Annotated in this window: 45 protein-coding genes (2 of these 45 cut by a window edge); 14 read left to right on the forward strand and 31 right to left on the reverse strand. The window is 70.5% G+C overall.

The window, feature by feature from the left end:
- Both ABH927_RS18305 and ABH927_RS18310 read right to left on the reverse strand, forming a co-directional pair.
- Positions 1-899, reverse strand: the beginning of a protein-coding gene (locus ABH927_RS18305) for a putative bifunctional diguanylate cyclase/phosphodiesterase (RefSeq protein ID WP_407072833.1). Its footprint begins 1,738 nt before the window's first position; only the first 899 of its 2,637 coding nucleotides appear in the window; the start codon lies at positions 897-899; its stop codon lies off the left edge, out of view.
- Between the two features lie 503 nt (positions 900-1,402).
- Positions 1,403-2,335 (reverse strand): 2-hydroxyacid dehydrogenase, encoded by a 933-nt coding sequence (locus ABH927_RS18310; RefSeq protein WP_370023045.1) that lies wholly within the window; start codon positions 2,333-2,335, stop codon positions 1,403-1,405.
- Between the two features lie 107 nt (positions 2,336-2,442).
- Here ABH927_RS18310 and ABH927_RS18315 point away from each other — a divergent pair, with 107 nt between their 5' ends.
- Complete coding sequence (locus ABH927_RS18315) at positions 2,443-3,645, forward strand: sorbosone dehydrogenase family protein (RefSeq protein ID WP_370023047.1); 1,203 nt, start codon at positions 2,443-2,445, stop codon at positions 3,643-3,645.
- A gap of 165 nt (positions 3,646-3,810) precedes the next feature.
- On the opposite strand, the gene ABH927_RS18320 is transcribed toward ABH927_RS18315, so the two are convergent.
- The 10 genes from ABH927_RS18320 to ABH927_RS18365 form a co-directional block, all read right to left on the reverse strand.
- Complete coding sequence (locus ABH927_RS18320) at positions 3,811-5,760, reverse strand: VanW family protein (RefSeq protein ID WP_370023049.1); 1,950 nt, start codon at positions 5,758-5,760, stop codon at positions 3,811-3,813.
- 308 nt (positions 5,761-6,068) lie between these two features.
- Positions 6,069-7,577 (reverse strand): Asp-tRNA(Asn)/Glu-tRNA(Gln) amidotransferase subunit GatB, encoded by a 1,509-nt coding sequence (gene gatB, locus ABH927_RS18325; protein ID WP_370023051.1) that lies wholly within the window; start codon positions 7,575-7,577, stop codon positions 6,069-6,071.
- On the reverse strand, positions 7,574-8,164 hold the full coding sequence (locus ABH927_RS18330) for a hypothetical protein (protein WP_370023053.1): 591 nt from the start codon (positions 8,162-8,164) through the stop codon (positions 7,574-7,576). The genes gatB and ABH927_RS18330 overlap by 4 nt, the downstream gene beginning before the upstream one ends.
- The gene (locus ABH927_RS18335) at positions 8,161-9,336 is read right to left on the reverse strand and encodes an AAA family ATPase (RefSeq protein ID WP_370023055.1); all 1,176 of its coding nucleotides are present in this window, start codon (positions 9,334-9,336) and stop codon (positions 8,161-8,163) included. The genes ABH927_RS18330 and ABH927_RS18335 overlap by 4 nt, the downstream gene beginning before the upstream one ends.
- Positions 9,337-9,367: 31 nt before the next feature.
- Positions 9,368-10,858, reverse strand: a complete 1,491-nt coding sequence (gene gatA, locus ABH927_RS18340) for an Asp-tRNA(Asn)/Glu-tRNA(Gln) amidotransferase subunit GatA (RefSeq protein ID WP_370023057.1) — start codon at positions 10,856-10,858, stop codon at positions 9,368-9,370.
- 37 nt (positions 10,859-10,895) lie between these two features.
- The gene (gene gatC, locus ABH927_RS18345) at positions 10,896-11,195 is read right to left on the reverse strand and encodes an Asp-tRNA(Asn)/Glu-tRNA(Gln) amidotransferase subunit GatC (protein ID WP_370023059.1); all 300 of its coding nucleotides are present in this window, start codon (positions 11,193-11,195) and stop codon (positions 10,896-10,898) included.
- Positions 11,196-11,363: 168 nt separating this feature from the next.
- Positions 11,364-13,448: a putative bifunctional diguanylate cyclase/phosphodiesterase gene (locus ABH927_RS18350; RefSeq protein WP_370023342.1), complete on the reverse strand. Its 2,085-nt coding sequence runs from the start codon at positions 13,446-13,448 to the stop codon at positions 11,364-11,366.
- A 409-nt stretch (positions 13,449-13,857) separates the two neighbouring features.
- A complete protein-coding gene (gene ligA / locus ABH927_RS18355; protein ID WP_370023061.1) occupies positions 13,858-16,047 on the reverse strand; it encodes an NAD-dependent DNA ligase LigA in 2,190 nt (729 codons plus the stop codon).
- 287 nt (positions 16,048-16,334) lie between these two features.
- Positions 16,335-16,535, reverse strand: coding sequence for a hypothetical protein (locus ABH927_RS18360; RefSeq protein WP_370023063.1), 201 nt, complete (start codon positions 16,533-16,535; stop codon positions 16,335-16,337).
- 11 nt (positions 16,536-16,546) lie between these two features.
- Positions 16,547-17,728, reverse strand: a complete 1,182-nt coding sequence (locus tag ABH927_RS18365; protein WP_370023065.1) for a methionine synthase — start codon at positions 17,726-17,728, stop codon at positions 16,547-16,549.
- 19 nt (positions 17,729-17,747) lie between these two features.
- On the opposite strand from ABH927_RS18365, the gene ABH927_RS18370 reads away from it, so the two are divergent.
- Entirely contained in the window at positions 17,748-18,380 is a 633-nt protein-coding gene (locus ABH927_RS18370; RefSeq protein WP_370023067.1) for an MBL fold metallo-hydrolase, read from the forward strand.
- Between the two features lie 50 nt (positions 18,381-18,430).
- On the opposite strand, the gene mnmA is transcribed toward ABH927_RS18370, so the two are convergent.
- Positions 18,431-19,516, reverse strand: a complete 1,086-nt coding sequence (gene mnmA, locus ABH927_RS18375) for a tRNA 2-thiouridine(34) synthase MnmA (protein ID WP_370023069.1) — start codon at positions 19,514-19,516, stop codon at positions 18,431-18,433.
- 238 nt (positions 19,517-19,754) lie between these two features.
- On the opposite strand from mnmA, the gene ABH927_RS18380 reads away from it, so the two are divergent.
- Complete coding sequence (locus ABH927_RS18380) at positions 19,755-20,795, forward strand: DUF695 domain-containing protein (RefSeq protein ID WP_370023071.1); 1,041 nt, start codon at positions 19,755-19,757, stop codon at positions 20,793-20,795.
- A 178-nt stretch (positions 20,796-20,973) separates the two neighbouring features.
- Here the strand turns inward: ABH927_RS18380 and ABH927_RS18385 are convergent, their stop codons facing one another.
- The gene (locus ABH927_RS18385; RefSeq protein ID WP_370023073.1) at positions 20,974-22,128 is read right to left on the reverse strand and encodes a cysteine desulfurase family protein; all 1,155 of its coding nucleotides are present in this window, start codon (positions 22,126-22,128) and stop codon (positions 20,974-20,976) included.
- A 103-nt stretch (positions 22,129-22,231) separates the two neighbouring features.
- Between ABH927_RS18385 and ABH927_RS18390 the strand changes: the two genes are divergently transcribed.
- The 3 genes from ABH927_RS18390 (at position 22,232) to ABH927_RS18400 (ending at position 25,037) form a co-directional block, all read left to right on the forward strand.
- Positions 22,232-22,723, forward strand: a complete 492-nt coding sequence (locus ABH927_RS18390; RefSeq protein ID WP_370023075.1) for a TetR/AcrR family transcriptional regulator — start codon at positions 22,232-22,234, stop codon at positions 22,721-22,723.
- A gap of 133 nt (positions 22,724-22,856) precedes the next feature.
- On the forward strand, positions 22,857-24,098 hold the full coding sequence (locus ABH927_RS18395; protein WP_370023077.1) for an MFS transporter: 1,242 nt from the start codon (positions 22,857-22,859) through the stop codon (positions 24,096-24,098).
- A gap of 249 nt (positions 24,099-24,347) precedes the next feature.
- Entirely contained in the window at positions 24,348-25,037 is a 690-nt protein-coding gene (locus ABH927_RS18400) for a rhomboid family intramembrane serine protease (RefSeq protein WP_370023079.1), read from the forward strand.
- A gap of 82 nt (positions 25,038-25,119) precedes the next feature.
- On the opposite strand, the gene ABH927_RS18405 is transcribed toward ABH927_RS18400, so the two are convergent.
- Together ABH927_RS18405 and ABH927_RS18410 are read right to left on the reverse strand one after the other, a co-directional pair.
- Complete coding sequence (locus ABH927_RS18405) at positions 25,120-26,073, reverse strand: electron transfer flavoprotein subunit alpha/FixB family protein (RefSeq protein ID WP_370023081.1); 954 nt, start codon at positions 26,071-26,073, stop codon at positions 25,120-25,122.
- Positions 26,074-26,083: 10 nt separating this feature from the next.
- On the reverse strand, positions 26,084-26,863 hold the full coding sequence (locus tag ABH927_RS18410; protein WP_370023083.1) for an electron transfer flavoprotein subunit beta: 780 nt from the start codon (positions 26,861-26,863) through the stop codon (positions 26,084-26,086).
- A gap of 475 nt (positions 26,864-27,338) precedes the next feature.
- Here ABH927_RS18410 and ABH927_RS18415 point away from each other — a divergent pair, with 475 nt between their 5' ends.
- Entirely contained in the window at positions 27,339-27,692 is a 354-nt protein-coding gene (locus ABH927_RS18415; protein ID WP_370023344.1) for a DUF234 domain-containing protein, read from the forward strand.
- A 26-nt stretch (positions 27,693-27,718) separates the two neighbouring features.
- Here the strand turns inward: ABH927_RS18415 and ABH927_RS18420 are convergent, their stop codons facing one another.
- The 12 genes from ABH927_RS18420 to glgP form a co-directional block, all read right to left on the reverse strand.
- A complete protein-coding gene (locus ABH927_RS18420) occupies positions 27,719-29,089 on the reverse strand; it encodes a serine/threonine-protein kinase (protein WP_370023084.1) in 1,371 nt (456 codons plus the stop codon).
- A 37-nt stretch (positions 29,090-29,126) separates the two neighbouring features.
- On the reverse strand, positions 29,127-31,178 hold the full coding sequence (locus ABH927_RS18425) for a protein kinase domain-containing protein (RefSeq protein WP_370023086.1): 2,052 nt from the start codon (positions 31,176-31,178) through the stop codon (positions 29,127-29,129).
- An 11-nt stretch (positions 31,179-31,189) separates the two neighbouring features.
- On the reverse strand, positions 31,190-33,397 hold the full coding sequence (locus ABH927_RS18430; protein ID WP_370023088.1) for a protein kinase domain-containing protein: 2,208 nt from the start codon (positions 33,395-33,397) through the stop codon (positions 31,190-31,192).
- 106 nt (positions 33,398-33,503) lie between these two features.
- Complete coding sequence (locus ABH927_RS18435; protein ID WP_370023090.1) at positions 33,504-34,016, reverse strand: YbaK/EbsC family protein; 513 nt, start codon at positions 34,014-34,016, stop codon at positions 33,504-33,506.
- Entirely contained in the window at positions 34,017-35,582 is a 1,566-nt protein-coding gene (locus ABH927_RS18440; RefSeq protein WP_370023092.1) for a flavin monoamine oxidase family protein, read from the reverse strand.
- Positions 35,583-35,752: 170 nt separating this feature from the next.
- Positions 35,753-36,595 carry a M55 family metallopeptidase gene (locus tag ABH927_RS18445; RefSeq protein WP_370023094.1) on the reverse strand — a complete coding sequence of 281 codons (843 nt, stop codon included), beginning with the start codon at positions 36,593-36,595 and terminating at the stop codon, positions 35,753-35,755.
- Entirely contained in the window at positions 36,592-37,821 is a 1,230-nt protein-coding gene (locus tag ABH927_RS18450; RefSeq protein ID WP_370023096.1) for a DUF6395 domain-containing protein, read from the reverse strand. The genes ABH927_RS18445 and ABH927_RS18450 overlap by 4 nt, the downstream gene beginning before the upstream one ends.
- A 6-nt stretch (positions 37,822-37,827) precedes the next feature.
- Positions 37,828-38,259 (reverse strand): hypothetical protein, encoded by a 432-nt coding sequence (locus ABH927_RS18455; RefSeq protein ID WP_370023098.1) that lies wholly within the window; start codon positions 38,257-38,259, stop codon positions 37,828-37,830.
- 277 nt (positions 38,260-38,536) lie between these two features.
- The gene (locus ABH927_RS18460; RefSeq protein WP_370023100.1) at positions 38,537-39,310 is read right to left on the reverse strand and encodes an enoyl-CoA hydratase/isomerase family protein; all 774 of its coding nucleotides are present in this window, start codon (positions 39,308-39,310) and stop codon (positions 38,537-38,539) included.
- Positions 39,311-39,356: 46 nt separating this feature from the next.
- Complete coding sequence (locus tag ABH927_RS18465; protein WP_370023102.1) at positions 39,357-40,454, reverse strand: glycosyltransferase family 4 protein; 1,098 nt, start codon at positions 40,452-40,454, stop codon at positions 39,357-39,359.
- Between the two features lie 28 nt (positions 40,455-40,482).
- The gene (locus tag ABH927_RS18470) at positions 40,483-42,633 is read right to left on the reverse strand and encodes a glycogen debranching N-terminal domain-containing protein (RefSeq protein ID WP_370023104.1); all 2,151 of its coding nucleotides are present in this window, start codon (positions 42,631-42,633) and stop codon (positions 40,483-40,485) included.
- A 154-nt stretch (positions 42,634-42,787) separates the two neighbouring features.
- Positions 42,788-45,385 (reverse strand): alpha-glucan family phosphorylase, encoded by a 2,598-nt coding sequence (glgP, locus tag ABH927_RS18475; protein WP_370023106.1) that lies wholly within the window; start codon positions 45,383-45,385, stop codon positions 42,788-42,790.
- Positions 45,386-46,004: 619 nt separating this feature from the next.
- On the opposite strand from glgP, the gene ABH927_RS18480 reads away from it, so the two are divergent.
- The 6 genes from ABH927_RS18480 to ABH927_RS18505 all read left to right on the forward strand — a co-directional run bounded on the left by ABH927_RS18480 (position 46,005) and on the right by ABH927_RS18505 (position 55,950).
- Entirely contained in the window at positions 46,005-48,098 is a 2,094-nt protein-coding gene (locus tag ABH927_RS18480; RefSeq protein ID WP_370023109.1) for an alpha-1,4-glucan--maltose-1-phosphate maltosyltransferase, read from the forward strand.
- Between the two features lie 30 nt (positions 48,099-48,128).
- The gene (treS, locus tag ABH927_RS18485; protein ID WP_370023111.1) at positions 48,129-49,874 is read left to right on the forward strand and encodes a maltose alpha-D-glucosyltransferase; all 1,746 of its coding nucleotides are present in this window, start codon (positions 48,129-48,131) and stop codon (positions 49,872-49,874) included.
- On the forward strand, positions 49,871-51,250 hold the full coding sequence (locus ABH927_RS18490; RefSeq protein WP_370023112.1) for a maltokinase N-terminal cap-like domain-containing protein: 1,380 nt from the start codon (positions 49,871-49,873) through the stop codon (positions 51,248-51,250). The genes treS and ABH927_RS18490 overlap by 4 nt, the downstream gene beginning before the upstream one ends.
- Positions 51,251-51,336: 86 nt before the next feature.
- On the forward strand, positions 51,337-53,508 hold the full coding sequence (gene glgB / locus ABH927_RS18495) for a 1,4-alpha-glucan branching protein GlgB (protein WP_370023114.1): 2,172 nt from the start codon (positions 51,337-51,339) through the stop codon (positions 53,506-53,508).
- 235 nt (positions 53,509-53,743) lie between these two features.
- Positions 53,744-55,336, forward strand: coding sequence for a flavin monoamine oxidase family protein (locus ABH927_RS18500; RefSeq protein WP_370023116.1), 1,593 nt, complete (start codon positions 53,744-53,746; stop codon positions 55,334-55,336).
- The gene (locus tag ABH927_RS18505; RefSeq protein WP_370023118.1) at positions 55,336-55,950 is read left to right on the forward strand and encodes a Rid family hydrolase; all 615 of its coding nucleotides are present in this window, start codon (positions 55,336-55,338) and stop codon (positions 55,948-55,950) included. The genes ABH927_RS18500 and ABH927_RS18505 overlap by 1 nt, the downstream gene beginning before the upstream one ends.
- 182 nt (positions 55,951-56,132) lie before the next feature.
- Here ABH927_RS18505 and ABH927_RS18510 read toward each other — a convergent pair whose 3' ends face one another.
- Positions 56,133-56,513 (reverse strand): type I restriction-modification enzyme R subunit C-terminal domain-containing protein, encoded by a 381-nt coding sequence (locus tag ABH927_RS18510; protein ID WP_370023120.1) that lies wholly within the window; start codon positions 56,511-56,513, stop codon positions 56,133-56,135.
- A 295-nt stretch (positions 56,514-56,808) separates the two neighbouring features.
- On the opposite strand from ABH927_RS18510, the gene ABH927_RS18515 reads away from it, so the two are divergent.
- Positions 56,809-57,270, forward strand: a complete 462-nt coding sequence (locus tag ABH927_RS18515; protein WP_370023122.1) for a hypothetical protein — start codon at positions 56,809-56,811, stop codon at positions 57,268-57,270.
- 80 nt (positions 57,271-57,350) lie between these two features.
- On the opposite strand, the gene ABH927_RS18520 is transcribed toward ABH927_RS18515, so the two are convergent.
- Complete coding sequence (locus tag ABH927_RS18520) at positions 57,351-57,488, reverse strand: hypothetical protein (protein ID WP_370023124.1); 138 nt, start codon at positions 57,486-57,488, stop codon at positions 57,351-57,353.
- Positions 57,489-57,543: 55 nt separating this feature from the next.
- On the reverse strand, positions 57,544-57,671 hold the final stretch of the coding sequence (locus tag ABH927_RS18525; protein ID WP_370023126.1) for a hypothetical protein. It continues 865 nt past the right edge of the window; only the last 128 of its 993 coding nucleotides appear in the window; its start codon lies off the right edge, out of view; its stop codon occupies positions 57,544-57,546.

Genomic DNA, 57,671 nt, shown 5'->3' on the forward strand with positions numbered 1-57,671 from the left:
AGCCGCCCGAGCAGCACGAGGACGACGGAGGCGGCGACGACGGGCATGGCGGGGTCGTGGCTCCCGGCGATCGCGTGGAGGGTCACGACGACCGTGGCGACGGCCGCCAGGACGAGCGGCGTGGCCGCCGTGAGCGCCGCGGGCAGTGGTTTCCAGGCCCGGCGCTCCTCGACCCATGGGGTGACGGCGAGCACGAGGAACGCTGCCGGGGCGACGAGGACGGCCGCCAGAGGCGGCGTGTCGCCGCTGAGCCGGGCGAGCGCCGTGGCCACCTCGGCCACGGTTATCGCGCTGAGCACCCCCACACCGGCCAGGCCCACCGTGCGGCTGCCCGATCGGGACGCGGCGACGGCGGGCGCCACGGCGCAGGCCGCGAGCAGGCAGACGACCGGCAGCGCCAGCGTGGAGAAGAAGGCGGCGGGCTCCTCCGCCTTCCGGAAGGCCGGGCCCAGCAGGGCCACCCACGCCACCACGAAGATCGACGCGGCGCCCACATAGGCGTCGGTGGCCTGCCGGAACACGCCACGGCTGTACGCCGGGGGTTTCACGGACAGGCCGCAGCCGATCGCGAGCAGGATGGAGCCGACGAGCAGCAGCAGGTCGGCGAAGGTCAGCACGAACGGGGTGCCGTCCGCCACGGGACGGACGCCGACGCCGAGAAGCCAGGTCAGCGAGCCTCCGGCCAGCCAACGCCAGGCGGCCGGCTGCCGCCGGTGCCCCGGCGCGACCCGAGAGGCCGCCGCGATCAGCGAGACGGACGCGAGAAGACCCGTGACGACTCCGGCGATGGCCGCGAGCGCGGAGGACGAGCCTCCCGTAATCAGGGCAGCGAGGACCCCCGCCACGCCGAGCCCGGCTGTGGCGGTGAGCGAGACCCTCGGGTCACGCCTGCCTTTCACGCGTGTCGCCTCTGTACCTGGAGCCGCGGCGTCCGTCGCGGCTCTGTCCGGAGCCGCCGTCCCGGTTGCCGCCGTGCTCGTTGCCGCTGTGTCGGTTGTGGTCATGCCGGTCGGTGTCTCTGTGGCCGGCGTGCCGCTCATGTTCGGGTCCGTTCCGGATATGGCGGGAGCCGCTATATCCGGCACCGGTCCGTCTGGTACGGCGGAGCCTGCCGGAACCCTGCCGGGACATGGAGTCGCCTCAGCTTCGTCGCGCCCGGTAGGGGGTGATGTCACGGCCCCTCCCGTCCCCGACTCGGCTTTACTCTCCCTGTCACATGGCAAGTCTGCGCACAGACGGTGATCGAGAGGGCGACAACCGCGGAGTCGTCACCGATCTGATAACCAGCCATGCACGGATGAGGTTCACCGTACGCACCCCAGGTCACGGGGCAGCCACGTTCCGGAATCCTTAATGGAGCAGTCAGGCCCGCGGTCAAGCCGCCGCCCGTCGCCGGGAGCGGTCAGTAGTGGCCGATGATCATGTTAGCGAGTCGCTGACCGGTCAGGTACCGGAAGATCTGCGCTCGGACAAGCTCGCGGGTGCGCCGCAACGACGCGGGAGTGCTCCCGGCGACATGGGGGGTGATCAGAACCCCCGGGGCGGTCCACAGGGGATGACCCGGCGGCAGCGGCTCCGGCGCGGTGACGTCGAGGGCGGCCCGCAGCCGCCCGCTCTGGAGCTCGGCCACCAGCGCGCCGGTGTCGACGATCGAGCCGCGGGCGGCGTTCACGAGCACGGAGCCGTCCTTCATGGCGGCGAGGAACTTCGCGTCCACCAGGCCCGCCGTGTCCGCCGTGGCCGGAACGAGCAGGACCACCACGTCGGCCGATGGCAGCAGCCCGGGAAGCTCGTCCTGGCCGTGCACGTTCCCCCGGGCGGTCCTCGCCACCCGGACGATCTCCACCTCGAAACCGGCCAGCCGCCGCTCCACCGCCTCGCCGATCGAGCCGTACCCGACGATAAGCACGGTGGAGTCCGCGAGCACGCCGGTGTGGTGATAGGTCCACTCGCCTCGCGCCTGAGCGGCGGCGAAGCCGGGGAACTCCCGCAGCACAGCGATCATCGCGCCCACCGCCCACTCGGCGGTGCCCGCGTCGTGGACGCCCCGGGCGTTGCAGAGCACCGCGTTCTCGGGCACGTGCGGGCGGTACGGCTCCACCCCCGCGGTCACGGTCTGGAGCAGGCGCAAGCCGGTCATGCGACCGAGGATGGCCGCGAGATCCGGCACCGGCTGAAGAGGCGGAACCCAGATCTCGACCTCCTCGGGAGCGCCGGGCAGCGCCGTCTTGCCGTCGTATACCGCGAGCTCCAGTGCCGGGGCATCGTCCGGCAGCTCTTTGGGCAAATCGGACAGTGCGTCCGCGATGTCCTGCGAGGCGACCCAGATCTTCACGAGAACCAACCTAGGGAACCTCCCTGGCCGAAGGCGAGTATGAGAAGCACGAGGAGGTCACGGACATGGTCGCAATAGGCCAAATAGGGCGCTCTAGGCAGGCTCTGGTGACGGCCGTCACGCTCGCCCTGGTCGCGGTGCCGGCGTGCTCGGCCACCCAGGCGACCGTCGCGAACGGCGGGAACACCCCCGCGACCGTCGCGAACGACGGAAACACCTCCGCCACCGTGCGGGGCGGCGGGAACACTCCGGCGACCGTGCGGGGCGGCGGGAACACTCCGGCGACCGTGCGGGGCGGCGGGGACACCCCGGCTCCGCTGCCCAGCACGACCGCGGAGCCCCCTGGGCGACCGCGGACGCTGGTGACGGAGCTGGCGGTGCCGTGGGCCATCGCGTTCCTGCCTGACGGCGACGCGCTCGTGACGGAGCGGGACTCGGCGCGGCTGCTGCGCGTCACGCCCCAGGGACGCGCCTCCGAGACCGGTGTGATCCAGGGCGTCGCCCCCGGTGGCGAGGGCGGGCTCCTGGGCGTGGCCGTATCCCCGAAGTTCACGACTGATCACTACGTCTTCGTGTATTTCACGGCGGACGGCGACAACCGGGTGGTCCGGTACCGCTACGACGGCCGGCTCTCCGACCCCGTCCCGCTGGTCACGGACATCCCCAAAGGACGCATCCACAACGGCGGCCGCCTGGCGTTCGGCCCGGACGGCTTCCTTTACGCCTCGACCGGGGAGACCGGCCACGAGGAATTCGCCCAGGACCGCGACTCCCTCGGCGGCAAGATCCTGCGGATGACCGTGGACGGCAGGCCCGCCCCGGGCAACCCCTTCGGCACCCTCGTATGGACCTACGGCCACCGCAACGTCCAGGGCCTCGCCTGGGACGGCCGGGGCCACATGTACGCCACCGAGTTCGGCCAGAACACCTACGACGAGATCAACCTGATCGAGAAGGGCCACAACTACGGCTGGCCGGAGGTCGAGGGCATGGGCGGGGACCGGAGGTACACCGACCCACTGCTCACCTGGTCCACTGGCGAGGCCTCGCCGTCCGGGCTCGCGTACGCCGACGGCTCCCTTTGGGCCGCGGCGTTGCGGGGCGAGCGGCTCTGGCAGATCCCCCTGAGCGCGGACGGCGCCGTGGGCCGGCCTGTCGCCCGCTTCACCGGTCAGTACGGCAGGCTGCGCGCGGTCGCCACGGCTCCCGGCGGGACGCTGTGGGTCGGCACCAGCAACAGGGACGGCCGCGGATCACCCCGCCCGGGCGACGACCGCATCCTCCTCATCCCACCCCGCCCGGCGGCATGAGCACCCGCGCTCCGACGCGCATTGCCGTACGGCCCACGGGACCGCTCGGAGACCTACCGGCGTGAGCGCACGGGCCTCGGGCTTCGGGCTTCGGACTTCGGAGCCTCGGGCTTCGGAGCCTCGGGCTTCGCGGCTCGTCGGCGACGAGGGTTACTGAGCCGAAGGTTACTGAGCCGAGCAGACGACGGCTGCCTGAGGCTGATACACGGTCGTGAACGTCTGGCGGTCCACGACCTTGCCGTCACCCTGGAGGACCCGCGTCACCTCGGCGGTGAATCCAGGCTGCTCCGGCACCGGGACACACCCCTTGCCCCCGCCGTTCGCCGGCGGAAGATGCGTTAGCCGGGTTTTCACCGGCTCGCGGAGCTCCACGTCGTACCGCTTGGTGCTCCACAGGACGACCGTGAGCGAGGTGTCCGTGGCGGAGGCCTGGATCAGCACGCCATACGGCGAGTCGTTCTTCCACCGCAGGTCCGGTGCGGGATAGGAGACCGCCGCGTCCATGCCGGCCGGATACTGCGGCGCGTACACCTCTGGGGCCGTGTGCTCCACGTCCGCGAGCCCGGCGCGCATCACGGCGTTCAGCATCGTCGTGGCGACCTGCGACATCCCGGCCACGTCGGACCCGGCCTTCCCCCGGATCATGGTGGCGGTGACCCCGCCGGAGAACCCCGCGGCGGCGTCCCGCCTCCCCACGAACTCGTTGAACGAGAACGTCTCCCCCGGCCTGACCAGGTGGTTGTTCAGCGACCGGGCGGCGGCCTGGATGTTGGCCACCCGCGGCAGACAGCAGTCATAGGACGTCGTGAACCGGCCGGCTTCCTCCGTGATGCCCATCTTCAGCGCGTCCTCGTCGGTCACGGCCGGCTGTCCGTCGGTCAGGGTCACCGGCACCCTACGGCTCGGGCCTTCGAGGGCCGCGAGGACGTCCGAGGCCAGCCGGTCGGTGTCCACTCGCTTGCCGGGCCGGCCGTGGACCAGGCTGGGCCGGCCGCGCACGATGGCGAAACCGGCGTCGCGTGCCGCCTGCCCTGGATCGACGAGTTGCCGTTCCAGACCGGCCACCGCCTTGGCGGCGTCGAAGTGGGGCCGCAGGGCATGGCCGTCCGGCGCGAAGGTGAGGTTCTCGGCGATGGCGGCGGGAGGGATCTGCACCGACCTGGCGCCGTTGGTCAGCGTGATCGGCCCGGCGACCGCGTCCTTCGCCAAGGCCAGCGCGCGGTGCACCGCGCCCTTGGTCACCTGAGGGGCTTCCTTGACCATCGCGGCCACGACCATGACATCCGGGCTGAGGTACGCCTCCTGGATGTCGAGGGCGACGGCCGTCCGGTCGATCCTGTGTCCCGCCCTCGGGTAGATCGGCACAGGGGTCAGTCCCTTGAACGCGACGCCACCCTCCTGCGCCGGGTTCTCGAGGTAGGCGGCGACGTCCTTGGACACGGCCGCCGCGAGCTTCTCCCGATCGACCGAGATGACGGGCTTGATCTCACGGCCGCCGGTGAGCGAGGCCCACACGTCCCCGGGGCTCGGAAAGCCGCTGGAGGCCTGCCGTACGGTGGCTTCCACGTCGAGTTGCAGGCCGGCGTCCTCCGGGTTCACCGTCAGCCGGCGCGCCGCCTGCCGCACGATGATGGGCGCCCTCATCTGGCCGTACAACCTCTCGCGGAGGGTCAGCATCGCGTCCGCCGTGGTCCGCCCCCCGATGTCGACGCCGAGGACCGTGGTGCCGGACACCACCCGGCCGGCCATGGAGACGGCAGGCACGAGGTAGAGGGCGAGAAGCAGCACCGAGAGGATGATCAACGCGTAGCGGCCCGTGCGGCTCTTGGGTTCCGGTTCTGGATCGAAGGCGACGGCCGGCTCGTCCTTGACCGTCGTCTCCGCCATGGGCCATGGCTCCACGGGCCGAGGGGGCGGCGGCAGGCTGCTCTGGCGCGGGACGTGCGCCGCGGCGGGCGCCGGTTGGGGCGAGCGGTCACCGAAGATGTCGGCCGACACCCCGCGAGGAAGCGAGGCCGAGCCCGAACGCACCGGATGCTTCTTGGGCGGAGTGGGCGGAGGCACCGCCGCGAACGGATCCGTCGGCGGGTCGATGGACGCTCCGGCGTTCCGCACGCCTCGGTCTCCTCCGGCTCAAGGGCAACTCCGTTCAGTTAACCCTAAAGCAGCCCCCATTGGATATGTCACAAAACAACGACCTTTAAAAGCATCCAAACCGGCTGAACCCCTCGAAATCCCGAGCGTGATCATGCACAGGTTCCCGCGCGTGCCGCACGGCATGCGCAAAACGTGAGCCGTGATCATGCACGCTTTCCCACGCAAGCCGTACGGCGTGCGGAAACTTACGCCGTGATCATGCATGCGCGGGACCGTGACGGACGCGCGGGCGGATCCGGTGAAGATACGCGGCGGGGTTACGGGAATTACTCCGCCACGCCGAGCTTCTCGAGGATGAGCGCGCGGGCGCGGCCGGCGTCGGCCTTGCCGCGGCTGGCCTTCATCACGCCGCCCACGAGAGCGCCCGCGGCGGCGATCTTCCCGGACCGCACCTTGTCCGCCGCGTCGGCGTTGTCGGCCAGGACCTGGTCGATGATGGCCGACAGCTCGCCCTCGTCATTGACGATCCGCAGGCCGCGCTTCTCCACGACCTCGTCCGGCGTGCCCTCCCCGGCGAGCACGCCCTCCAGCACCTGGCGGGCGAGCTTGTCGTTCAGCGCACCCGAGGCCACCAGCTCGGTCACCCGGGCGACGTCAGCGGGCGCGATGGGCAGGTCCGCGAGAGCCGTACCGGACTCGTTGGCCCGGCGGGCCAGCTCGCCCATCCACCACTTCCGGGCGTCGGCCGCCGGAGCGCCGGCGGCCACGGTGGCCTCCACCAGCGAGAACGCGTCGGCGTTGTGCATCGCGGCCATGTCGAGGTCGGACACGCCCCACTCCGCCTGCAGACGCCTGCGCCGCACGGACGGCAGCTCCGGCAGCGCGGCCTTCAGCGAGGCCACCCACTCGCGGTCAGGGGCGATCGGCAGCAGGTCGGGCTCCGGGAAGTACCGATAGTCCTGCGCCTCCTCCTTCGACCGGCCGGACGTGGTGGTCCCGGTGTCCTCGTGGAAGTGGCGGGTCTCCTGGATGATCCGGCCGCCGTCGGCGAGGATGGCCGCCTGGCGCTCGATCTCGCCCCGGACGGCCCGCTCGACGCTGCGGAGAGAGTTGACGTTCTTGGTCTCGGTGCGGGTGCCCCACTCCGAGGATCCGCGCGGCATCAGGGAGACGTTGACGTCGCAGCGCAGAGAGCCCTCCTCCATCCGGACGTCGGAGACGCCGAGGGCGCGCATCAGCTCGCGCAGCTCCGTGACGTACGCGCGGGCGACCTCGGGCGCGAGCCGGTCGGTGCCCTCGATGGGCTTGGTGACGATCTCGACGAGCGGGATGCCGGCCCGGTTGTAGTCCACGATCGAGTAGTCGGCGCCGTGGATGCGGCCGGTCGCGCCGCCCACATGGGTGGACTTGCCGGTGTCCTCCTCCAGGTGGACCCGCTCGATCTCCACCCGGACCGTCTTGCCGTCCACCTCGACGTCCAGGTAGCCGTTGGTGCACAGCGGCTCGTCGTACTGGCTGATCTGGTAGTTCTTCGGCATGTCCGGATAGAAGTAGTTCTTCCGGGCGAAGCGGCACCACTCGGCGATCGAGCAGTTCAGCGCGAGACCGATCCTGATCGTGGACTCGATCGCCTGGGCGTTGGCCACCGGCAGCGAACCGGGCAGCGCCAGGCAGACGGGGCACACGTGGGTGTTCGGCGGTCCGCCGAACGTGGTCGGGCAGCCGCAGAACATCTTCGACTCCGTGCCGAGCTCGACGTGCGTCTCCAGCCCCAGCACCGGCTCGAAGCGCTCCAGCGCCTCGTCGTACGGCATGAGCGTCTCAGTGCTGCTCACAGGTAACCAAGTCCCTTCAAAGCGTTCCTCGCGTCTGCGACCCACTCCGCGTACGCGGGCACCTGGGCGAGAACGGCGAGGTCGATGTTTCGAGCGATGAAATCGAAATAGTCACGGACGGGCTTCCCACGCCGTGGAGCGACGTTGGCAAGGGCCCTCTTCGGGTCGGAGACCTTCTCCACGTCTCGGGGGCGATCCGGAAGCCGGTCGAGAGCGCTTCCGCTCAACCTGCCCCACACCGCTCGATCCGCCAGGAGCCAGGCCTCGGTCTCCCGGAGCGGCACCATGGGGATCACCGGCATCGGCAGCCGCGAATCACCGGCGATCCGGTCCGCCTTGTCGCGTTCCCTATGGTCATTGTGCACGAAGAGCAGGTGGCAGTCGGCCGCAAGCTCCGCCAGCGCGTCGACCACCCGCTCGTGATCGAGGATGGACCGGCACGCGGCGATTTCCGTGCCCTCGACGTCCACGGCGCACCGGGACGACTCAGTGGTCAGGTCGCGAAGCTGCCGGGAAATCACGATGCCGAGGAAGATCTCATCCGTCTCCCCCTCCGCGACGAGTCCGGGAACCAGTGGCCGGCTCATGAGGCCTGCCCCACCGCGCTGAGGTATTTGCGGACCTGCCTCGGCGACACGAAGGTGCCGGGCTCGCCCTCCGCTCGCACCGGCTTGGCCACGGTCACCCGCGAGATCCTGTCATTGTCGGGGTCGACGCGTACGGCGGTGTCGAGGAAGACCAGCGCGTCCGGCCGGAGCCGGTAGAGCTCGGAGACGACCACCGGAGAGTGGGTGGTCAGAATCACCTGCCGCAAGGGCTGGTCGACGCAGCCGGGATCGTTGAGATCGGTGACCCTGTGCTGGATCCTCCTGAGCAGCTCCGCCAGGCGGCTGGGGTGGAGGCCGTTCTCGATCTCCTCGATGAGCAGCACTCCCGCGTGGTCCGGGTCGTGCAGAGCGGCCAGCAGTGCGATCACCCGGAGGGTGCCGTCGGACAGCAGCGTGCTCGGCACGGGGCCCTGCCCGTCCGTATGGATCTCGAAGGTCCACTCCCGCCGCCGCTCGTCGAGCACGGGCTCGATCTTCAGGACATCGGGGATCAGCGCCACGAGGTCCACGAGGAGCTCCTCGATCGCCCCTCGCGCCGCCAACCGTCCGAGGACCGCGCCGAGATTGCTCCCATCCGCCCGGAGAGGCCCGTTGTCCGCCGCGGACGACCAGTCCCGCAGGCGCTCGGGGTCGGGCTGGTGCAGCCGCCAGGAGGCGAGCTCCGATTCCAGCAGCCGGATGTACCGCCGGGCATCGGCGTCCTCGACGGAGGACAGTATCCGGCGAAGCTCGGCCTGCGCCTCCTCCTGCTGGTCGGCCACCCATACCGGCAGTCCCGTGAGGGCGTTGACGGATGGCCCGTGAGTGAGACCGAGCGACTCAGGACCGCCGTCGTCCCCCAGTTCGGCACCGTTCCGGTACGAGGTGGCGAGGAGGCCACGCCCGAACTGGGTGAGAGCGTAGGCCCGGATCCCAAAACGGCTCACCGGCCGCCCCTTGCTCACCTGGTGGAACAGCTCGTGCGGCCGCCCGCGCCGGGAGGACAACAGGGGGTCGTCGCTGTCCCAGCCTGAGTGGGCCAGGTAGTACAGGGCGTCGAAGAGGTTCGACTTGCCGCTGGAGTTGGGGCCGACGAGGGCGAGGAACGGCGGCACGTCGAGCTTGAAGTCCAGGAAGGATTTGAAGCCGTCGATTTCGATGCGGGTGATCATGCCGCCGTTCCTCCCCTCTCAGAGCCGGGGCCTACAGGGCCGGGGCCTTGGCGAGCAGCGGGCCGCCCCAGCGGCCCTCGAAGGCCCGCTCCACGGCCGCGCCCACGCGGTAGCACCGGTCGTCGCCGAGCACGGGCGCCATGATCTGCAGACCGACCGGCAGGCCGTCCTCGTCGGCCAGGCCGCACGGCACCGAGATCGCCGCGTTGCCCGCGAGGTTGCTCGGGATCGTGCACAGGTCCGCGAGGTACATCGCCATCGGGTCGTCGGCGCGCTCGCCGATCGGGAACGCCGTCGTGGGCGTCGTCGGCGAGATCAGCACGTCGACCTGGTGGAACGCCGCCTCGAAGTCCCGGGAGATCAGCGTGCGGACCTTCTGCGCCTGGCCGTAGTAGGCGTCGTAGTAGCCCGACGACAGCGCGTAGGTGCCGAGCATGATGCGCCGCTTGACCTCGGGACCGAAACCGGCTGCCCGGGTGAGCGCCATGACCTCCTCGGCGCTGCGGGTGCCGTCGTCCCCGACGCGCAGGCCGTACCGCATGGCGTCGAAGCGGGCGAGGTTGGACGAGCACTCCGAGGGCGCGATCAGGTAGTACGCCGGGAGCGCGTAGCCGAACGCCGGGCAGGAGACCTCGACCACCTTGGCGCCGAGCGACTCAAGCAGGTCGACGGCCTCGTGGAACCGGGCGAGCACGCCCGGCTGGTAGCCGTCCCCGCCGAACTCCTTGACGACGCCGACCCGCAGCCCGGCCACGTCGGCCTGCCGCGCGGCCTCGACCACCGGAGGCACCGGCGCGTCGATCGAGGTCGAGTCGAGGGCGTCGTGGCCGGAGAACGCCTCCTGCAGGAGCGCCGCGTCGAGCACGTTGCGCGCGAACGGCCCCGGCGTGTCCAGCGACGACGCGAAGGCGATCAGCCCGTAGCGGGACGATCCGCCATAGGTCGGCTTCATGCCCACGATGCCCGTGACCGCGGCCGGCTGGCGGATCGAGCCGCCGGTGTCGGTGCCCGTGGACAGCGGCGCCTCGTAGGAGGCGACGGCGGCCGACGAGCCGCCCGACGAGCCGCCGGGGATGCGGGACAGGTCCCACGGGTTGTGGGTGGGCCCATAGGCCGAGTTCTCCGTGGAGGAGCCCATCGCGAACTCGTCCAGGTTGGTCTTTCCGAGGATGACCAGACCGGCCTCGCGGAGGCGGCGGGTCACGGTCGCGTCGTACGGCGGGCGCCAGCCTTCGAGGATCTTCGATCCGGCGGTGGTCGGCATGTCGGAGGTCGTGAAGACATCCTTGTGCGCGATCGGCACGCCCGCCAGCGGGCCGAGCTTCTCGCCCCGGGCGATGCGCTCGTCGACCGACCGGGCCTGCGCGAGCGCCGACTCGGCGTCCACGTGCAGGAACGCGCTGACCTTGGAGTCCACCTCGGCGATGCGGTCCAGGTGGGCCTGGGCGACCTCGACGGCGGACGCCTCGCCGGAGGCGATGAGCTTCCCGAGCTCGGCGGCGGTCTTGTGGATCAGGCTCATGCGGACTCCTCACCCATCAGAGTGAAGGCTCGGTGGCTCATGCTTCCTCCCCGAGGATCCGCGGCACGCGGAAACGGTCGTCCTCGACGGCGGGGGCGCCCGAGAGGGCCTCCTCCGGCGACAGGCTGGGCCGTACCTCGTCGGGACGGAACACGTTGGTCAGCGGCAGCGCGTGCGAGGACGGCGGGATGTCGTCGGCCGCGACCTCCGCGACGCGGGCGACCGCGCCGACGATCTGGTCGAGCTGGGCGGCGAAGTGGTCGAGCTCCTCGTCGGCCAGCGCCAGCCGGGACAGCCGGGCGAGGTGAGCGACCTCGTCGCGGGTTATGGCGGACATGAGTCGTCGAACCCGTTTCGTGGATGGAGATTGGACTTTCCCATCCTAGGGCTCGTCTCCGAGCACGACCGACTCATTAAGCCCGGTCAGCAAGCCCCGTCATCAAGCCCCGTCATCAAGCCCTGCCAGAAGGCCCCCGTCTTAGGTCCTGTCGCCAGGCCGGGTGGTTCAGCGGGGCGCGAGCCGTGCGTCGTCGTCCACGCGGGCGGTGAACGCGGGGCTCAGGCGGGATCGCAGCCAGACGGTCGTCTCGGCGGCGGGCATGGGCTTGGCGAGCCACCAGCCCTGGCCGGCGTGGCAGCCCATGTCGCGCAGGCGTGTCGCGATCTCCGCGTTCTCGACGCCCTCGGCGACCGACCTCAGGCCGAGCGAGCGGACCAGATCGATGATCGAGCGGACGATCCGCTCGTCGTCGGCCGACTCCCCGAGCCGCCGGATGAACGAGGCGTCGATCTTCACCTCCGACACCGGCAGCCGCTGGAGGCGCACCAGTGACGAGTATCCGGTGCCGAAGTCGTCGAGCGAGAGCTGGACGCCCAGCCCGGACAGCGTCCGGATGGTCTCCGCGCTGTAGGCCTGGTCGGTCATCAGGATGCGCTCGGTGACCTCCAGCACGACGGCCTCCGCGGGCACTCCGAGCTTCGCCAGCCCGGCTTCGAGCTGGTCGGGAAGGCCGGAGTCGAGCAGGTCGCGGGCCGACACGTTGACCGAGACCGGCACGGCGAGCCCGGCGTGCCACCAGTCGGCCGCCTGCTCCAGCGCCTTCTGGATCACGTGCTGGGTGATCTCGCGCATCAGGTAGGACTGCTCGGCGAGTGGGATGAACTCGACCGGCGAGACCGGCCCGCGGACCGGATGCCACCACCGCAGGAGCGCCTCCACCCCCTCGACCTGGCCGTTGTCGAGGCTGACCTTGGGCTGGTAGTGAAGGTCGAGCTCGCCCGCGTCGATGGCCCTCCTCAGATCGCCGAGCAGGCTCAGCCGCTCCGGCGAGTTGCGATCCTTGCCCGGGAGGTAGAACTCGACGCCCGTACGGCCCTCTTTGGCGAGGTACATGGCCACGTCGGAACGTTGCATCAGCAGCTCGAAGTCGGGCGCGTGGTCCGGGTAGAGCGCGATGCCGATCGAGGCGTCCAGGTCGAACGTCATGCCCTCCAGGCGGACCGGCTCGGTGAGCGCCACCCGCAGCCGGGAGGCGACCTCCTTGGCCGCGTGCGCGTCCCTGATGGACGGCAGGAGCACGGCGAACTCGTCGCCGCCGAGGCGGGCCACGACGTCCCCCGGCCGCACGCTGTGGGTGAGGCGGTGGGCGACGATCTGGAGCAGCCGGTCCCCCACTGGATGGCCCAGCGTGTCGTTCACCTCCTTGAACCGGTCGAGGTCCAGGAGCAGCAGGCCGACCCGCTCGTTCGGCCTCGCCTCGGCCAGCGCCTCCTCGGTCCGGAGGATCAGCATCTTCCGGTTGGGCAGGCCGGTGAGCCCGTCGTGGGTGGCCTGGTGGTCGCGGCGCAGCGACAGCGTGGCCGTGAAATGGACGGCCGTCAGGGGCGCGACGAACAACGGCACCAGGGCCGACGAGTGCGCCATCACGACGGCGACCAGCGGCGCGAGGCCGAGCAGCGCGCCATAGACGAGGGCCTGCGGCCCGATCGAGGCCCTGACCACCCGGAGCACCGGCCTGCGCTCGTGCAGCGCGACCGCGGAGCAGACCAGCGACGCCCTGACCGCGAAGTACGCCGAGCCGGCGAGGACGATGGCGGGGATGTCCACGCCGTCCGGAGTCCAGGGCGAGGCGGGCCGCGGATGGATCCCGAACGCGCCGAGGGTCACGGCGGCGGCCGTGCAGGCCAGCGTCACCTGACCGATGTTGAACATCACCCGATGCCAGGACCTGCGATGGACCAGGCCGCTCACGACCACCGCGACGGCCTGCAGGAGCGCGGCCGTCGGCAGGCCGTAGTGCATCAGCACGGCGAAGGTGAACATCGCCGACATCGGAGTGCCGCCGACCAGCGTCGAGGAGCTGACCATGACGGGCCGGAGCTCCCCCAGCACGACGAGGACGGCCAGCATCCAGAACAGCGGCGTCCGCCCCATCTCCGCCAACTCGGCCAGGCCCAGCCGTACCTGCGCGACGATGAGCGCGGTGAAGCCCACCGTGATGACCGCCGCGAGATAGGCCCACAGGGGCGACCCCGGACGTGGTCCCGTGTCCCGGGTGTCGGTCGAGCCCGCGGTCGCGGAAGGCGACATGAGGGACACAGCGATCTCGGGAGCCGGCACGAGACCATGGGACAGACCGATCCCTGAAGTCGGCATGAGACTGCGAAAAGAAGCCGTCATAGGTAAGAAACCCCCCAAGAGGTCACTATGGGAGGGTACGGCCTCTGGGCCACTTCGCGAAACCGATTGGGCACGGTCCGTTACGGTAGATTTCGAAAGATCAGTCGACATGGCAGCTGATATCAAGACGAAATGACGGCATGAAAAGCCATCAGGCCTGGTCCTCACGCCTTCGCGGTCGAGCTACGGGCGTCTCGGACCTCTCGGAAAGCCCACCGGCCTCTCGGAAAGCCCACCGGGAAGCCCGGCCGGCGAAGAGCCGAGGCCCGGCCATCGGGGGCTTCGCGCGGGCACGCGCCAGCGGCCCGAGCCGGCGCGGCTACTCCTCGGGCTTGACGGCCACGGCCTGAGCGGCTTCCGGGCCCTGATCGAGGAGGGTCCGGAAGCCCTGCTCGTCGAGGATCGGGACACCGAGCTTGACCGCCTTGTCGTACTTCGAGCCCGGACTCTCCCCGACGACCACGAAGCCGGTCTTCTTCGACACCGAGCTCGTCACCTTGCCGCCCCGGCTGGTGATGGCCTCGCTCGCCTCGTCGCGGCTGTAGGCCGCCAGCGTGCCGGTGACGACGAACGTGAGGCCCTCCAGCGTCCGAGGCCCCTGATCGGCGGGCGGCTCGTCCGCCATCTTGACACCGGCGGCTCGCCACCTGTCGACGATCTCGCGGTGCCAGTCGACCTCGAACCACTCCCTGACCGTGGCCGCGACCCGGGGGCCGATGCCTTCGACAGCGGCCAGCTCCTCCTCGGACGCGGCGGCGATCGCGTCGAGCGACCGGAACTCGTCGGCCAGCGCCCGGGCGGTCGGCGGACCGATGTGGCGGATGCTCAGCGCGACCAGCACCCGCCAGAGCGGCTGGGTCTTGGCCTTTTCGAGCTCCTCCAGCATCTTCTCGGCGTTCTTGCTCGGGACGCCGGCGATGGTGGCGAAGAACGACACGATCTTGGGCTCGCCGGTCTCGGGGTCGGTCTTCGGCAGGCCCGTCTCGGGGTCGCGCACGACCGACTTGATCGGCAGGAGCCGGTCGACCGTGAGGTCGAAGAGGTCCGCCTCGGTGCGGACCGGCGGCTCCTGCGGCGGTAGCGGCTGGGTGAGCGCGGTGGCCGCGACGTATCCCAGGCCCTCGATGTCGAACGCGTTGCGCCCGGCCGCGAAGAAGATCCGCTCGCGGAGCTGGGCGGGACAGGCACGCGCGTTGGGACAGCGCAGGTCGGCGTCGCCCTCCCGCTCGTAGGCCAGCTCGGTGCCGCATTCCGGGCAGAGCGTCGGCATCACGAACTCGCGCTCATGGCCGTCACGGAGATCCGCGACGGGCCCGACGATCTCCGGGATGACGTCGCCCGCCTTGCGCAACACCACCGTGTCGCCGATGAGCACGCCCTTGCGCACCACCTCGGACGCGTTGTGCAGGGTGGCCCGCTCCACGGTCGACCCGGCGACCACGATCGGCTTCATCACGCCGTACGGTGTGACGCGGCCGGTCCTCCCCACACCGACCTGGATGTCGAGCAGCTTGGTGGTGACCTCCTCCGGCGGGTACTTGAACGCGATCGCCCACCGGGGCGCCTTGCTCGTGGAGCCGAGCTGCCGCTGCACGGCGATCCGGTCGACCTTGACCACCACGCCGTCGATCTCGTATTCGGGGTCGTGGCGGTGCTCGCGGTAGTAGGCGATGAAGTCACGGATCTCGTCGAGCGTGTTGACCACCTTGTAGCGGTCGCTGACCGGGAGGCCGAAGGCCGCGAGCCGGTCGTAGGTGTCCGACTGGGCCGTGGGGGGCTTCGCGCCCTCCCACTTGCCGAAGCCGTGCACGATCATCCGGAGCGGCCGCTGCGCGGTGATCCGCGGGTCCTTCTGCCGCAGGGAACCGGCGGCCGAGTTGCGCGGGTTCGCGAACGGCTGTCTTCCCGCGTCCATGAGCTGCTCGTTCAGCCTCTTGAAGCCCTCGACGGGGAGGAAGACCTCGCCGCGCACCTCCAGCAGGTCGGGCACATCGTCCCCGGCCAGCCGCTGCGGCACGTCACGCAGGGTGCGGACATTGGGCGTGACGTCCTCGCCGGTGCGCCCGTCACCCCGCGTCGCGGCCCGGACGAGGCGGCCCTTCTCGTAGACCAGCGCCACGGCCAGCCCGTCGATCTTCAGCTCGCAGAGATAAGGACCCGGATCGGCCTCGATGAGCCGCTCCGCCCGCGCCTGCCAGCCCGCCAGGTCGGCGTCGCTGAACGCGTTGTCGAGACTTTCCATCCGCTGGAGGTGCGCGACCGCGGCGAACTCGGTCGAGATCGGCGCCCCGACCTTCTGCGTCGGCGAGTCGGGAGTCCGCAGGTCGGGATGTTCCTCTTCGAGCGCCCGGATCTCCCGCATCCACGTGTCGTACTCCGCGTCGCTCACCGTCGGCGAGTCGAGGACGTGGTAGCGCCAGTTGGCGTCCTCGACCAGCTCCGCCAGCTCCGCGTGCCGCTCCCGCGCCGCCGACGGCGCGCCCTCCAACTCGTTCAGCCGATCGCTCACGTCGCCCGTCTCCCCTCGTCAACCCAGAGAAACCGTATCGCCGACCACTGACAATCTTCCCTCCCGCATCGTGCTCAGGGTCTGTGCGCCCGGCTTCCCGTCCGAGTCTCCCCGGCTCGGGCCCAAGGAACGACCGGAACCGCACTCTCGGGGGGAGCCGCACCTCTTCGCGGGAGCCGTACCGAGGACGATGTACGGCTCCCGCGATCAGAGGCGGTCCGATCCAGGAGTACGGCAGGCCGCTTGCGGCCGGCTTTCATCCCCGCTGAACGGGAACGATCGCGGGCTCAGCCGCCCTGGGACCAGACGCCCTCCCATCCCGAGCACCTGCCGGTGACCTTGACGGCGGTTCCCCGGCAGACCTTGACCTTGGCGAAGAGCATGTAGCCCGCGTTCACCCGGAACGCGCGCGGCGTCGACTGGGAGCAGTTCTTGAAGGTCGCCGTCCGGTACTTCCCCTGGTCCGTCAGCCCTTGATCTTCGCCCACGAGGGACGGGCCTACTCCTGAGGGTCGTCCCGGAGCACGCGCGCCGCCTCCCGGCACGCGACCAGCGCCGCCCGGGCGTACTTCGGAGACGCTCCGGCGAGCCCGCATGCCGGGGTGAGCACGATCTGCTCGGCGAGCCGCGCGGGCGCGAACCCCAGGCGCCGCCACAGCCCGACCGCGGGCTTGGCCACCACTCCCACGTCGGGCAGGCGGGTGTCCGTGCCGGGCACGACTCCGAGAAACAGCGCCGTTCCGGCCTCGATCGCCTCGCCGATCCGGTCCTCGTCCGCGCGCCGCAGCAGCGACGCGTCGAGGGAGATCCCGCGCGCGCCCGCCGTACGGAGCACCCGGAAGGGCACGCCCGGCGCGCAGCAGTGCACGATCGGGAACACCCCCGCGTCAGCACCAGCCCGAGAACCCGCGGCACCGGCGGCAGCCCCGGCCTCAGCCGTCCCGACCCCGGTCAGGCCTCCCGGCCCGCCACGTGTCTCCGGCGTTCCGAACGCCTCCGGCATGCCGTATGGCTGCGGCACGCCGTTCCCCGGCCACGCGTCGGTGCGCTCAGCGGCCGGTGCGAGGGCCGACAGGACGGTGCGGAGCCGTTCCGCCGCGATGGCGGGCTCGACGGCGGCGAGCCGTCCGAAGCCGGACGCGGTCGGCACGGTCCCCGCGAGCACTCCCGGCAGCCCCGGCTCGTCGAGCTGCACGACCAGACGGGCCCCCGGAACCCTGCCGCGGACGTCCGCGACGTGCTGGGCCAGCCCTTCGGCCAGGGACTCAACCAGGTCACGTACGGCTCCCGCGTCCGCGAGCACCTTGTCGCCGTACCGCAGCTCGATCGCCCCGGCGAGCGTCCACGGGCCGCACACCTGGATCTTCAGCGGGCCCTCATACCCCTGGGCGGCCTCCTCCAGGCCGTCGAGATCGCGGCGCAGGTGGTCGCGGGCCCGCTTGGCGTCGCGGCCCGGCCGATCGGTGAGCCGCCACCCGGAGGGCTGGACCTCGACGGGCAGCTCCACGAGCAGCGACGCGCCCCGGCCGATCATGTCCGCGCCGACTCCCCTGTCGGGAAGCTCCGGAAGGTACGGCATGGGCAGCTCGCCGAAGGCCACCTGGAGCGCCGCCAGATGGTCCTCACCGGGGTACGACCCCACACCCGTGGCCGTGGCCCCGTCCCAGGGAAAGTCATTCACGAGGTCTAGCTTAGGGAACATGAAACTCACCAAACTCGGGCACGCGTGCTGGCGGCTGGAGAAGGACGGGTCGACGCTGGTCATCGACCCGGGGACCCTCAGCGTGGGCTCCCCCCTCGACGGGGCCGCGGCGGTGCTGATCACCCACGAACACTTCGACCACTTCGACGCCGAGCAGCTGAGGAAGGCGGGCCCCGGCCTGGAGGTGTGGACCTGCCAGGCCGTGGCGGACCAGCTCGGCGACATTCCGGCGAAGGTCCAGGTCGTGCGGGACGGCGACACCTTCAGCACCGCTGGATTCAGCGTGAAGGCGATCGGCGAATGGCATGCCCTCATCCGCCCCGACATACCGATCGGCCAGAACGTGGGCTTCCTGGTGGACGAGGAGGTCTTCTACCCCGGCGACGCGTTGACACCCCCCGCCGTGGAGATCCCCACGCTGCTCGCTCCGACGAACGCCCCCTGGCTGAAGCTTTCCGAACTCATCGAATACCTGCGCCTGGTCCGCCCGGCCCGGGCGTACTCCACGCATGACGGCCTGGTCAACGAGATCGGCCAGAAGCTGTACGGCAACTGGCTGGAAATGGAAGGTGAGACGCAGAAGGCTGAGTTCCGCCACATCTCGGTCGGCGACTCCGTCGAGCTCCCGTAGGACCCGATCAGGACCCGATCAGGACCCGATCAGGACCCGGCCAGGACCGTTCAGGCCGCCGAGGCGATCGTGGCGGAGCCGATGACCGTGTCGCCGTCGTACAGGACGGCGCCCTGGCCCGCCGCGACGCCCGTGGCCGGGGCGTCGAGCTCGATGTGCAGCGAGTCGCCCGAGAGCTGGGCGCGGCAGCCGTACACCTCGCCGTGCGCGCGCAGCTGCACCGTGCATGTGATCGGCTCGTACGGCTCCCGCACCGGGCCGTTCCAGATGGGCCGCTCACCCACGATGCTCCGGACTTCCAGGGACGTCCGGGGCCCGACGGTGACCGTGTTGGAGACCGGCTCGATCGAGAGCACGTAGCGAGGCCGTCCGTCGGCGGCCGGACGGTCGATGTGCAGGCCCTTCCGCTGCCCGACCGTGAAGCCGTAGGCGCCCTCGTGGCTGCCGACGACCTGCCCGGTGAGCGCGTCGACGATCGGCCCATCGGCGGCCCCGAGCCGCTCAGCGAGGAACGCCCGCGTGTTGCCGTCGGCGATGAAGCACACGTCGTGACTGTCGGGCTTGTCCGCCACGGTCAGTCCGCGGCGGGCGGCCTCGGCGCGCACCTCCGCCTTCGTGGAGTCGCCCAGCGGGAAGATCGCGTGAGAGAGCTGCTTGCGGGTGAGCACTCCCAGCACGTACGACTGGTCCTTGCCCTCGTCCACACTGCGCCGCAGGACGCCGCCGGAGAGCCGGGCGTGGTGGCCGGTGGCGACGGCGTCGAAGCCGAGCGCCAGCGCCCGGTCGAGCACCGCCTCGAACTTGATCTTCTCGTTGCAGCGCAGGCACGGGTTGGGCGTGCGGCCCGCGGCGTACTCGCTGACGAAGTCCTCGACCACGTCGCGGTGGAACCGTTCGGCCATGTCCCAGACGTAGAACGGGATGCCGATCACGTCGGCGGCCCGGCGGGCGTCGCGGGCGTCCTCGAGCGTGCAGCAGCCGCGGGCGCCGGTGCGGTAGGACTGGGGATTCGACGACAGCGCGAGGTGAACGCCGGTCACGTCGTGACCCGCCTCGGCGATCCGGGCGGCGGCCACGGCGGAGTCCACGCCACCCGACATGGCGGCGAGCACGCGAAGCCTCTGTGTGGGACTCATAACCCTTTGAGATTACCCGTACGGCGGGCAAGGCGGCTCAGCCTCGTCGGGCATCCGGGGGGAACATGCGCATGATCACGCCGCGTGTAGTCGCTCCTCACGCACCCGAGCCGGGAACATGTGCATGATCACGTCAGGAGGAGCGGCCGATCGGAGCGCTTCTCAGGAATGTGTGCATGATCACGCCGGAGGTGGTCGCGTTGGCACTGGGTGGGGCGGCCTGGGAGGATGCGTGGTCATGCGACTGTTCGGGCGCAAAAGCGAGCCGGTCGAGCCGGCGGAGGCCATTGACGACTTCTGGACCTGGTGGCGGGAGACCCGTCCCCGGATCGACGCGCATGTCGAGGCTGAGGAGGCGGAGGCGCTCGCGGAGCTGATCGGCGGCGCCGTCACGGCCCTGCACCCGGACCTCGTCTGGGAGATCGCGCCGGGCCGTACGGCGCGGCATGCCCTGGTGGTCAGCGCCTCGGGCGATCCCGAGTTGCGGTCCTTCGCCCACAGGTGGGCGCTCGCCGCGCCGGCGGCCGACGACCTCTGGGAGTTCCACCCCTCCCGCCAGGCCAACCCGCAGGCGGCGGAGCTCGCGGTCGAGGTCGGCGGGCGGGAGTTCGGACTGGAGGGGCTGGTGCTTGGCCTCCGCGTCCCGCCCGGCACGCCCCGCGTGGACGTTTCCGCCTTCCACCCGATATTTCCGGATATCGATGACGAGACCCGGATGGAAGCCACCCTCATCGCCCTCGACTGGCTGCTCGGGGAGGACGAGGTGGCCAGGTGGGTGGGCGACATCGTCGCGGCCGAGTTCGAGCCCATCGACGCCATCCCCGCGATCCACCTGCCGGCCGTGGTCGCCGACGTGGCCGGGGGATTCAAGGACGAGCAGTGGGCGTTGCTCGAAGGCCAGACGGCGACGGGCGGGCGCCTGATCGCCGCCGCGCGCTATCCCCTCCGCCCGGTCGACTACCCGCTGTTCGACCAGCACATCACGATCACTGTGCCGTACGAGCACTCCGACGAGGACGGGCTGCCCTCGGGGGCCTCGCTGCAGGGCCTCCGCGACTTCGAGGAGCGGCTCGCGGGCCGCCTGGGCAAGCTGGGCTCGGCCGTGCTGGCCGCCCATCTCAGCGCGGAGGGCAACCGGGTGCTGCACGTCTACGCCGACCCGGCGGGCGATTCCGCCCTCCTGCTGAAGGAGCTCGCCGGGACCTGGCAGGAGGGCCGCCCGCGCGTCGACGTGGAGAACGACCCGTCCTGGAGCGCGGTCGCCCACTTCCTGACCTGAGCTTCCGCCCGTCACCGGCGCCTCCGGAGTCCCGGGCACGGCCTCGCCCGTGGACTGGACTCACAGCACGGCGCACGGACTCACAGCGCGGCGCGGAGAGCCTGCGAGCGGCCCGCGGCGCGGCGGCTCAGGACAGGCCGGGCGTCAGAAGAGGCCGGGTGTCAGGAGAGGCCGGGTGTCAGGAGAGGCCCGCGCGGCGGGCGCGCTCGACGACGTGGCCGATGACCTCGGCCACGCGGTCGACGTCCGCCTCCGTCGAGGTGTGGCCCAGGGAGAAACGCAGCGAACCGCGGGCCCGCGCGCCGTCCTGCCCCATCGCCAGCAGCACGTGGGACGGCTGCGCCACGCCGGCCGAGCAGGCGGAGCCGGTCGAGCACTCCACTCCCTTGGCGTCCAGCAGCATGAGCAGCGCGTCGCCCTCGCAGCCCGGGAACGAGAAGTGCGCGTTCCCCGGCAGCCGCTCGACGGGATGGCCGTTGAGGATCACGTCCGGAACGGCCTGCCGTACGCGATCGATGAGGTCGTCGCGCAGAACGGACAGCCGCTCGGCGATGGCCGGGCGGCGCTCCACCGCGGCGTGGACGGCCGCCGCGAACCCTGCGATGGCCGGCGCGTCGAGAGTGCCCGACCTGATGTCACGCTCCTGGCCTCCGCCGTGGAGCACGGGCACCGGGTCGACCCCGCGGGCCAGCAGCAACGCCCCGGTCCCGATGGGGCCGCCCACCTTGTGCGCGGAGACGGTCATGGCGTCGACCCCCGACTCCGCGAACGACACCGGGAGCTGGCCGACGGCCTGCACGGCGTCGGTGTGGAACGGGATGCCGTGGTCGTGCGCGATGGCGGCCAGCACGCGGACCGGCTGGATGGTCCCGACCTCGTTGTTGGCCCACATCACGCTGACGAGCGCGACGTCGCCGGGGTCGCGGGCGATGGCGGCGCGCAGCGTGTCGGGGTGGACCCGCCCGTGCTCGTCGACCTCCAGGAGTTCGACCTTCGCGCCGTGGTGGTCCCCCAGCCAGTGCGCCGGGTCGAGAGCGGCGTGGTGCTCCACCGCGCTGATCAGGATCCTCGGCCGCTTCCTCGCCCAGAACAGGCCCTTGATGGCCAGGTTGTCGGCTTCGGTGCCGCCCGCTGTGAACACGACCTCGCTGGGCCGGGCGCCGAGCGCGCACGCGATGGTCTCGCGGGACTCCTCCACCACCCTGCGCGTGCGACGGCCGGTCGCGTGCAGGGACGAGGCGTTGCCGACCTGACCCAGCTGTGCGGTCATGGCCTCGATCGCCTCCGGCAGCATCGGCGTGGTCGAGGCATGGTCCAGATACGCAGTTCCCACGGCCCCTCCCAGATTCGCCCGGCGAACCAAGCGTATCCGTGCCGCGGAACGATGCCATCCCCCGGATTGGACGACTCAACCGTCCAGACGGTACAGTAAGCCCATGAGGAGGGATGAGCTACTTGACGCGGCGGAATGCCTGCTGGAGGACCAGGGGGCACAGGGTCTGACCCTGGCCGCGGTCGCCCAGCGCGCCGGCGTCAGCAAAGGTGGCCTCCTCTATCACTTCAGCAGCAAGGAAGCCCTGATCAAGGCCATGATCGAGCGCCTGATCGCAGAGTTCGACGCGCTGATCGAGGCCCAGCAGGAGAGCAACTACACGAGGGCCTACCTCAAGGCGACCTTCGAGGCCGTCGAGAGCGGCCGGCTGCGACGCTGGGCGGTGGTCACCGGCGCGGCCGGAGACCCGGAGCTCCTGGTGCCGCTGCGGGACGCGATGACCAGGTGGCACCGCCACGGCCTGGATGACGAGCCCGACCCGACGATGTCCCAAATCGTGCGCCTGGCGTGCGAGGGCGTCTGGGACGTCGCCACTCACTGTTCGTCGATCGTCGACTACGCCGAGGTCCGGCGCCGCCTGCTCGACCTGCTCTAACTCCGCTCTGACTCCGTTCTGGTGGTCGCCCCATCCGGCTCACGGCCGGAAGGGCGACCTGCTGTTGTCTGCCCGCTTCACCCGACTCGAAAACCCTGAAAACCTTTGAGACACCCCTGGAAAGGAACCCGTGATGACCCGCGCCCTGAGGACGGCACGTTTCGGCGCCATCCTCACCTTCGTTCTGGCCGGCCTAATGTGTGGGACGTTCACCGTGCGCCTTCCGGCGCTGGCTGACAAGCTCCAGTTGTCGGAGTCGTCGGTCGGCGTCGCCCTGCTCGCCTGGGGGCTCGGCGCGCTGTTGACCATGCAGGTGATGCGCGTCGTCATGGCGCGGGTCGGCAGTCGCGGCGTCCTCCGGGCCGGGGCCCCTCTCTGCGCCGCCGCGCTGGCGCTCGTCGCCTTCGCGCCGTCCTTTCCGGCCGTGATGGTGGCCGCGACCCTGTTCGGCATGGCCTTCGGCGCGGTCGACGTCGCTATGAACGCCCAGGGCTCGGTGGTCGAGCGCGCCTATGGCCGGTCGCTGATGAGCGGCATGCACGCCGGCTGGTGCGTGGGCGCGATCTCGGCGGGACTTCTCGGCACCGCGGCCATCGCCGCCGGGCTGTCCCTCACCGCCCACCTCACCGTCGTCGCCCTGGGCTCGCTGCCGCTGACGCTCGCCCTCAGCCGCACGTACCTGCCGGACGGCCGCACCTCCCAGCCGGATTCCGCCGCCGCCCGGGCGAAGGCCCCGCGGGCGAGGCTGCCGCGCGTGGTTTACCTGCTCGGCGCGATCACCTTCGGCGCGTTCATGGTCGAGGGCGCCGTGGCGGACTGGAACGGCCTCTACCTGCGTGGCACGCTCGGCGCCCCCGAGGCGCTCGCCGCGCTCGGCTACCCGGTGTTCGAGGCCGGCATGCTCATCGCGCGGCTCTCCGGAGACCGGCTTCGCGGCCGGTACGGCGCGCGCGGCCTGATCGTGGCCTCCGGCGCGGCCACGGCCGCCACGTTCCTGGTGGTCATCGTGGCGCCGTCGGCCCTGGCCGCAGTCACGGGCATGTTCTTCGTGGGGCTCGCGGTGGCGACGATCTCTCCGATGGCGCTCTCCCTGGCGGGCACCGCCACGGCCGACCCCGGCCCGGCGATCGCCCAGGCGGGCGCCATGGGATACGCGGGCCTGCTGCTCGGTCCGGTCGTGATCGGGTTCCTGTCGTCCGCGACGTCGATGCGGGCCGCGCTGGTGACCGCCGTCGTCCTCGGCGTCCTCGTCGCCGTGGTCGCCCGGCTCCTCCCCAGGTCCCGTACGGCCCCGCTCGCGCTGGAGACCCGCATGGACGCCGCCCTTATGAAGGAGGACGGCGTCGAGAGCCACCGTCTGCCCATGGCGGCCTGAAAGCGCCCAGGCATGAGCACCCCCGGCCGCGCCCCATCTCGGACGCGGCCGGGCGGCGTCTTCCCACCTGGCCGCTTCCTACCTGGCCGCTTCCCGCCTGACCGCGCGGCCCTCGTCCACGGGCGCGCCGAGTTCCCCGTTCATGGCGCCGGATGCCCGCCCGCTGAGGCGGCGGGGTGACATTTGTCCCATCGAAGGACGTACATCGCGTTCTGTCGCCACAAGAGCTGATTTGGCAAGCTCTAACGCGTGAAGATCCAGCCGCTCCCCCGCGTCACCGTGATCGTGTTCCTGATCACCGCCGTACCCAGCCTGCTGCAGCTCTTCTCCCCCTCGCTGCTGACCACCTTCGAGAGAGACCCGTCTCTCGTCGGCTCGGGCGAGTGGTGGCGGCTGGCGACCTCTCTCGTGGTCCAGGACGGCGGCCTGATCGGCACCGCCTTCAACCTCGTGAGCCTGGCCGGCCTCGGCCTGCTGGCCGAGCGGGCCCTCGGTCCGGCGAGGTGGCTGGCGCTCTACCTGGCCGGGGCCGTCGCCGGGCAGGTGGCGGGCATGCTTTCCGGCGCCCCGGGAGCGGGCAACTCGATCGCGGTGTGCGGCCTCGCGGGGGGCCTGCTGGCCGCCTTCGCGCTCGCCCGGGCCGACCGTCTCGCTGGCTCGGTGGCCGCCTTCTACTCCGTGGTGATCCTCACGACGGCGTTCGGCCACTCGACCGCCGGGCTCATCGCGACCGTGGCGGTCGCGACGGCGGGAACGCAGCTCATCGCCCATCGGGATCGGCTCCCGCGCTGGGTGTTCCCGCTGCCGGGGCTCGCCGCCGGGGTCGTTCTCTCCGCCCTCGGCGACCTGCACGGCCCGCCGCTTCTCGCCGGCCTCGTCATCGGGGCCGTCCTCGCCCGCGCCGGCTCCCCTAGCCCCAAGGTCCGTACGGCCGGCTGAACAGGGAACGCGAGAGCCGTACGGGATCTGGACATGCCGGAGCGGCGCCGCACGGAAAGGTGCGGCGCCGCTCCAGGTGTTGCTACTTGCGCTTCTCGATCTCTTCGGTGAGCTGCGGGACGATCTGGAACAGGTCGCCCACGACGCCGAAGTCGGCGATCTCGAAGATCGGCGCCTCGGCGTCCTTGTTGATCACCACGATGGTCTTCGAGGTCTGCATGCCGGCCCGGTGCTGGATGGCGCCGGAGATGCCGGCCGCGATGTAGAGCTGCGGCGACACCGTCTTGCCGGTCTGGCCGACCTGGAACTGGTGGGGGTACCAGCCGGCGTCGGTGGCGGCACGCGAGGCGCCGACCGCCGCGCCGAGGGAGTCGGCGAGCTTCTCGATGATCGAGAAGTTCTCGCCCGAGCCCACTCCGCGGCCACCGGAGACCACGATCGCGGCCTCGGTGAGCTCGGGGCGAGCGCCCTTCTCCTGCTTGACCCGCTCGACGACCTTCGCGGCGCGCGCGGCGTCGGAGAAGGCGACGTCCACCTTCTCCTCGGCGCCCGCGCCCGCGGTGGCCACGGGAGCGGTGGAGTTGGGGCGCACCGCCACGATCGGGGTGCCCTTGGTCACGCGGCTCCGCACGTTGACGCCGCCGCCGAAGATGGACTGGTCGGCGACGAAGCCCTCGCCCAGGCCCACCGCGTCGGTGATCACACCGGAGTCGGTCTTGATGGCCAGGCGGCCCGCGATCTCCTTGCCCTCGGCCGTGGCGGCGACGAGCACGGCGGCCGGGGACCGCTCAGACACGAGCTGGGCCAGCAGTTCGGCCTTCGGCGCCACCACGTAGTCGGCGATCTCCTCGCCGGCGGCGACGTAGACCTTGTCGGCGCCGTACTCGGCGAGCTTGGCCTTGGCGGCGTCCGAGTAGCCGGGACCGGCCCAGACCGCGGACGGCTCGCCCAGCGACCGGGCCAGCGTCAGCAGTTCGAGGGTGACCTTCTTGACGTCACCGTCGACGTGCTCGACGAGAACCAGAATCTCACTCATCCCAAGCCCCTCAGATGAACTTCTTCGACGCGAGGAACTCGGCGGCCTTGGCGCCACCGTCGCCCTCGTCCTTGACCACCGTGCCCGCCGCACGAGGCGGAGCGGCGGCGAACTCCACGACCTCGCTCCAGGCGCTCGCCAGGCCGACCTGGTCGGCGGAGATCTCCGCGTCGGCGATGCCGAGCGTCTCGACCGGCTTCTTCTTGGCGGCCATGATGCCCTTGAAGGACGGGTACCGCGGCTCGTTGATCTTCTCGACCACGGACACGACGGCGGGCAGCGAGGCCTCCACCTTGTCGAAGCCGTAGTCGGTGATGCGCTGGATCGCGATGGCCGACCCGTTCACCTCGACCTTGTTGGCCAGGGTGAGCTGGGGAGTGCCCAGCCGCTCGGCCAGCATCGCGGCGAGCACGCCGGTGCGGGCGTCGGTGGACTCCGAACCGAGGATGACCAGGTCGAACCCGATCTTCTTCAGCGCCTGCGCCATGGCGTAGGAGGTCGACAGGGCGTCCGAGCCGTGCAACGCGTCGTCGCTCAGGTGGACGGCCTTGTCCGCACCCATGGCCAGGGCCTTGCGGATGGTCTCGGTCGCCTTGGCGGGGCCCATGGTGAGAACGGTCACCTCTCCCCCGTGGGCCTCCTTGAGCCGCAGTGCCTCCTCGACCGCGTACTCGTCGAGCTCGTTCACGACGCCGTCGGCGGCGTCGCGGTCGAGCGTCTTGTCATCGGACCTCAGCTTGCGCTCGGTCGCCGTGTCGGGGACCTGCTTCACGCAGACGACGATGTTCATGGCCGGTGGCCGACCTCCCCTTTCCGTACGGCTGACGCCGCGGTATTCGGTACGTGCCCGTGGGGTACGGACACGTGCTGCAAGACTGCCAGGCGCTCGTAAGCGTAATGACAGCGGGTGGCCCGGGTGATGCAGCGCTCCCTGGTCCCCCACGCCATGTTACCCACGAGTAGCTTAGGCGCAAACCTCCGGTCACCTACGGCCCGGGCAACGTGACGTAGCCCATACCCGAAGCCATGCCCGAAGCCCGCATCCGAAGCTCGGGGCCGGCCCACCGGAAGTCCCGCCGCGCTCCACGATACCGAACTATGTTCCAGATCCATCCCTCCCCCCACCGCGGCCGCTTACCGACACTCCGTGGTCCCCTGGAGCCTCGCCAGGCGGCGCAGAGTGCCCAGGGCCAGCGACTGGTCGAGCGGCAGGGCCATCCACGAGGTCAGCAGGGAGTCGCGGCCGAACAGTGCTTCCCGTGCTCATGGCGTCCCTGGACGACCACATGGGCGACCCCTGGGAGAACGCCTTCCGCGACCACCTCAGGCACCGCGCACGGGAGATCGGCCCCGAGGTGGTCGCCATCGGCCCATGGTGGCAGGGGGACGGACAGCACCAGATCGACGCGGTGGCGCTCAGTGGCAGGTCGAGGACTCCCGTCCTCGCCGGCGAGGCGAAGAAGGTGAACGCCGGCCGGCTCAAGGCGGACCTCGCCTCCAAGGCGGCCCACCTGACCAAGACCCCTGGGGACCTCCGCTACGCCGTCGCCGCCAGGCAGACCATCGTCAACGCGGACGCGAAGACCCTCTGTGTCACCGCCGCGGAGGTCTTTCCTTAGGTCTAGCTGGAGGTCTAGCTGGAGGTCTAGCTGGCGAAGACGAGGGCGATGAGGAGGAACAGGACGGTGCCGACGGCGAAGAGGAGGGTCGTAGTGCTGAACAGCGTGCTCAGCAGGGCCCACACGGCGACGACGCCGACTCCGCCCATGGCGTCCACGATCACCCGCGACCGCGACTTGGCCAGCAGGCCGAGCCCCACGTCGATCACGACGACCGTGCCGTACAGCGCGAGCAGCAGGAGCGAGACCTCCGGTAGGTAGCGGCGGGCGGCGGCGGCGAACAGGCCGACGACCACGCTGGAGCCGAGCACCCAGCGGCGGTGCAGCTTCGCGCGATGCCGGGCGCGGGCGTCCTCGATGGATCGCTTCCTGTCGCCGGGCCTCCACTCGCGGGTGCGGGCGTCGGCGACCGATCCCATGGCGGTCACCTCGGCGTCGCGGAGACGGTCGAGCGGGTGCCGTACGCCCGGAAGAGGCTCGAAGTGATGTCCGCCCTGCGAGGCGGGCTCGAAGTGATCGGCATGAGCCGGCAGATGGACCGGCTTCCCCCACCCCGTCTCCGCACGAGACCGGGAGGGCTTGGCCAAGGGCGGCGCGACGACGCCGAGGCGGGCGGAGAGCTGCGGTGCTGTCGGCCGCTCGGCGGGATCGGTCCGCAGGCACTCCGCCAGCAGCGGCCCTAGCCAGGAGGGGACGCCGGACAGGTCCGGCTCGCGGTGGACGACCCGGTAGGCGATCGCCGCCGCCGGTCCGGTCCCGTACGGCTGCCGCCCCGACGCGGCGAAGGCCAGGGTCGCCGCCAGGGCGAACACGTCGGACTCCGGCCCTGCGTCGTGGCCTTCCAGCACCTCCGGGGCCAGATAGCCGGGGGTGCCGACGACCGCCCCCGACGCCGTGACGGAGGCGGACTCCAGCGCGCAGGCGATCCCGAAGTCGATCACGTACGGCTCGCTGTCGGCGATGATCACATTGGCGGGCTTGAGGTCCCGGTGGACGACCCCGGCCCCGTGGATGCACTCCAGCGCCTCGGCCAGGCCCCGCGCCAGCCGTACGAGATCGTCGTCGCGGACCGGGCCGTCCGAGGCGATCACCGTGCTGAGCGCGCGGCCCTGGACGTAGCGGGTGACGATGTACGGCCGGGGCCCGGTCAGCGAGGCGTCGAGGATCTCGGCGACGTGGGGGCCGCGCACCCGCCGCATGGTCTCGACCTCGCGCGCCAGCCGCGTGAGCGCGAAGGCGTCGGAGGCGACGTGCGGGAGGAGCACCTTGACGGCGACGGTGTGCCCCTCGGGGTCGAGCGCGAGATGGACCTCACCGAACCCGCCCGAGCCGAGCGGCGAGAGCAGGCGGTAGGGGCCCAGGGTCGCAGGGGCTGGTGCGTGTTCCGACGGGCCCATCCCGCTCCCCTCTCGCCTCGCGGCGCCGACGGCCTGGTCAGCCCCAGAAGTGCAGGAAGCTCAGGCCGATTCTGTCCAGGAGGTCACCGATGACGCCGCCGATCAGATTGACGACCGTGTTCTTACCCTTCTGCGTCAGGTCGGTGACGATGTGGTCGAGGACCACCGACGGCGGCCGCCAGGGCGCCCACGAGGCGTCCGCCGACAGTGCCGTCATGACGGCGAAGAGCGCCAGCGTGCCCACCGCGATCGTGACGACCATGCCCGCGCCCGGGCTGCGGATCACCGAGGTCAGCGTCCTGGCGACGGCCTTCCGGGGGGCTCCGCCTCCGGGCAGGATGAACAGCCCGGCCACGAAGGCGCCCGCGGCGTAGGCGGCGGCCGGGTCGGTGCCCATCCGCCCCAGATAGACCAGCCCGCCCCACACGCACATGCCGAACATCGCCGCGAGCGGCACCTGGACGAGCGTGGCGAGCGCGGCCTTGATCAGCGCCCATGGCGTGCCCAGCACGGCCAGGAGCGGGTCGCTGCCGCTGCTTCCCCGGACCGAGCGGCGCTCCGCCAGGTCACCGAGCAGGTAGTGGCCCACCCTGAGGCAGAGTGACGCCACGATGGCGAACAGGCTCACCGTCACCGGCAGCAGGCAGGCCAGCGCCACCAGCGCGACGAGCAGGAGGCCCGCCAGGACCGGATGTCCCGCGCGGTAGCGCGGCCTGTCCTGTTCCGGCGCGTACGGCCTGGCCTGGCTCGGCGGAGCCGTCGGCACCGCCCTGCCCGGCGGCGAGACCGTGCCCTGAGGTTCCGGATATCCCGCCACCCGCGCGTCGGGATGCGGCGGCGGATACGCCCCCGGTGGCTGGTAGGCCGGCGGCGCGTAACCGGCCGGAGGCGGGACGTACCCGGGCGTGTGCGCGGGCGGGTAGCCGGCCCGGCCCTGCGGGGGAGGCGCGAAGTCCGCCTGGCGCGCCTTCGGCGGGCGCGGCTCGCGGCGTGAGCGTTCGGGAGCGACGTAGTTGACCGGCGGGAGCAGGTCGGAGTAGGTGTCGCCGGCCGGGAGGACGCTGGTGCCGTTCGGCGGCCCAGAAACCCCCGAAGCACCAGAAACCCCGGAAACCCCCGAAGCACCCGGGACACCCGAAACCGCCGAGGCACCGGAAAGACCGGATAACGCGGCGTCGTCGAGGACTCTCGTCCCGTCGGGGACGTGCCCGTTGACGGCCGACCCGTCGAGGACCTTCGTTCCGCCGCCGCCCGCCGGGGAGACCGCGGTCTCCTGGAAGACCGTCACGGACGGGTCGAGCACCCGCGACAGCCGCAGCAGCGACGCGGCGGTCGGGCGCGACCCGGCGTCCGTGGCGAGCGCCAGCCGGAGCCAGCCGCGCATCCACGGGGGCGCGAGGTCGACCTGGGCCTTGCCCTCCAGGATGTTGTAACAGACCGACTCGAACGTGCCGGACCCGAACGGCGGCTTGCCGGTGGCCGCGAAGAACACCGTCGCCGCGAGCGCGTGCACGTCGGCCGCCTGCGTGATCTCCGAGTCCCGGATGATCTCCGGCGCCAGGTAGCCCGGCGTGCCGACGAACATGCCGGTCTGGGTCAGCCTGGTGGCGTTGACCAGATGCGCGATGCCGAAGTCGATGACGAGCGGCTCGCCGTCCACGAGCATCACGTTGGCGGGCTTGAGGTCCCGGTGGACGACGGCGGCCGCGTGGATGGCGACCAGCGCCTCGCACAGGCCGCGGGCGAGCCGGATGACGTCACGGTGCGCCAGCGGCCCGTCCTCCAGGACGGTCTGCTCCAGCGTCCGCCCAGGGGCGTACCTGGTCACGATGTACGGCATGGCGCCCGCGAGGTCGGCGTCGAGGACCTCGGCGACGCGCTTGCTGCGCACGCGGCGCATGGTCTCGACCTCGCGGGTCAGCCGGTCCCTGGCCTTGAGGTCCGAGGCCACGTGCGGGTGGAGGACCTTGACGGCGACCTCGCGACCCTCCGCGTCCAGCCCGAGATGGACCACGCCCATCCCGCCCTCTCCCAACTGCCGCAGCAGCCGGTAGGGGCCGATCCTTTCCGGAGCCTCGGTAGCCGACATGTTGTCCCCCGTCACTGGTTCCCCGCCCGTTCCCGCAGGTCGGTCAGACGTTGCACTATGTCGGAAACGTCGATGGAACCCCAGAAGTGCCCTGCAGTTTGTTTACCCATGACGCTGGCCACGGCTATCGCCGCCACCACCGTCGCGACCGCCCCGATCCCCCAGGCCAGCCCGGCGGCGGCCCCGCTCCCCGGCGCCAGTGATGCGAGAGTCCGCCGCACCTGCCGGCTCGGGCCCTGGACCCCGGGCCCCGCGCAGAGCGTCCACAGCACCACCGCGATCCCCCAGCTCAGCGCGGTGAGTTCGGGCCTCGACCCCATCACCAGCACCGTCAGCAGCAGCGTGACCGGCAGGCCCAGGACCAGCGCGTACGGCACGAGTGCGAGCGTGACGCCGATCGACTTCATCAGGGCGGCGGGCTGGCTCAGCACGCGGATCACGTCCGTGGCCGCCGCGCCCGCGGGGCGCCGGGCGTTGAGCTGCGGCTGCGCGATGTCAGCGGCCCGCAGCAGCACCGCCACGGGAAGCGCGAGCACGCACACCGGCAGCGGGGCGATGACCGCGAGGCCCGTCATGGCGACGAGCAGCAGCGCGCTCGCCACGCCGTACGCCTTCGAGCGTTGCAGCAGCGCGCCCGCCGGCAGCGGCGACGGCGGGACCGTGGACGGCACCGACGACGGAGACGCACCGGGCGGCAGCGTGGGCGGCGCCGAAGAGGACACGGTGGGGGGCGGCACGCGGACGGTCGGCAGGAACGGCGTCGGCGGATGCGGCTGGTGGACCTGCGGCGTCCTCTCGTAGAGCTCCGGCGCCTGCTCGAAGAACGCCTGGTTCTGCGCGGCCGACTGGCGCAGCTCCTCGGAGGTCACCCGCCTCGTCGGGACGTCGCCCTCCGGCAGCCGCCGCTGCGGGGTCTCCCACGCGGACGGCGGCTGGACCGCCGGCTTCGGCGGTGCCATCCGGGTCGGGATGTCGCCCTCGGCGGAAGCCTGCTGTGGATCCTGCTGGGCCCCCTGTTGTGGCCCCTGCTGCTGAGCCCCCTGACCGGGGAACCAGGTGGGGATGTCTCCCTCGGCCGCGCCCCCGGCGAGACCCGCTTTGCGCAGATCCTCCCCGGTCACCCGCACGGTCGGGTAGGGATCGGCCGACCTTCCCCCCGCTGGGGCGTCCTTTAGGAGGGACACGAACTCCTCGCCGGGTGGTGACTGCACGAGCGGCGGCGGAGCCACGGGAGCGACGGGCGGGGTCGTCATCGGCCGGACGGGAGGCGTGGCGGCCCCCTGCGGCGCGCCGCCGTACGCGGGGAGCGGAGAAGGCCCGGAGGACCGGTGACCGAAGGGTCCGGGATCGGGGACCACCGGCTGGCCCGTCGTCTCGTCGACGTTGGGCACGGTGGTGATCTCGTCGGGGACCCGGGGCCTGCGGCCCTGCGGCATCAGTTCGCCGATCCGCTGGACCAGCTCGGCCGCCGTCGGGCGCCTCGCGGGGTCCCGGTGGAAGGCGGCCCGCAGCACCGGCTGCAGCAGCGCGGGCGCGGCGTCCACGTTGGCCTTGCCGGAGGTGATGGCGAAGAAGATCATCTCCAGCGTGCCCTTGCCGAACGGCGGCTGGCCGGTCGCGGCGAACAGCAGCGTCCCGGCCCAGGCGTGCACGTCGACCTCGGGCCCGGCCTCGTGACCCTCGATGATCTCGGGCGCCAGATAACCGGGCGTGCCGATGAACATGCCGGTCTGGGTGAGGCGGGTGGCGTCCACGGCCTGGGCGATGCCGAAGTCGATCAGCACGGGCTGGCCGTCGAGCATCAGCACGTTGCCGGGCTTCAGGTCGCGGTGGATGACGCCGGCGGCGTGCACCGCGGCCAGCGCCTGCGCCACGCCGTTCGCCACCTTGAGCAGGGCGTCCACGGAGAGCGGCCCGTCCTGCTTGATGATCTCGTCGAGCGGCCGGCCGGGAACGTAACGGGTCACGATGTAGGGCCGCTGACCCGTGACGTCGGCGTCGACGACCTCGGCGATGTGCGGGCTGCGGGCCCTGCGCATGGTCTCGACCTCGCGCGAAAGCCTCCTGCGCGCGACGTCGTCCCCCGTGACCTCGGAGCGCAGGACCTTGACGGCCACCTGCCTGCCGTGCGGGTCGAGGGCGAGGTGAACCACGCCCATGCCGCCCTCACCGAGCCGCCGCAGCAGCCGGTACGGGCCCAGTCGGTCGTCCTGATTCATGGCGTAAGCACCATACCGACTAAAACACCGTCCATGAGTGAACCATCGCGCCACATTCCTGCTAAGCACAACGTCAGGGAACGGGCCACGGTTTCCCAAATGGTGGTCACATCGTCAGGGCGAGGACCTCCGCGCCCGTCGCCGCCACCAGCGCCTCACCGGAAAGTCCCAGCTTGGAGCGGCGAACGCCGCTGCCGATCACCACGAAGGGCCGCCGGGTCACATTTTCGTCAACGAGGACCGGCCACTCCGGGGGAAGCCCGATCGGCGTGATCCCGCCGTACTCCATTCCGGTCATCTCGACCGCGTCGGCCTGCGGGGCGAACGACGCCTTCCGGGCGTCGAGGTGCCGCCGGATGACCCCGTTCACGTCGGCGCGATCGGTGGCGAGCACCATGACCGCGGCGTACCGCGTCTCGCCGCCCCGCTTCCCCGCGACGATGACGCAGTTGGCCGAGTCCTCCATCGCTACGCCGTACCGCTCGCAGAACGCGGCCGTGTCGGCCAGCTCCGGGTCGATCTCCGCGACCTTGGCCTCTTGCGCCGACGCCACGGCCTTGGCCACCGGCTCCGCGAGCAGATCGAGCCTGTCCGCGGCCGGAACCCAGTCGAGTGGCATTCAGCCCTCCTTCAACACGCGCTCGTGCAGTTGCGTGACCACCTTACGGGCGGACTCCAGGGCCCCGGCCTGCCAGGCGATCAGATGGGTGAGCCAGTCTCCCGCGAAATAGACACGCCCGGCGGGCCCCTGGAGAAGGCGGAACCCGCTCTCGTAGGACGGCCAGGCCACCCATGCGCCCTCGATGTGGGGCTGGTTCCGCCACGCGATCGACACGCTGGACAGCAGCTCGGCGCGGTACTTGCCGCCGTGGATCCGCATGCCCCGGTCGATCGCCCGGCTCTGCCGCTCGGCGTGCTTCAGCCGGGCGTAGGCGTCGGCGTCGGACCCCAGGTTGTAGTAGCCGACGACGAGCCCCCGCGGGCCGTGGAAGCCGTACGACGGGTACCAGATGTGGGAGATGTCCATGTCGGTCTCGGTGATGCCGCCGTAGATGCGGTCGTCGGTCTCCCACCAGCGCCGGCCGTACTCCAGTCCGATCTTGCCCGCGGACACCGGCTGGGGAGTCCGCAGCGCGCCGGTCACCTGGGCGCCGAGGTTGCCGGGGATCCGCGCCAGGACGTGGGGCGGCAGGGCGGCCACGCAGTAGTCGGCCGTCGTCGAACCGCCGCTGTGCGTGATCTCGACACCGCCGGGCACATTGGTGATCTTCTTGACCTCGACGGAGGTCTGGATCCGGTCGCGGCCCACGGCGTCGGCGAGCTTGCGCGCGATCGCGTCCATCCCGCCCACCGGCTGGAACATCGGCATGGCCTGCTCGAAGCTGAGGGGGAAGGCCACCGAGCGGCCCAGGCCGTATCCCAGCACCTCGGAGACGGCGGGCGGGGGGCCGAGGAGCACGGGGGCGTCCGCGCCGGGGTTCGCCTGGAAGCCCCTGCGCTCGGATCCGCTGTAGGCGAAGCGCTCCCCGATGTCCCCGAAATCCGACAGGAAGTCGAGCAGTAACTCCTTGTCGCCGGAGGTGAGCCGCTTGTCGAGCGCGCCGTCGTTCGTGGCCTTCGCGAGGAGCTCGCTGATGTACCCGTAGGTGTCGGCGCGGGCCGTGCGGGCGCGGACGGGGGCCTTCATCCCGGCGTTGTAGACGTACGCGCTGGGGTTGTCGTTGACGAACAGCTCGATGGGGACGCCCAGCTCGCGGCAGTAGTCGAGGGTGACCATCCACTGGGCGATGCGGGCGGGCCCGGCGTTGAAGTAGACGCCGTCGCCGAACCGCGCCTCCTGGGTCTCCCCGGAGAGCTCGGTGAGCCGGTCGCCGCCCCGGAGGGTGAGGCTCCGCCCGCCGGCCCGGTCGCGCGCCTCCAGCACCGTGCAGTCGTAGCCCGCCTTGCCCAGCTCGTAGGCCGCGGCCAGCCCGGCGACCCCGGCGCCGAGGATCACGACCTTGGCCGCTCCCCTGCCCCGGAGGGCGAAGTCGGAGCGCTGCGGGGGCGCGTAGTCCTTCTGCTGCCGGTCGGGGGCGAGCCCGAGGGCGCCCATGGCGGCGTACATCGCGCCGGCGCCGCCCGCCACGCCCACCCCCACGAGTAACGCCCGCCGCGTCACCCCCCCACCCTCGGTGGTGATCATGCACACCTTCCCGCACACCCGGCCCGACCGGCCCACCCCTCGGCCGTGATCATGCACACCTTCCCGCTCGGCCGCCCCGATCAGCCCAGACGCACGCTGTGATCATGCACCACCTCCCTGACACCCGCTCCTACCAGCACCAACGCAAGTCGTGATCATGCAGGGCCGCGTCAGCCGTACACGCCGCTGTCGCACGAGATCCGGCCGCCGATCATGGAGAAGAGCCCGAAGAGCGCCATGATCTCGTGGTAGTCGTCCGTGGTGAACTCCGTGTCCCTCGGCCCGACCTGCTTGACTCCCGGCACGATCGCGCACGCGGCCGCGATGGCCGTGGAGTTCCACTCCACCCCCAGCGTGTACGGCGGAGCGACCACGTAGGGCCGGAAGTCGGCGAGCCTGCCCACGGCCTGGGCGGCGGCCTCGCGGATCTTCCGCTGGGCGACGATCGGGGGCAGCAACTCGGCGGCGAACCGGTCGATGCCCTTCTTGACCGCGACCGTCTCGACGTCGCCGAGCAGCTCGCGCGCCTCCTCGCAGACCGCCTCGTCCCCCGTGACGAGCGCCACCGGCACGCCGAGCGAACCGGCGAACCCGGCCACCAGCCGCGTCTCGCCGCAGATCTCGCCGTTCAGGTAGACGTTCTGGATCTCCTTGCCCATCCAGGTGTGGTTGAGCACGCCGTGCTGGACGCCCGCCCGGGCGTGATACCCGGCGAAGCACGCCGCCGCGAAGTCACGCGACAGCCCCTGCCCCATCCGGTGCGGCTTGCCCGGCCCCCTGATCAGGGTCGCCCTCGGGTCGATCAGGTCCACCCTGAGGTTCTTGGTGGATCCGTGCGCGTCGTTGACCAGCACGGCGTCCGCCCCGCCGTCGAAGGCGCCCTCGACGACCGCGTTGGCGTCCCCGGTCATGAGCTCGCAGCCGCGCTCGTAGCCGCGGCCGCCCGCGTGCATCTCCTCGGGGTCGGTCAGGCCGGTCACGCCCTCCATGTCCACCGAGAGGTAAATCTTCATCCTGCCCCCCATGTCTCCACCCGGCGCGCGTCGTCCGAGGTCATCAGGCCCACGTTGTCCACCATGTAGGCCTCGACCTGCTTGCGCCATCGCTCGGGGATCTCGCCGATCGCCGGAGGGTAGCAGCGCTCCAGCCAGCGGGTGGACTCCTCGGTGGCCCCCAGGTGCTCCGCCGCCCTGGCGAACGGCGTGTTCTCGATGCCCGGCACGTGCGCGCAGCCGTACTCGATCATCTCCTGACCACCGTACGGCGGCGGCTCCTGCCACCGGCGGGCGACTCCGCTGCCGGCGGTGAGGGAGGTCCGGAGCGGGCGCCGCTCGACGGCCGCCTGGATCAGCTCCTTGTACAGGCACTTGCCGCACTTCCCGCACGGGCCGTCCCCCGACCCGCGCAGGCACCAGCGCACCTGGTCGCGCAGCTCGGAGCCGAGCGCGATGCGCATCGTGACGGCCTCGCTGACGCCGCCGACGGGCAGCACGACCGGCAGCCCGGCCGCGGCGAACAGGCGGCCCCACGGACCCTCGGCCGACCACATCGGGTTGCCGGGCGTGAACCGCAGGACGTACCGGTCGCCGCCCAGCCACCGGGAGCCGAGCTCGTAGCCGAACGCGAGGCCGCCCAGGTCCATGTCGTCCGCGAGCAGGAGCGCCCCGGCGGCGACGGCGTGATGCTCGGGGTAGCCCGGCCGAGGGAAGTCGAGCACGAACTCCAGGTCGGAGCGGACGATCGTCACGTCGCGGCCCGTCTCCCGCGCGAGGCGCGCCAGCACGTCGGAGCGGTAGTGCGTCCAGCGGTTCGGCACGCGGGGGTGGCTCACCCTCTCGAAGTGGACGAACGGGGCGTCGGGGAAGACGTCCGCCACCGCCATCGAGTCCGCGCCGCCGCTGTAGGAGATCGCCAGGCGGGTCCCCTCCCGCGCCTCCTCGCCGACCGGCCCGGCGTCCACTCCCCAGCCGGCGCGGAACGCCTCGGCGAGCCCGGCGGAGATCGGCCGATCGAAGGTCACCCTCCGCCTGGTCCACGGCGCGGCCACCGTCCACGCCGCCACGGCCAGCAGGTCCGGATGCGCGTACGGCTCTCGCGTGCGCGGGAGCCGTACGTGACAGGTGTTGGTGCGCAGTTCGAGACGCTGCCCGTCGGCACAGGTCCCCGTGGTCTCGTCCTCGGGGTCGAGAAGGAAGGTCAGCCGCCAGACGCCGGCGTCAGAGGTCCACTCCACGCGCATGGCGACCTACCCCACGGGCCCGGCGGTGGGGACCTGCTCCATGTGCGCGCCATCGGGCGCGCGCTCGGCCTGCCCGTCGCCGGGCAGCCGGGCCGACAGGCCGTCGATGGCCTGCCAGATCCGCACCTCGTTCCGGAGCACCGTGTCGAGCGCCTCGGCGGTCTCGGTCGCCAGCCGGTGAGCCTCCGCGACCCGGGGGTCGGAGCCGCCCTTGACGGCGGAGGACGGCCGGCCCGTCCCGGTCTGCACCGCCTGCCACAACCGGTCCACCTCGCCGCGCAACGCCACGACCTCCCGGCGGAGCATCTGGATCTCCCACAGGGTGTCCTTGATGTCCTGCCGGTGGTCGGTCTTGGTGACATACCGCGCGTCCGTCCGGGACCGTACGGCCCGGCGAAGGCGTGAGGGAGCCAGTGCCCGCATGACCAACCGCATCATGGATCGCCACGATAGCCGCAATTCCCGACGCCCTCGCACAGATCGGACTACGCGGCCCCGGTGGGGATGCCGACAGTGCGTCTCCAGGTTTCGGAACGCCTTGACATGCATGACGAGGGTGCGCCCGCCGAACGGACACCGCGTGATCACCAAGAGTGTCGGCGCTGATCAGACCGCGTGCGATGGAATCCATGCATGATCACGATCCGGAAACCCCACGTCCCCGAGCTTCCCGGGAAACCCTGCATGATCACGGCGGTTTCAGCGGCCGGTGAACTCACTTGCCGGAAAACCTCGGGTGGCGCTTCTCGGCGAAGGCGGTCATGCCCTCTCTGGCGTCCTCGGTGGCGAACAGGCCGGAGAAGTGGAGCCGCTCGATCTCCAGCCCGGTGTCGAGATCGACCTCCAGCCCGTGGTCGACCGCGAGCTTGGCGGCCCGGACGGCGGCGGCGGGACCGCCCGCGAAGGTCGCGGCCAGCTCCAGCGAGGCCGTGTAGACCTCGCCATCGGGGACCACCCGGTCCACCAGCCCCATGGCGAGGGCCTCGGCCGCGTCGACGTGCCGTCCGGTGAAGATCAGGTCCTTGGCCCTGGCCGGTCCGACGAGCCGGGGCAGGCGCTGAGTCCCCCCGGCGCCCGGGATGATGCCGAGGGTGATCTCCGGCTGACCGAGCTTGGCGCTCTCCCCCGCGACCCGGAAGTCGGCGCACAGCGCGAGCTCGCAGCCGCCTCCGAGGGCGTACCCGGTGATCGCGGCGACGACCGGCTTGCCGATCCGGGCCACGGCGGTGAAGCAGTCCTGCAGGACACGGGAGTGGACGGACATGTCCGCGTAGGACATGACGGCCATCTCCTTGATGTCCGCTCCCGCCGCGAACACCCGCTCGCCGCCGTAGAGGATCACCGCGTTGACGCCGGGGTCGCCGTCGACGAGCCGGGCGGCCTCGGCGATCTCCTCCTGCAACTGCCGGTTGAGCGCGTTCATCTTCGGCCGGTCCAGCCGGATGGTCGCGATCTGGTCGGCGATCTCCACGCTGACGAACTCACCCATGACACCATCGTCCTTCCACCGGCCGGTCCTGTAACACTGGCTCGGCTCACGATAGATCAGCGGCCACCGGCAACAGGTGCCGGGGTTTTCGGACCTCCGCCGACGAGATCACCTTGCGGTAGACGCGCTCGTATCCCTCGACCATCACCGAGACGTCGAAATGGCGGGCCACGTGGGCACGCGCGGCGGCGGGGTCGAGCTCACCGGCGGCCTCGATGGCGGACGGCAGCTCCGGCGGCTCGTCGCGGACGAAGCCGGTCACGCCGTCCACGACCAGCTCGGGCACGGATCCCCTCTTCAACGCGACGACCGGCGTGCCGCAGGCCATGGCCTCGATCATGATCATGCCGAAGGGTTCCTCCCACTGGAGGGGGAACACCAGGCAGCGGGCCCTGGAGAGCAGCTCGCGCTTGAGGCCGGCGTCGGCCTCACCGAGGTATTCCGCTCCTGGGCCGAGCAGCGGCTTGACCTCTTTCTCGAAGTAGACCCGCTCCACGTCCTCGCTCTGCTTGCCGGCCAGGAGGATGCGGCGGCCCGCCGCCCGCGCGGCCTCGATCGCCAGGTGGGCGCCCTTGTCCGGGTGGAACCGGCCCAGCCAGAGAACCCAGTCCTCCTTGCGGTCCACGAACGGGAAGGTGTCCACGGCCACCGCGTTGTGCACGCGGCCGGCCCAGTTCAGGTCGGGGGCGTGGGCCCGCTGCGCCCAGGAGAGGGCGACCAGCGCGACGGTCGTGCTCAGCGCCCGGTAGAACTCCCCCATGTCGCCGGTGACCGGGCCGTGGCAGGTGACCACCGTCGGCGCGGACCTGCCTCGGGCCCCGAGAGGCCCGGCCAGGGAGTGATCATGGATCACGTCGGCCCGGAGGCCCTCCAGGAACCTGTCGGCCTTGGCCGCGTGCGCCACCTCGGGGATCGGGTCCCCGATGCGCTCGGAGGGGGGCTGCTCGTACGTGCGCAGGTCGACGCCGTCGCCCGCGCCGATCAGCGTCACGCGATGACCTCGCCGGGTCAGGCCGAGGACGAGGTCGGCCGTCATCGACTCGATGCCGCCGTACCCTCGCGGCGGGATGTCGTACCAGGGGGGTGCCACCATCGCGACGTGCAGCGCGCCGGATGAGCCGCTTTTATCGTCTGTCGCATCCATCGGGACCTCCAGATCGTGTGTCCCCCGGCTACCCGTGATGTCCTATGAGCATGCTGACCGGCGGGCGGGGCTCGAGATGCACCTCGATGCCCTCGGGCACCCCGCTGATCGTCGTCTCGCCGTTCTCCCGGACCAGGAGATCGACGCGGGCGCCGGCCAGCGGCAGTCCGGTGATCCGCAGGTCGCCGAGTTCTTTCGGTAGTGCCGGCGCCGCCCACGCCTGGCCGTACGGGATCCACGGATCAAACCGCAGCAGCGAGCGGACCACCTGGATCGGGGCCGCCGCCGCCCACGCCTGCGGCGAGCAGGACGTGGGGTACGGCACCGGCACGGGAAACTCCTTCCTGCCGAAGCCGCAGAACAGCTCCGGTAAGCGCCCGCCGAACGCCTCGGCGGCGTCCAGGAGGCCCATGGAGACCCGCTGGGCCTCCGTGACAAAGCCGTAGCGGATCAGCCCGGACACGATCAGAGCGTTGTCGTGCGGCCAGACCGACCCGTTGTGGTAGCTCATCGGGTTGTAGGCGCCCATGTCCGACCCGAGGGTGCGGACGCCGAAACCGGTGAACATCTCGTCGGACAGCAGATGGTGGGCGACGGACTCCGCCTTGTCCTCGTCCACGATGCCGGTCCACAGGCAGTGGCCCATGTTGGACGCCAGGCTGTCGATCGGCCTGCCGTCGCCGTCGAGGCCGATGGCGTAGTAGCCCCGGTCGGGCAGCCAGAAGCGCTCGTTGAACGTCTCCCGGATGAGGCCGGCCCGCTCGACGCACTTGCGCTCGGCCTCGTGGTCGCCCATCTCGTGGGCGAAGTGCCCGCGGGCGATGTAGGCGGCGTAGACGTAGCCCTGCGCCTCGGCCACGGCGATCGGCGCGCGGGCGATGGTCCCGTCCGCGAAGGTGATCCCGTCGAAGGAGTCCTTCCAGCCCTGGTTGACCAGGCCCTGGTCGGTCATGCGGCGGTACCACAGCAGGCCCTCGCAGGGGCCCCGGCGCATGCCGTAGTCCTCGATCCAGGACAGCGCCGCGTCGGCGGCCGGGAGCAGCCCCTCCACGGCCTCGCGGTGGATGCCCCAGCGGCGCAGCTCGCCGAGCAGCATGACGTAGAGCGGGGTGGCGTCGACCGAGCCGTAGTAGCAGGCGCCGCCATGGAGTGAGGCGCCTGTCGGCACGCCGAACCGCAGCTCGTGGAGGATCTTCCCGGGCTCCTCCTCGGTGAGCGGATCCTCCGTGGTCCCCTGGAGCCTCGCCAGGCGGCGCAGGGTGCCCAGGGCCAGCGACTGGTCGAGCGGCAGGGCCATCCACGAGGTCAGCAGGGAGTCGCGGCCGAACAGCGTCATGAACCACGGCGCGCCGGCCGCGATCGTCGGGGGCTCGTCGGGACGGTCCGGCTCGAACAGCCTCAGCGACCCCAGGTCCTCCCGCGACCGCCTGAGCGCCTTGGCGAGCCCGGCATGCGTGGTGATCAGGCTGGGACTCTGCCGGTGCCAGTCGGCCAGGCGCACCGCCGGCTCGGCGTGGTCGACGGGATGGAGCTCCGAGAACCAGGCCTGCGACTCCTCACCGTCGATGATCGGGTTCACCTGGACGGTGGTCTTCCACTCGCCCCGCGCCGGGACGACCACCCGGAAGGACAGCAGGCCGGGCACGGCGAAGGAGTCCCTCGCCGTGATCGTCACGCCGCGCGACCGGCTCGGGGAGAAGATCCGCAGGCCGCTCCCCGTCGGGACCATGTCCACATCCGGGATGTGGGTGACCCGGTCCGTCTTCACCTCGAAGAGGTCGGCCACATCGGACGCGAGATGGACGTCCACCACGCAGCCCGCCGGCTCGTTCGAGAGGTTGCGCAGCGTCACGTCCTCGCGGACGCCTCCGCCGACATAGCGGTCGCGCACCACCATCAGGGTGCTCTCCGCGCGCCCCGGCCTCGGCCGCGTCCGGCCGAGGAACACGGCGTGGTACGGCTCGGCCCCCATCACCTGGAGCGGCTCGACCGGCACATCGTCGACCCTGAGCTCCCACCGCGACAGCAGCCGGGTGTCGGCGTGGTAGACGCCCTGGGGGCCGCCGGGAGTGATGTCGCCGTTCCGCGCGGAGACGCAGAACGAGTTGCCCTCGATCAGCGTCACCGTGGTGGCCCCCAAAGCGGCCGGCTGGCCCTGGAAGGTCCACGCGCTTCCCATTTGATCACTCCCCCAAGTGTCGGCGGTCCGGGTGTCCTCTCCCCATGTCCAGAACGCTCATGCGGGACACGCGTGCCGGATGCCCAGTCTGCACGCGCGGCCCGGATGCCCGTACTGGGCGCGCGGACCGGGCGCGAGTCCTACCCGTTCAGTCCTATCGCAGCGTGCCGTTGGTCATGCCGACGGGCTCCTCCGGTACGGCGATGAGCCCGAGCTCCGCCGGAGAGGCCATCAGCGGGTGGAACGGCACCACGCGGACCGTGTAGCCGAAGGCTCCCGTGCGGTCCAGCGGCAGGACGCCCGTGTAGTAGCCCCGGCCGTCGTCGTCGACCGAGTCGGCCTTCAGCGTCGCATAGGTGGGAGCGATCAGCTCGTCGTGCGCCCCGACCCGGCCATAGGCGGCCTGGACCTGGAGGTCGTCCGGAGACAGCTCGCCGAGCGCGATCGTCGCCCGGATCTCCAGGCGCGCCCCCAGCTCGGGGGTGTCCCCGATCCCGGCGGCCTCGACGTGCTCGACCCGGACGCCGGGCCACGCCTTGCCGGCCCGCAGCTTCCAGGCGGCGAACTGCCGGGCGTTCTCGAAGTTGTCGGCCGCGAGCGCGCCGGCGGACCGGGCGGCGGGGGTGTAGAGGTCCACGACGTAGTCGCGGAGCATGCGCCCGGCGAGCACCTTGGGGCCGAGCGAGCTCAGCGTGTGCTTGACCATCTCCAGCCACCGCCGGGGCAGCCCGTCGGCGGCCCGGTCGTAGAAGCGGTCGGCGACCTCGCGCTCGATCAGGTCGTAGAGGGCCGCCGCCTCCAGCTCGTCACGGCGCTCCGGATCGGCCACGCCGTCGGCGCTGGGGATCGCCCACCCGTTGTTTCCGTCGTACCACTCGTCCCACCATCCGTCGCGGATGGAGAGGTTGAGGCCGCCGTTGAGCGCCGCCTTCATGCCCGAGGTGCCGCAGGCCTCCAGCGGTCGCAGCGGGTTGTTCATCCACACGTCGGAGCCGGTCACCAGGAGCTGGCCGAGCGCCATGTCGTAGTCGGGGAGGAAGGCGATGCGGTGCCGCACCTCCTCCTGGTCGGCGAACCGCACGATCTGCTGGATGAGCTTCTTGCCGCCCTCGTCGGCCGGGTGGGCCTTTCCGGCGATCACGATCTGGACCGGCTTGTCGGGGTCGAGGAGGAGCTTCTTGAGCCGGCCCGGGTCGGAGAGCATCAGCGTGAGCCGCTTGTAGGAGGGCACCCGGCGGGCGAACCCGATGGTCAGCGCGTCCGGGTCGAGCGCCTCGTCGGCCCAGCCCAGCTCCGCCTCCGTGGCGCCGCGCTCCCGCCAGGACCGCTTGATCCGCTTGCGCGCCTCGGTCACCAGGCGGGCCCGCAGCCTGCTGCGGATGGCCCAGATGTCGGCCTCGGAGAGCTTCTGCACGCCCTCCCAGCCCTGGGTCTTGTCGATCAGCGCGGGCAGCTCCTTGCCCGCGAGCTCCATGACCTCGCGGCCCACCCACGAGGGGGCGTGGACGCCGTTGGTGATCGACCCGATCGGCACCTCGTCCACGTCGAATCCCGGCCACAGCCCCTGGAACATCTCCCGGCTGACATGGCCGTGCAGCTCCGACACGCCGTTCACCCGCTGGGCGAGCCGCATGCCCATGACGGCCATGTTGAAGACCGCCTTGTCGGCGTCCACGCCGTCGGGCTCGGCGCCCAGCTCCAGGATCCGCTCGACCCCCACGGTCGGCCAGGCGTTGTCCCCGCCGAACTGCCGGGCGATCATCTCCGCCGGGAACCGGTCGATCCCGGCCGGGACGGGCGTGTGCGTGGTGAAGACCGTGCCGGCGCGGACGGCTTCGAGGGCCTCCTCGAAGGACAGGCGCGCCTCGGTGAGCTCACGGATGCGCTCCAGGCCGAGGAAGCCGGCGTGGCCCTCGTTGGTGTGGAACACCTCAGGCTCGGGGTGGCCTGTGATGCGGCAGTACACCCGGAGGGCGCGGACGCCGCCCACGCCCAGCAGCAGCTCCTGCATGAGCCGGTGGTCGCCCCCGCCGCCGTAGAGCCGGTCCGTCACGTCCCTGGCCGCCGCGTCGTTCTCCGCGACGTCGGAGTCGAGCAGCAGCAGCGGCACCCGGCCGACCTGGGCCACCCAGATCTGGGCGTGCAGCGTGCGGGAGCCCGGCAGGCCGATCCGGATGCGGGCCGGCGAGCCGTCCTCCTCCCGGAGCAGCGTCAGCGGCAGGCCCCCGGGGTCGAGCGACGGGTAGTGCTCAAGCTGCCACCCCTCGGCCGACAGCGACTGCGAGAAATAGCCGTGCCGGTACAGCAGGCCGACGCCGAGGATGGGCACGCCGAGGTCGCTGGCCGCCTTCAGGTGGTCGCCGGCCAGGATGCCGAGGCCGCCCGAATACTGCGGCAGTGCGGCGGCGATGCCGTACTCCGGCGAGAAGTAACCGATCGCCGCGGGCGCGCCGTCGAGCGACTGGTACCACCGGGGGGCGGTCATGTACTCGCGGAGGTCGTCGGCCGCGTCCGCCAGCCTGCGGAGGAAGCGCCGGTCCTGGGCCAGCTCGCGCAGCCGGTCGGCCTCGACGGCGCCGAGCAGCGCGACGGGGTCGTGATCCACCCGCTCCCAGACCTCGGGGTCCACCTCGGCGAACAGGTCCAGGGTCTCCGGGTGCCACGACCAGCGGAGATTCTGGACCAGCTCGCCAAGTGCCGCGAGCGGGGCGGGAAGAACGGTGCGTACGGTGAACCTGCGGATTGCTCTCACGGGGCCAGACCCTAGTTACTCAGCGCCACGACGCGCGACCGGAACACTCTTGTCCGCCCAAGGATGTCCGCCGGCGCGACAGTGCCCTGGGCTTTCCTGCATAGCGCTCTCACCACTTACAAACCGGCTCAAACCTCACCAAACTACACTCGTGCTGGTGATGCCAAGCAAGATCGTACGGCTTGCCTTCGTCAATGATCGTTCTCCTCGGAGCGACGAACCAAACACGGCGCGCGGTCTTTCATCCGCACGGGTAAGAGGGGACTATTAGGGCAACCCCTGTAAGAGCGATGAGCAGGCCCCTCAACGGGTCTCTCCTTGTGCTGTCCGGAACCGGCACAACCGGAGCATCACCAAGATCAGCACAACCAGCCCAACCAGAAGAACCAGTACAGATCAGCAGTGTCAGGTTGAAGACAGCCGAATCTGCCCGTGGAACCACGTGAAGGTAGAACCGATCGGGGAAGTGGGCATGAGAGCGCTGACAAGACCGGCGATCTCAAGAGGGATGAGATCGCCCGATAAGACGGCGATCTTCCGTGAGGCCGCCGATAAAGAAGATCAATTTTTGGGCCGAATTCCGGCGGCACCGGGTGTGCCGTCGCTAACTTGAATGACGATGATCGGAAGAATCCCAATCCAGGACATCCACCCCGTCGTCGAGTGCGGGCGCCTGCCCGCGAAGGCCGCGGCCGGTGAGACCTTCGAGATCAGCGCCATCGTGTTCCGGGAGGGACACGACGCGGTGGCCGCCGGGGTCGTGCTGATCGACCCGAGCGGGACGCCGGGGCGGCTGATGCCCATGCGCGAGGTCGCGCCGGGCACCGACCGGTGGAGCGTGGAGGTGCACCTGCCCGACGAGGGGCTGTGGCACTTCCGCGTGGAGGCGTGGAGCGACCCCATCGCCACGTGGCTGCACGACGCGGGAATCAAGATCCCGCGCGGCCTGGACGCCGACCTCATGTGCGAGGAGGGCGCCCGGCTGTTCGATCGGGCGGCGAGAGCCGTACGGGCGGCGGACTGCCGGAGCGCGAACGGCGGCCAGGCGTGCGGCCACCGGAGCGCGCTGCAGGCGGTCGCGGCGAAGCTGCGCGATGACGACGTGGACCCGCGCGCCCGCTTCGCGGTGACGCAGCTCCCCGAGACGGCCGCCCTGATCGCGGCGCATCCGCTGCGCGACCTCGTCACGCGGTCCGGCAGGAACCGGATCCGGGTGGACCGGCGGCGGGCGCTGTTCGGGTCCTGGTACGAGTTCTTCCCGCGCTCCGAGGGCGCCGTGGTGCCGCCGGCTGTGGGCGCCGGAGCCACGACGGGCGGTGTCGCATTTGATGCAGAGGCCGTCGCCCCCAAGTCCGGAAATTTCCGGACTGCGACGAGGCGGCTGCCGGCCGTCGCGCAGATGGGGTTCGACGTCGTCTACCTGCCGCCGATCCACCCGATCGGCACGCAGTTCCGCAAGGGGCGCAACAACACCCTCACCCCCGAGCCGTACGACCCCGGATCGCCGTGGGCGATCGGCTCGGAGGACGGCGGGCATGACGCGATCCATCCCGACCTCGGCACGTTCGAGGACTTCGACGACTTCGTGGCCCGGGCGAGAGAGCTCGGCATGGAGATCGCCCTCGACCTCGCCCTCCAGTGCTCCCCCGACCACCCGTGGGTCAAGGAGCACCCGGAGTGGTTCAACATCAGGGCCGACGGGACCATCGCGTACGCCGAGAACCCGCCGAAGAAGTACCAGGACATCTACCCCCTGAACTTCGACAAGGACCCGGAGGGGATCTACGCCGAAGTGAAGCGGGTGGTCCGGCTGTGGATGGACCACGGCGTGCGGATCTTCCGGGTGGACAACCCCCACACCAAGCCGGTGAGCTTCTGGGAGCGGCTGCTCGCGGACATCGGCGCCACCGACCCCGACGTGCTGTTCCTCTCCGAGGCGTTCACCCGCCCCGCGATGATGCGGGCGCTCGCGAAGGTCGGGTTCCACCAGTCGTACACCTACTTCACCTGGAAGAACTCCAAGCCCGACGTGGAGGACTACCTGGCGGAGCTGTCCCACGAGACGTCGCACTTCCTGCGCCCGAACCTGTTCGTTAACACCCCCGACATCCTCCACGAGTACCTTCAACATGGAGGCGTTCCGGCGTTCAAGATCAGAGCGGTCCTGGCCGCCCTGATGGCGCCGAGCTGGGGCGTCTACGCGGGATACGAGCTGGCGGAGAACGTGGCCGTCCGGCCCGGCAGCGAGGAGTACCTCGATAGCGAGAAATATCAGTACAGGCCGCGTGACTGGGCGGCGGCCGAGCGTGAGGGCCGGAGCCTCGCGCCCTTCATCACGCGCCTCAATTTGTTGAGAAGAGCCCACCCGGCGCTCCAGGAATTGCGTAACCTACGGTTCCATAGCGTCGACCAGCCGGACCTGATCTGCTTCTCCAAGCGACTGCCCGGCGCCTACGACACGGCCACACGACGGCACGGGCTAGGCGATGTTGTTCTGGCCGTCGTCAACTTGGATCCGCATAACACCCGCGAGGCGACTGTCCGGCTGGACATGCCCGCTCTCGGTCTCGACTGGCAAGCCGAGTTCGTCGTGGACGACGAACTGTCGGGCGAGTCGTACCGTTGGCGGCAGGCCAACTACGTGCGTCTCGACCCGCATGTCAATCCCGCACATATCTTCACGCTCCGCCACGGGTCAGCGCACCGCCCGTGAGCGCAGCCCTGCACAACCGGGGAGTCACAGGTGAGCTCGACACCTCAGCCCACACCTCAGCCCAGCGCGAACCAGCCCATCCCGAACACCTTCACGCACGAGAAGCCACGGGACCAGCACTGGTACAAACGGGCTGTCTTCTACGAGGTGCTTATCCGCGGCTTCGCCGACTCGAACGGGGACGGCACCGGCGACATCCGCGGCCTCATCGACAAGCTGGACTACATCCAGTGGCTCGGCGTCGACTGCCTCTGGCTGCTGCCGCTGTACGAATCCCCGCTCCGCGACGGCGGCTACGACATCGCGGACTTCATGAAGATCCTCCCGGACTTCGGTGATCTGGGCGACTTCATCAGGCTCGTCGACGAGGCGCACAAGCGCGGCATCCGAGTGATCGCCGACCTGGTCATGAACCACACGAGCGATCAGCACCCCTGGTTCCAGGCCTCCCGCAAGGACCCCGACGGGCCGTACGGCGACTTCTACGTGTGGAGCGACACCGAGGAGAAGTACCAGGACGCCCGGATCATCTTCATCGACACCGAGTCGTCCAACTGGACCCACGACCCGGTCCGGGGGCAGTACTACTGGCACCGCTTCTTCCACCACCAGCCGGACCTCAACTACGAGAACCCGGCCGTGCAGGACGCGATGCTGGAGGTCCTGCGCTTCTGGCTCGACCTCGGCATCGACGGCTTCCGGATGGACGCCATCCCCTACCTGTTCGAGCAGGACGGGACCAACTGCGAGAACCTCCCCGAGACCCACGCCTACCTGAAGAGGGTCCGGGCCGAGATCGACCGCCTCTACCCCGACCGCGTGCTGCTGGCCGAGGCCAACCAGTGGCCGGCCGACGTGGTGGAATATTTCGGCGACCCTGTCACCGGCGGTGACGAATGCCACATGGCGTTCCACTTCCCCCTGATGCCGCGCATCTTCATGGCGGTCCGGCGGGAGTCCCGCTACCCGATCTCGGAGATCCTCGCCCAGACGCCCAAGATCCCCGAGAACTGCCAGTGGGGCATCTTCCTGCGGAACCACGACGAGCTCACGCTTGAAATGGTCACCGACGAAGAGCGCGACTACATGTACTCGGAGTACGCCAAGGATCCGCGGATGCGGGCCAACGTCGGCATCCGCCGCCGCCTCGCCCCGCTGCTCGACAACGACCGCAACCAGATCGAGCTGTTCACCGCCCTGCTGATGAGCCTGCCGGGCTCGCCCGTGCTGTACTACGGCGACGAGATCGGCATGGGCGACAACATCTGGCTCGGTGACCGCGACGGCGTCCGCACGCCGATGCAGTGGACGCCCGACCGCAACGCGGGCTTCTCCGACTGCGACCCCGGCCGCCTCTACCTGCCAGTGATCATGGACCCGATCTACGGCTACCAGGCGATCAACGTCGAGGCCCAGCAGAAGAGCGCCAGCTCCCTCCTGCACTTCACGAAGCGGATGATCGAGATCCGCAAGCGCCACCCGGTGTTCGGCCTGGGCGACTTCACCGAGCTGAACTCCTCCAACCCGAGCGTCCTCGCGTTCGTCCGCGAGCTCGGCGACGACCGGGTGCTCTGCGTCAACAACCTGTCGCGCTTCCCCCAACCTGTCGAGCTCGACCTGCGCAGATTCGAGGGATCGATGCCCGTCGAGTGCATGGGCGGAGTTCCTTTCCCCCCAATCGGCGAGCTTCCGTATCTTTTGACGCTTCCGGGGCATGGGTTCTATTGGTTCACACTGCCCGTACCCCCGAGGGCGGTCGGCACGAAGGAGGAGTGACGACTTCACTTCAGGAGCTTCTCGCCGGCTGGATCACCGGACAGCGGTGGTTCGCCGGCAAGGGGCGTGCGATCGATGACCTGTCCGTCGAATCCCTGACCGAACTGGACATGGGCGACTCAGACACGGGCGGCTCAGACACGGGCGACCCGCGGCTGGTCCACCTCATCGTGTCCGTACGGCAGGGCGAGCGCAGGACGCGCTACCAGATCCCGGTCGGCCTGCGGACGGACCTGCCGGACCGGCTGAAGCACGTCCTCATCGGCTCCTGTGACTGGGACGGCCGCGAGCGGCAGGCGTACGACGCCGCCCACGACGCGTCGCTGACGTCCCGGTTCCTCACCGGTATGGACTCCGGGCTGCGTGCGCACAGCCTGGGGTTCCACCACGCGCCCGGCTCCACCATCGACACCTCGCAGCGCAGCCTCGTGCTGACCGCCGAGCAGTCGAACACGTCGCTCGTCTACGGCGACAGATACATCATGAAGCTGTTCCGCCAGCTCAGCCCCGGAACCAACCCGGAGCTCGAGGTGATCACCGCGCTGGCGGCCGCCGGGTCCACCCACATCGCCAAGCCGTACGGCTGGATCGAGACCGAGCTGGACGGCGAGCCGACCACGCTGGCCATCATGCAGGAGTATCTGACGAACGCGGGCGAGGGCTGGACGATGGCCCTCACCAGCGTGCGGGACCTGTACGCGTCCCCGCCCGGCCTCGCGGCGGAGGACGCGGGCGGCGATTTCGCGGCGGAGGCGTTCCGGCTCGGCACGGCCACCGCCCAGGTCCACGGCGAGCTGGCCGAAGCCTTTCCAACCGGCGTCATCGAACCGCCGGAGATCAAGCGGATGACCGAGCGGTTCCGCCGCCGGCTGGACAGGGCTGTGGCCGAGGTGCCGGCGCTGGCCCACCACGCGCACGTGGCGGCCGAGGCGTTCGACCGGATGGCGGACCTCGACCACGAGGTCCCGGTCCAGCGGGTCCACGGCGACTACCACCTCGGCCAGGTGATGCGCACCCCCGCCGACTGGATCGTGCTCGACTTCGAGGGGGAGCCCGGCCAGCCGCTCGCGGAACGCCGGGCGCTGGACTCGCCGTTGCGGGACGTTGCGGGGATGCTGCGGTCGTTCGACTACGCCGCGCGGCATCTGCTGGCCGGCCATCCGGGCGCCGAGTCGCTGGAGAAACGGGCGCAGGAGTGGGCCACGCACAACCGGGCGGCCTTCCTCGCGGGATACTCGGAGGGCGGCGGCCGGATCCGCGGCCGTGACGCGGTCCTCCTCCGGGCGCTGGAGCTGAGCAAGGCGGTCTACGAGGTCGTCTATGAGGCGCGCAACCGCCCCTCGTGGCTCCTCATCCCGCTCTCCGCGTTCAGCTGAGGCGTCGGCCGAGCGGATCTGTTGGCATGTCGGACGGCACCGAGGCTTCAGGGCTTTGAGGCGTTTTTGAAGGCAGGGTAAGGCACATGGATTTGGACCGGCTCGCAGGCGGCGCGCACCACGACCCGCACTCGATACTCGGCGCCCATCCGGGCCCCGACGGCGTGACGATCAGGACGTTGCGGCCGTTCGCCGAGAAGATCGAGGCGCTGGTCGACGGCGAGACGCACGAGCTGGCCCATGTCGCCTTCGGAGTGTTCGAGGTGACCCTCCCCGGAATCGACAAGATCCCCGACTACCGGCTGCGGATCACCTACCCGGGGGCCGAGCCGTACGAGACGGGAGACCCGTACCGGCACTGGCCGACGCTTGGTGAGATCGACCTGCACCTGATCGGCGAGGGGCGGCACGAGCGGCTGTGGGAGGTGCTCGGCGCGCGGGTGCTCCGCCACGAGGACACCGACGGCACCGCCTTCGCCGTGTGGGCGCCGAACGCCCAGGGCGTGCGGGTGATCGGCGACTTCAACCACTGGAACGGCGGGGCGCACCCGATGCGCTCGCTCGGCCGGTCGGGCGTGTGGGAGCTGTTCATCCCCGACATCGGGCCGGGCGCCCCGTACAAGTTCCAGATCCTCGGCATGGACGGCGTGTGGCGGGAGAAGGCCGACCCGATGGCCCGCCGCACCGAGGTGCCTCCGGCGACCGCCTCCATCGTGGAGCGGTCGGACTATGGCTGGCGGGACGACGAGTGGATGGCGGCCCGGCCCGCCCGCGACGCCCTCGCCGAGCCGATGAGCACCTATGAAGTGCATCTCGGCTCCTGGCGGCCCGGCCTGTCCTACCGGGAGCTCGCCTCCGAGCTGGTGGCGTACGTCAAGGACATGGGCTTCACGCACGTGGAGTTCCTGCCGGTGGCGGAGCACCCGTTCGGCGGGTCGTGGGGCTACCAGGTGACGTCCTACTACGCCCCGACGTCGCGCTTCGGCTCCCCCGACGACTTCCGGTATCTGGTCGACGAGCTGCACCAGGCGGGCATCGGGGTGATCGTCGACTGGGTCCCGGCGCACTTCCCCATGGACGAGTGGGCCCTCGCCCGCTTCGACGGCACGCCGCTCTACGAGCACGCGGACCCGGCCCGGGGCGAGCACCCGGACTGGGGCACCTACGTCTTCGACTTCGGCCGCCGGGAGGTCCGAAACTTCCTGGTCGCCAACGCCGTCTACTGGCTCAGGGAGTTCCACGTCGACGGGCTCCGGGTCGACGCCGTGGCGTCGATGCTCTACCTCGACTACTCGCGCCGTGAGGGCGAGTGGACGCCCAACGTCTACGGCGGCAGGGAGAACCTGGACGCGATCGAGTTCCTCAAGGAGATGAACGCGGTCAGCTACCGCGAGGCCCCCGGGATCGTCACGATCGCGGAGGAGTCGACCGCGTGGCCCGGCGTGTCCCGGCCCGTGCACCTCGGCGGGCTCGGCTTCGGCTTCAAGTGGAACATGGGCTGGATGCACGACACGCTCAACTACCTGGCCCACGAGCCGATCTTCCGGCAGTACCACCACCATCAGATGACGTTCTCCCTGATGTACGCCTACTCGGAGAACTTCGTGCTGCCGCTCTCGCATGACGAGGTCGTGCACCTGAAGGGGTCGCTCCTGGCCAAGATGCCCGGCGACGAGTGGCAGCGCTTCGCGGGTTTGCGGGCGCTGTACGCGTTCATGTGGGCGCACCCGGGCAAGCAGCTTCTCTTCATGGGCGGCGAGTTCGGCCAGGGCTCCGAGTGGTCGGAGGCGAAGGGCCTCGACTGGTGGGTGCTCGACTTCGACTTCCACCAGGGCGTGCAGCGCCTGGTGAAGGACCTGAACCGGATTTATCGTGAAACGCCCGCCCTTTATTCGCAGGACTACACGCCGGACGGGTTCCGCTGGATCGACGCCGACGACGCGCCGGGGAACGTGTTCTCCTTCCTGCGGTCCGGCTCGGACGGCTCGGTCCTGGCCTGCGTCGCCAACTTCTCCGGCGGCCCCCATGAGGACTACCACCTCGGCCTGCCCTTCGGCGGCACGTGGGAGGAGGTCCTCAACACCGACGGGTACGAGTACGCCGGCAGCGGGGTGGGCAATCTCGGCTCGGTCGAGGCGGTGGATGTCCCCCGTCACGGCCTGCCGTACTCGGTCAGGCTCCGCGTCCCGCCCCTGGGCGCCATCTGGCTCAGGAACCCCGGCACGGCCGACGACATCCCCGCCACCGAGGAGAGTTGACGCCGCGTCGGCATCATGCTTGGGCGCGAAGAATTTCGGTTCCGGGCGGGGCTTGGTGTTCACGGTGCCCACTGAGCCTGCTTGCAACCTGAGCAGGCCCTTCACCAGCCTGGATGCTTGATCACGAGCATCAAATGGCCATTGTGACCCAACCGAAACCAATTCGGCTAGTTGCAAACAATCGGTAGAAACACCGTAAATTCACACTTACCTCCACGAGATCACGGAGGTACGTGTGAGCTACACCAGAAGAAGCTTCCTGACTGCGGTCGGCGCGACCGGCGGCGCGGGAGCACTACTGGCCACCATGGGGGCACTCGGCCTGGCCCCGACCGCTGAGGCGGCCACCAAGACCGCGTTCACCCCGCCCCAGCCGTCCGACTTCTCCCTAACCGGGCGGGCCGGCAAGAAGGTCGTCATCCTCGGCGCGGGCATCGCCGGCCTGACCACCGCTTACGAGCTGGGCAAGGCAGGTTACGACTGCACCTTGCTTGAAGCCCGGGATCGGGTAGGCGGCAGGAACTGGACCATCCGTAATGGCGACCGGCTGACCGAGCTCAGCGGCGCCACCCAGACTGCCCGGTTCGCCCCGGAGACCTACATGAACGCCGGCCCGGCGCGGCTGGCGCAATGGATGGTCACCCTGGACTACTGCCGCGAGCTCGGCGTGCCCGTGGAGGTCTTCACCAACTCCAACGCCCAGGCGTACATCTTCCACGAGGCCGCCGGGATGACCGCCCCGGTCCGCTGGCGCACCGCCAAGGCCGATGTCTACGGATACATCTCCGAGCTGCTGGCCACGGCCACCGACGCCGGGGCGCTGAACGCCAAGCTCACTGCTCAGGACAAGGAACGGCTGCTGTCCTTCCTGTCCTCCTTCGGCGCCATCGGCGGAAAGTCGTCCGGGTTCGCCTATACGGACAACTCACGCCGCGGCCACTCCGTCGACCCGGGTGCAGGCGACCAGGAGGGCACCCTGCTCGGCTCGGTCCCCTCCCTGTCCTCGGTGCTCGCCAGCGGCGTCGGGCAGCGATTCTCCTTCGAGTTCGGCTACGACCAGGCGATGCTGATGTTCCAGCCGGTCGGTGGGATGGACGCCATTCCCATGGCCCTGGCCAAGGCGATCGGCAAGCACCGGATCCACACCCAGTCCCGAGCCACCAAGATCACCAATCTGGAGACCGGGGTCGAGGTCGAATACCAGGACAAGAACGGCAAGACCCAGCTGATCACCGCGGACTACTGCGTCGCCGCGATGCCGCCGCACATCCTCGCCCGTACCCCGCACAACCTCGGCGCCGACGTCCAGGCCGCGCTGGCGACGCCCGTGCCGACCAACGCGGGCAAGATCGGCCTGGAGTACCGCCGCCGCTGGTGGGAGACAGACGAGAACATCTACGGCGGTGTCACCAACACCGACCTGGACTTGGGCACCCTCTGGTACCCATCCTCCGGCTACCACCAGAGCACCGGCCTGATCGTCGGCTACTACAACTTCGGCGCGCAGGCCGACGCCTACGCCGCCCTGTCCCACGCTGAGCGGGAGCGCCGCGCGGTCGAACAGGGCATGAAGATCCACGGCGCCAAGTACCGAGACGAACTCAAGTCATCGATGTCCATCGCCTGGAAGCTCCAGCCGCATATCGAGGGCGCTTGGGTCTCCTGGCCCTCGCGCGAGGGCGCCTACCAGCTACTCAACCGCCCGGCGGGCCGCGTCCACTTCGCCGGCGACTGGCTGAGCTACATGATCGCCTGGCAGCACGGGGCGATCGAATCGGCCCGTAAAACCGTCACCGAGCTGCACCAGCGGGCGCTGAAGGAGTCATGATGAGAAAGCTCGCCGCCCTCGCGGCCGCCGTCGTCCTGGTGTCCGGCGCCGGAGCCGCCGACGCCGCCACGCGCGGCGCCCCCCGCCCGCACGATGTCACCCCGATCCTGCCGCCGGGGCAGACCAACCCATCCATCGCCGACGGCGTGATCGTCGGCTCGAACGTCGCCACCTACACCGCCAGCGGCCTGGGCCCTGCCGTGGCCAACCCGGCCGCGCCTGCCAACAGCCCGGAACGCTACGCCCCGGCCACCCTCCAGCCGGGAGTCACGCTGACTGAGGCGCAGGCCCTGGGGGTTCTGTCGCGGATCAAGGACAACCTGGCCGTCGCCGGGCTGGATCTGGACGATGTCATCTCCATGCGGGCCTTCCTGGCCAACCCGCCCGGCCAGGAAGTGGCCGACTTCGCCGGGTGGAACCGCGCCTACCGCCAGTACTTCGCCAATACCGACCTCGCCACCGGCGCGGTGATCCCGGTTCCCATGGGCACCGCCGCCCCCGCCCCACCCATCCTGGCCAACCCCGCCAGACCCGCCCGGGTCACCATCGAAGTGGCCAACCTGCCGGTCGCGGGCTGGCTGGTGGAGGTGGAGGTGGTCGCCGCCTACCGCTGAGCCGTCCCGCGCCGCCGTACCTTCCAGAGGGGTACGGCGGCGCAGCCACTCGTTTGGGCAGTCGGCCAGCCTGGGCGCCAAACTTCGACCACAACAGGCACCGCTCGACGGGTCAGGCCGCTGTCTCTTCCGGTACGGCTGTCGCGCGCACCGTCGTCAAGATCTCCTCGATGGCATCCACGTCAGCCTCCGGGAACAAGGTTTCCGGACCTCCGGGCGACAACGCCGTGAAAGGCGGCTCGTAGAGCGCCGCGACCGACGAGACCGTTCTTCGCAAGGAAGTCGATCAGATACTTGACGAAGTGCAACTGGTTCGCCGTGAGATCCTTGCCCGCCTGGAAATGGTCGAACGCCTTCGCTGCGGCCTCCCGGTCGAGGCCGGTGAGGGAGCGGAGGAAGACGCCGAGCCCGCCATGCTCGTTCTTGGCTCGCTCGATGTCGTCCTCGGTGCCGAAGCCGTTTGTGATGAAGCGCGGCGACCAGCTCGCGCAGCCGCTTACGCATGTTCTCCAGCATCGGCAGCGTGACGTCCTCCCACCACTGATCAGTGGTGAGGTCCTCAAGGAACTCCTGCTGCTGCCGGACGTTCGGGATGGTCAGGGTGGTCGGATCGAGCAGTGCCGAGGCAATCTCCTGCACCTGGGCGCGCAGCTTGAGGAAGTCCGCATCGGCCTGGGGCAGGGCGAGCTGAAGCCGCAGCGCGAGCAGGTCGAAAGCGCTTGGCCTCCTGGCTGTTGTCGTCCTCCCGAAACTGTGTGGGCAGCCCGGCCAGAGTCGCCGTGATCTCGGCGTGCTTGTCCAGGGTGATTCGGCCCGTTCTTGTCCTGGTTGGGACCGAACAGGTCGGGGCAGAGCCGGGTGCCCCGACCGATCATCTGCCAGTTTCGTCTTCGACCGCACCAGCTTGGCGAACACCAGGTTGACGACCTCGGGCACATCGATCCCGGTGTCGAGCATGTCCACGGAGATGGCGATGTGCGGGGCCTTGTCGCGCTCGGAGAATTTGTCGATCAGATTCTGGGCGAAAGCCTTCCGGTGGGTGATGACCTGGGCGAACTCCCCTCTGAATTCCGGGAAGAGCGCGTTGAAGCGCTCCGCGATGGACTCGGCGTGGTTGTTGTTCCGGGCAAAGATGATCGTCTTACCGAGACGGTCCCCGCCTTCAACCTTCGCGCCGTACGTCATCAGCGTGACGAGCGTCTTGTCGATGGTGTCCTTGTTGAACAGGAACTTGTTGATCTCATCGACGCTGATCTCATCGGGGAAGTCGTCGTCCTCCGACCAGTCGATCGCGTCCCACTTCTCCTTGTCCTCATCTGAGAGGTCGTCGTACTTGATGCCGCCACGTTGGAACTTCAGCGGCACATCGACGGCGCGCGGAGCAACAAGGTAGCCCTCGGTCACGGCCTCTTCCAGGCTGTAGACGTCGGTGGCACGCCGTCTTCGAGGTGAAACAGCCGGTAGGTGTTCCGGTCGATCTCGTCCTTCGGAGTGGCGGTCAGCCCGACGAGCAGCGAGTCGAAGTATTCAAAGATCACGCCGTATTATCCATACAGGTCCACGCGCCTTCACCAGACCGATCACTGCTACACCTCATGGGGTGCCGCTTGCGGGGCCGATGGCAAGGAGTTCGCGGAACTCGCCCACGGCGCGGCGATCCCGCTGGTCGAGGGGTACGGCACGCAGGACCATACGACCCGTTTCGATGATGTGGTGGCTGC

The sequence above is a fragment of the Planotetraspora sp. GP83 genome, from assembly GCF_041262585.1.
In the GTDB taxonomy this organism is placed as follows: Bacteria; Actinomycetota; Actinomycetes; order Streptosporangiales; family Streptosporangiaceae; genus JAOEGB01.

Excerpts from the sequence above, each read along its gene's own strand:
- ABH927_RS18455 (WP_370023098.1), bottom strand. The coding sequence starts at position 38,259 with ATGATGCGGTTGGTCATGCGGGCACTGGCTCCCTCACGCCTTCGCCGG.
- ABH927_RS18395 (WP_370023077.1), top strand. The coding sequence starts at position 22,857 with ATGACCCGCGCCCTGAGGACGGCACGTTTCGGCGCCATCCTCACCTTC.
- ABH927_RS18415 (WP_370023344.1), top strand. The coding sequence starts at position 27,339 with ATGGCGTCCCTGGACGACCACATGGGCGACCCCTGGGAGAACGCCTTC.
- ABH927_RS18480 (WP_370023109.1), top strand. The coding sequence starts at position 46,005 with ATGATCGGAAGAATCCCAATCCAGGACATCCACCCCGTCGTCGAGTGC.
- glgB (WP_370023114.1), top strand. The coding sequence starts at position 51,337 with ATGGATTTGGACCGGCTCGCAGGCGGCGCGCACCACGACCCGCACTCG.
- ABH927_RS18465 (WP_370023102.1), bottom strand. The coding sequence starts at position 40,454 with ATGGATGCGACAGACGATAAAAGCGGCTCATCCGGCGCGCTGCACGTC.
- mnmA (WP_370023069.1), bottom strand. The coding sequence starts at position 19,516 with ATGAGTCCCACACAGAGGCTTCGCGTGCTCGCCGCCATGTCGGGTGGC.
- ABH927_RS18380 (WP_370023071.1), top strand. The coding sequence starts at position 19,755 with ATGCGACTGTTCGGGCGCAAAAGCGAGCCGGTCGAGCCGGCGGAGGCC.
- gatC (WP_370023059.1), bottom strand. The coding sequence starts at position 11,195 with ATGTCCGCCATAACCCGCGACGAGGTCGCTCACCTCGCCCGGCTGTCC.
- ABH927_RS18450 (WP_370023096.1), bottom strand. The coding sequence starts at position 37,821 with ATGCGCGTGGAGTGGACCTCTGACGCCGGCGTCTGGCGGCTGACCTTC.
- ABH927_RS18350 (WP_370023342.1), bottom strand. The coding sequence starts at position 13,448 with ATGTCGCCTTCCGCGACCGCGGGCTCGACCGACACCCGGGACACGGGA.
- ABH927_RS18435 (WP_370023090.1), bottom strand. The coding sequence starts at position 34,016 with ATGCCACTCGACTGGGTTCCGGCCGCGGACAGGCTCGATCTGCTCGCG.
- ABH927_RS18330 (WP_370023053.1), bottom strand. The coding sequence starts at position 8,164 with ATGAGCCGGCCACTGGTTCCCGGACTCGTCGCGGAGGGGGAGACGGAT.
- ABH927_RS18425 (WP_370023086.1), bottom strand. The coding sequence starts at position 31,178 with ATGTCGGCTACCGAGGCTCCGGAAAGGATCGGCCCCTACCGGCTGCTG.
- ABH927_RS18440 (WP_370023092.1), bottom strand. The coding sequence starts at position 35,582 with ATGATCACCACCGAGGGTGGGGGGGTGACGCGGCGGGCGTTACTCGTG.
- ABH927_RS18390 (WP_370023075.1), top strand. The coding sequence starts at position 22,232 with ATGAGGAGGGATGAGCTACTTGACGCGGCGGAATGCCTGCTGGAGGAC.
- ABH927_RS18410 (WP_370023083.1), bottom strand. The coding sequence starts at position 26,863 with ATGAACATCGTCGTCTGCGTGAAGCAGGTCCCCGACACGGCGACCGAG.
- ABH927_RS18420 (WP_370023084.1), bottom strand. The coding sequence starts at position 29,089 with ATGGGCCCGTCGGAACACGCACCAGCCCCTGCGACCCTGGGCCCCTAC.
- gatA (WP_370023057.1), bottom strand. The coding sequence starts at position 10,858 with ATGAGCCTGATCCACAAGACCGCCGCCGAGCTCGGGAAGCTCATCGCC.
- ABH927_RS18370 (WP_370023067.1), top strand. The coding sequence starts at position 17,748 with ATGAAACTCACCAAACTCGGGCACGCGTGCTGGCGGCTGGAGAAGGAC.
- ABH927_RS18335 (WP_370023055.1), bottom strand. The coding sequence starts at position 9,336 with ATGATCACCCGCATCGAAATCGACGGCTTCAAATCCTTCCTGGACTTC.
- ABH927_RS18505 (WP_370023118.1), top strand. The coding sequence starts at position 55,336 with ATGAGAAAGCTCGCCGCCCTCGCGGCCGCCGTCGTCCTGGTGTCCGGC.
- ABH927_RS18445 (WP_370023094.1), bottom strand. The coding sequence starts at position 36,595 with ATGAAGATTTACCTCTCGGTGGACATGGAGGGCGTGACCGGCCTGACC.
- ABH927_RS18470 (WP_370023104.1), bottom strand. The coding sequence starts at position 42,633 with ATGGGAAGCGCGTGGACCTTCCAGGGCCAGCCGGCCGCTTTGGGGGCC.
- ABH927_RS18430 (WP_370023088.1), bottom strand. The coding sequence starts at position 33,397 with ATGAATCAGGACGACCGACTGGGCCCGTACCGGCTGCTGCGGCGGCTC.
- ABH927_RS18405 (WP_370023081.1), bottom strand. The coding sequence starts at position 26,073 with ATGAGTGAGATTCTGGTTCTCGTCGAGCACGTCGACGGTGACGTCAAG.
- ABH927_RS18460 (WP_370023100.1), bottom strand. The coding sequence starts at position 39,310 with ATGGGTGAGTTCGTCAGCGTGGAGATCGCCGACCAGATCGCGACCATC.